Source organism: Paenibacillus sp. BC26 (assembly GCF_900116125.1).
Lineage (GTDB): Bacteria > Bacillota > Bacilli > Paenibacillales > Paenibacillaceae > Paenibacillus_Z > Paenibacillus_Z lignilyticus.
This window is the reverse complement of record NZ_FPAD01000001.1, coordinates 922,743-980,413: the sequence shown is the minus strand read 5'-3', so window position 1 is coordinate 980,413 and position 57,671 is coordinate 922,743. Positions and strand designations below refer to the sequence as shown.

The following is a 57,671-nucleotide window of genomic DNA, read 5'->3' as shown; positions in this document are numbered from 1 at the left end:
GAATATAATCGAATCCCCCCAGCTGCATCGCCGTCTTCGCGTATGTAAAATCGGCGTGCGCCGTTAAAAAAATGCATTCGATATCGATCTTCCGATCCCGTGTCCACTGGTATAAACTCAGCCCGGTTTCAGCCGGCATTTCAATATCGCACAGCATGATATCGATGGGGCGGCTGCTTAGAATTTCGCGCGCTTCGAAAGCATTATAAGCTTTCAGCACGTCCTTTACGCCGATTTTCGCCCAGTCGATTCCGAAGAACAAGCCATCTACCACTTGCGTCTGATCGTCTACGATGAGTACGTTCACGTGGAAACTCTCCCTTTCTCTTCATCCGAATGATACGGAATAAATATATCGATGCAAGCACCGCCTGAAGTGCTGAATAAAAACGTGCACTTATTCTGATAAATCACATTGCATCTTCGGATCACGTTCAATATGCCGACATGGTCCTTCGAAGAAGACGGATTCGGATCATTCAACAGGACAAGCATCTCATCAGAGAACCCGGCTCCGTTATCCATGACCGTAATGTTAACGAATTTATCTTCATTCGTTTCAAGCAGAGCAGCTTTGATCGAAATGATTAACGGGCCATGGATGGAAACGGCATGTTTAACGGCATTCTCTACAAACGTCAATATCGAAATCGGCGGAATCCGAAAATCCTTTAACCGGCCGTCTACGTTCGTTTTGCAAATCAATTTACGAGAAGCGCTCATCTGCTGTAATTGCATATAGTTCTCTACGCTTACGATTTCATCCGCGAGCGGGACCAAGGAAGAGTTCTCTTGGAACATATATCTTAAATGCCGCGACAGTAAGAGGATCATTTCCTGTATTTGATCGTATTTCTTCTGTTCCGCGATCCCGAACAAGTTTTTAAGCACATTCAAGTAGAAATGCGGTTTAATCTGAATTTGCAAAAATTGCAGCTCCGCCTGCTGCTTCTTCATCTCTTTCTCATAGCTTTCGATTTTCAAATCTTTGATTTCCGTCATCATTTCATTGAAGGTACTGCTCATTTGCCTAAATTCGTTGACGCCGGAGCTTGTACTCATGGTCGCATTCACATGCCCGTTTTTGATTTGTTTCATCGTGGCCATCATTCTCTTCAGCGGTTTAAAGTAAGAACGCTCCAATAACAGGAACGAAATAAACATCAGCAATAAGATGAACACGGAGCCGACCAAGAAAGCGATTTGGACCGTGTCCAGATTGAACAGGAAACCTCGATACGGCATGATATAAATATAATTTAATTTGGCAGAAGCCGAGTAGTTCTGCACAATAAAATACTTTTGGGGACTGCCGGAAATATAATGGGTTTCATTATGCTTTCGAATTGCTATTCCCTTGTCCTGAATCGTAGCGATGGAAGTCAGCGGCACACCCTCTTGTGTGGCGAAGGCGAAGAAACTGTCTCCTTGCTTTTGACTGAAATGCTGCGGCATGATCATGTCATTGAAATCGATCATACAAACCGTAAATGTATCCCGGGATCCTAATATACGGAACAAATAATAGCTGCCGTTGATTTCTTGCGGGAACCACCCCCGCGACCGATAGTTTTCTTTCGTTTGAAGGACGGCTTTCAAAAAACTTTCGGTACCCTCTCGTACGTCATGGGAATAGTTATGACGATACGTTTTATAAAAGAGGTTATTCGGCTTGGAATAAACGAACATGCCCCCGATAATTTCATTCGTCTGAAAATAGCCCTGGTATTTCTTCATCATGTCTTGCGCATAAAATTGCAAATCTATCGGATCCTGTTTAAACATTAATTTCATAAAACTGGTGTCGCTCGATACTAAATTCGACATATAGGTATCCGCATTGCTTAGATTTTTTTCGAACGCGTTCTGATACAGCATAATGGAATTCCGATTCGTTTGTTCAATTTTGTTATTTAATACGTTGACTACATAAATATTGTAAATGGTTAGCAGCAGTACAAGCGGGATAACAAAAATCATCATGATAAACACAACTTGCTTCTTTGAAGACAAACTCCATTTCACAGCCAACATCATCTCACCGTCTTATCTCCATTATGTCCCACAACTACAGCAAGTCTGATTATAGCATCTTATCAAAAACGACCTCTCAAAACGACGTGCGATTCCGCCTCGAACTAACTAGGCCATTCTCCCTACCGATATAATCCCCTGCTCCCTTGTCACCCGTCATTATACAAAATTATCCTTTAATAATAGAAATATAGCCCTATCCTAAATTTACTAATAATCTTATTCTGAAATAGATACATAAACCATATTGGGAGGTTCATTTACAATGAAAAAGAGACTTCTGGTCCCAGCGCTTAGCGTAGTACTTGCGTCGACAACGGTCTTAAGTTCAGCTGGTGCGGCAACAAAATCCGACACCATCGTGATCAGACATACGCAATTGGGCGAGGCGAAACAACAACGTTTCAATATCCTTAAAGATGTCTTGAGCAGGGTTTCAAAAGAAGTTCCCGGCGTGAAATACAAACTGGACGGCGTAGATTCGGACGTCAACCGCAAAGAGAAATTACGTTCCGAGATGGTCGTTAACAAAGCGCCTGCAATCTTCGATCTGTTCGGAGGAGCGGATACGCAGCTTTACGTTGAAGCAAACAGACTGCTGGATCTTACGCCGATTCTGAAAGAGCTCGGCTTGTCTAATAAGTTTATTTCCTTGGACGAATTTAAAGTGAACGGCAAAATATACGGTCTGCCAATCGGCGGCTACCAAGAAGGTTATTTCTACAATAAAGAGTACTTTAAAGCCAAAGGTCTGAAAACTCCTAAAACATTGGCAGAACTTGAGACATTAGCTGCAACGATCAAAAAAGACGGCAAAACGCCTTTCGCGCAAGCATCCAAAGCCGCATGGGTACCGTTAATGACAGCCAACACCCTGTGGGCCCGTTATGCAGGTCCGGACATTACGAATGGCTTCACTACCGGTAAAACGAAATGGAACAGCGCGCCAATGGTGGCAGCCTTTACGAAGTACCAAGATTGGGTGAAAAAAGGCTACTTTAAACAAGGCGAACTCGGTTTGGATTATGCCGAACAACGCAACCAACTCATTCGTGGCGAGGCTATTATGATGTATGACGGTTCGTGGGCTTCCAGCGTATTCGCGGATCCTAAACAAGCCGGAGATTTGACTAACAAAGTGGGCTACTTCCCATTGCCGTCGGTAGCCGGTGGCAAAGGCAGCCAAACAGCCGTTAACGGTGGTTTCTCCAACGGTTACGGTTTCTCCGCCAAAGTTAAAAACGACAAAAAACAATTAGCGTTTGTTAAATCGTTCATCAAGAACATGTACAATGATGAAATGCAAATTCGCGGGCTTGAAGCAGACGGCGTCCTGCCTTCGATGAAAGTAAACAGCACGAAATTGGCTAAAGCCAAAGCTTCCAACCTCGTAAAAGAAATTATCGAAGTAGGCAACAAAGCAAGCGGCGCGTTCCCGGCATTTGACTCCTTGGTTCAGCCTGATGTCAATACGGCGCTTAGCGAGGGCATTCAAAAACTAATCGGCCTCAAAATTACACCTAAGGCCATGCTGGACGGCGTGCAAAAAGCACAAAATGCAGCAAACAACGACGATTTCTAAATGATAGAAGCAAGGAAAGTACCACCCGCCTCAGAGTGGGTGGTGCTTTTTTTATAACAACGCTTCATGCAGCCAATGTCTGATTATCGCGGAGGAAACGATGAATAAAACCTTAAGAAACCCTTGGACGTATGTCCTGTTTTTACTGCCTCTCCTTCTACTCTATCTCTTATTCTTCATTTATCCGATGATTTCTGCTTTCACTACGGGCTTCATGAAATGGAACGGTCTTACCGAAGCCAAGTTTAATGGACTGACAAACTTTAAGCATGCGTTTGGAGACGTATTATTCTGGGACTCCGTTCTCAATAACGGGAAATTCATTCTGTTCTCGGTTTTCGTGCAGGTGCCTCTCATTATCTTCTTCTCGCTCTTAATCAGTAACGTAAAGAAACTCAAGGGTTTATATAAAACGGCCGTATTCGTCCCTTCCGTCATGTCCACTGCGGTCATCGGAATCTTGTGGAGTTTCATCTACGAACCGGACATCGGCTTGTTCAATCAAATTTTGACTAAAATCGGATTACAGCCTGTCATGTGGTTATCCGACACCAGTTGGGCTATGTTTTCGATCTTGATAACCAATGCGTGGCAGTGGACGGGATTCTACGTCGTGATGGTCCTTGCCGCCATATTATCCATTCCAAGAGAAATTGATGAAGCCGCAATTGTCGACGGGGCCAGCGCTTGGACCCGCGCAACCCGAATTACGGTGCCTCTTATTATGCCTATCATTTCCGTAGTGATCATGCTTTCCATCTCAGGTGCGATGAAAGCGGCAGATATCATCATTGTAATGACCGATGGCGGCCCGGGCGGGGTAACGGATGTCATGGCAACCTATCTCATTAAATACGGAATCACGAACGCGAAATACGGATATGGCAACTCCATCGGGGTGTTGATTTTCATTTTCTCTCTCATTCTTACAGCGCTGTACCAATTTTTAGTTGCCAGAAGAGTCGAAAGGGTCGAATACTAATGACGATAACACTAAGATCAGTGAAGAAAAGTATCCCGCATATTATTTTATTAGGTTATTTAGTCGTGACCCTTTACCCGTTTCTATTCGTTCTCTTCTCGTCCATAAAGTCGGATAATCAGGCGATTGCAAGCAATCCGTTCGGCTTCCCTTCCGCGTTTCATTTTGAAAATTACTATGAAGCCTGGGTGAATGCGAAAATCAGCGTTTACTTCCTTAATAGCTTGTATATCGCTACGCTGTGTTCCATCGCGACGATTATCTTCTCCTCTATGGGAGCATTTGCGATTACACGGATGCGTTATAAGAAAATGAGCAAAGGATTATACCAATTCATCCTGATCGGCTTGCTCATTCCGAGCGGCGCGTTACTTCTGCCTATTTTCATCTTATTGAATAAGTTGGTAATCTTTGGTCAACCTGTGCTAGGCACCCATATGGCACTCATCCTCCCTTACACCGCCGGGGCGATCCCATTTACGGTTATCATCTTGTCGGCGTTTATGAAATCGATCCCGAGTGAAATCGAAGAAGCCTCTGTCATGGATGGTTTGAGTGCAAAAGGGATATTCGCCAAAATCATTATGCCGATCACAGTTCCGGCGTTGGTAACCGTATTTATCATCAACTTCATCGGAAACTGGAACGAGTTTCTAATGGCGAACTTCTTCATCTCCACCGATGAATTGCGAACGCTGCCGGTTGGAATGGTCGGTTTCCGCGATATCTATAACACGAATTACGCTCAAATGTCGGCGGGAATCGTATACAGCATCGTGCCGGTCATGATCATTTACGCCGTCCTTCAGAAGCAAATTATTGAAGGTTTAACCGCCGGTGGCGTTAAAGGGTGATTGATCCCGATAGACAAGAATGCTCCTATAGAAGAAGCCCTGCAGCCTGTTAGGCTGCAGGGCTTCTTTTTTTATTTTACACTTCTGAAGTCAGTTGATAGGAAGCTACTTTTAGTTGCTGCGAGCATATTTCGTCATACGATTGGTCGATTATCATAAATTTGCAGGAATAATCAGGGAAGTAAAAATCCCTTGCGTCCGCAGCCTACGACCGTAATGTCCCGATATAATAATCGCAGCCTAGCTTTCAAATAAAACCGCATGCTGACCAGCGCCGTAGATCCCGTCCCCGCAAAGGACCATGGCGCCCTTCGGCACGTCGATCATCACATGCATGGCTTCGAGTTGTTCAGGCCGACGCTCCGCGCGAACGGTCAGTACTCCGAATGCCGTCGGAACGGAGCCTTCCGCCCACATCATCCCTTCGGGAAGCAGAGGCTTAATCCTTACCAGCCCATTGGCGGCTTTGAGGGGGCGGATTCCGAGAATGACATGAATAAACGCGTATACCGGCATGCTGCCCCATGCGTGGGACGCGGAACTGAAAGCAATTGCGCCTGACTCGTTCTCGTAGAACAACTCCCACCACTCCCAGACCGAAGTGGCGCCTGCATCGATCATTTTGCCATACCGCTCCCTCACAAGCTCCAGCAGCCGCTCCTCTCGATGCAGCTTGAGCAGCGCCCGGAAAACGACCATCATAAAGAACGGACTGGCCTTGATCGCTTGCGCATCTGCTTCCGGAGCGAAGACGGCACTGTAAATGGCAGCGCTGCGTTCGTCTTCCGCCTCGTGCAGCAGCACCAGGCCCAGCGCATTGCACGACTCGCTATAGAAGTCGCTAAGCGCGCCGGCTACGCGGCAATCGGCGTAAGCACCGATTGCCGGATTCCATAAGTCATGCCGAATGCGATCAGCCAAGCGGCTGCATGCCGTTTTATAGTGCGTTTCGGCCTCCGTGTCTCTCAACTGTTCGGCGTATATCGCCGCGGATTGCATCGCTTCAAGATAAAGCAGGTTGAGCGAGGTTACGATCCCCCCGCGCTCGACATCGGGCCATCTGCCCCGAGGAGCTTCCCCGGCATCGATGTAAGCCCAGTAGGGCACATCTTCCAGCAACCCCTGATCATTCTCAAACCCGGAAAACCAGCGAAGTGCCTGAATGATGTTCGGCCACCATTCTGTAAGCAGGCCGTCGTTGCCGTATGCGCTCACGTACTCCCCGAAGGAATTGATCCAATGCAGGCAGAACGAGGGGATCGGCGGATAGTTATGGTGTCCGTCCGGATATCGCTGGGCTGTCATGCCCTGCCAATCTTGGGATTGACCGATCTGCTCGAGAAGCTTGCGATGAAGCCTTCCGTCTCCGGAATATATCGTTTGGTAGAGCGCCTGCCAGCGTCCGTCTCCCATCCACTGCTGCTGCTCGCGGCTTGGCGAGTCGACGAAAGCGTCCTGCATGCAGATGCGAATGGTGTGTTCGGCGATCTCCCATACCTGCTGCAGCCTTTGGTCGCTGCACCGGAAGACGGCCGGCTGCTCTACCGGGTAGCGACGCGTCCGGATTCCGACGCGATGCAGGCAGATTGGCCGAGAATCGGCATGCCGGATTCTGAGTTGCACGAACCGGCAAGCCTTCCAGCCGAACCGCACTTCCAACTGCTGGCGGCCCTCCGCGAGAATGAATCTATCCATGGAACGGTTATTGTTCAGGTTCAGGTATGCCTTGCCCTCCCACAGCTCCTCCGCATATACGACATCCACGATCGTTCCCGCAGTTCCGGTCACCTCGAGCTGCAGATAACCCGGTTCGATTCGGCCGAAGTCATACGTCAATACCTCATCTTCTTCGGAGCTGCCTCCCCGGGATGAAACGTTATAAGGAACGGAAGATCCCTCTTCTTCCGCAATCACAATGCCCTTCGTTTCCTCGATCATATCCACGTGCAGCCGTCCGGTCGGCGCCGGAAGCCGGCTTACCGAGCCACGGCTTGCCAGCCTGACCGCGTCCAGCTCCTTCTCTTCCAATAACGGAATCGGTCTTGCAAGGAAATTCCAGAACGGCGACAAGCCGATGCCCCGCATCTTCGCGCTCTGCCAGTCAGTCTCCGAGAATTCAGACAGCTGCCAGCCTTGAAGCTCGCGTCCGGCGTCATAGACCTCCACCGGTCCCTGGCAGCCGTTCACCCGGGGAGCTTCGGCATCGTAAGCGTCCGATTTCCGGCAGGACCATGAGGAATCGGTTCCGATGACAATCGGCGCGTTCCCGGGAACGTCTGTCCTCAGCTCCGCGGCCAGTGCGGGAATACGGTCGATCGACTGACCGGTCCCATAGCCGTAATACAAGACTATAACGGCAAGCACGTTTCGTCCCGGCCGGAGCAGACCCGTAACGTCGAGCTCGTCCACGTACTGCCAGCGAGGATCGCTTCGGCAAGGTCCCCTGCCCGCATATACGCCGTTTACGTAAAGCATGTATTTGGAATCGGCAAAAATGTTCAGCGTCCCCGTCGCCGCCCCGTTCTCCGGCAGCTCGAAGCATCTGCGGAAATAACAATAGGATTGCATGGGATGCTCATAGTGAGTTTCGACCTCGTCCGGATGCCAGATAATTCCCGTTTGCGGCCCCCATGCCAGGTTATCGGGCCGCTTACGGGCAAAGCGCGATACTGTCATGCAAATTCCCTCGCTTTCTATAATGTTTTGCTGCGAATTCCGGCCAAGGCACCGCGCTCGTCCGCGATGTCCGAATGACCGCGATATCCGTCCGCGATTTCGTTTAAATGATCTCCTTAATAAAACAGGATGCCAAGCGGCTGGCGCTTCGCATCCTGTCTGAATGACAGCTTATCCCTGCTTCGCAAGGAAGGCGTCGATTTGGCTTTGCAATTCCGTTTGGATTTTGTCGATGCCGGCTGCTTTCAGCTGTTTCTGAAGCGTCTCCAGACCTTTGGCCGTATCCGGAATGAGTCCGTATTCCAGCGGCACGCCATAACGCATCATGACGTTGCCTACGTTTGTCACTTCGTTCAATACCTTCGATTTGTCGAAGACGAACGTTTCCAGCGGGTAGTGGTAGACTTGGTCTGCCCACTTCTTCTCGATGTCTTGGGCCGCTTGCGGATAGTTTGTATCCACGCGATTCAGTGGGGAGTTCCAAGCCCAATTGGAGAAGCTGTTGAAGTCGTTGTACTTGTCCGTTTTGGTGAATTGATTGTCGCCGACCGGCTCGTAGTTCGTACCGGCGATGCCGTACATGATCAGGTCATGAAGCGGTTTGTCGTATTGCAGCAAGTCTAGGACCATAAGTGCGCGTTCCGGATTTTGAGAAGTCGCATGCACAGCGATACCGTTTTGGGTCGAGATCGCAGCGGATTTCTTGCTGCCCGGCGTAAGGTCGGCCAACGTGACTTTCCATTCCGGATGAGCCTTGTTGACTTGGGCCTGAATGCCGCCGAGTGCCGTCACGTTATGGGACATCACGGCTACCTTGCCCGCTTTGAAATCGTCTCCCGTGTTGCTCTTGTTCGTCAGAACGTTGCGCGACCAGCCGCCGTTGTCGGCAAGCTCCTTGTAGTACGACAGCAAGTCTTTGAATTCCGGCGTGTCATAGAGGTTGAACACTTGGCCTTTTGGATCGTCGAATTTATACGCAAGCGGCGCATCGCCAAGAATGCTCCATCCGTTCTTCTGCTGCAGAAGCAGCTTATCCAGATTATGCAATTTGGTATCGCTGGATTCGATCCCGTACGGCGTAATGCCTTTCTCGTTCTTCGCGACCGCTTCCAGGTATGCTTTAAACGTCTCCGGACTGTCGATCGGCTGCAGGTTGTATTTCTCGCGCAGATCGTCGCGGTACAGAATCAGCTTGTCCGTGAACTCTTTGCTTTGGTTTTGCGGTACCATGTACACTTTGCCGTTGATGCGCGCTTGATCCCATTTCACCTTCGGCATCGCAGCCCATGTCAGCGGCATGTATGTGGACAGCAAGTCGTCCGTTAGCTCAAGGAAGCCGCCTTTATTCGCTTGGTCGGTGTAATTAGCCCAGTTGGAGGTATAAATTAGATCGAAATCCTCGCCTGCCGCGAATTTAAGCGGATACTTCTGACCCCAGTCCGACCAGTCCAGGAACTCGGCATCGATGGTCGCATTGACTTTTTCTTTCAGCTGCTTGTTGATCTCTCCGAACACTTGGTCGTAGTCGGCCGGTTTGGGCCCGAGCATGACCATCTTCAGCTCGACCGCTTTGGACGTGTCGATGGCATCGTCCGCAGCTTGCTTGTTCGCCGCGTTGCTGTTGCCGTTCCCGCTTCCGCTGCCGGAATTGTTCGCCGCCGAATTGGTATTCGAACCGTTGTTGCTCTGACCGCAGGCGCTGAGTATCATCGACGCCGCCAGTACGCTGGTCAATACGAGACCCAGCTTTTTCTTCTTCATCATGTTGATTTCCCCCTTACTTGGATGAAAAACAGTATAATAAATCGGGCTTCCCCGAATTTATCCTTTGACCGCACCGATCGTCAGGCCTTGCACGAAATATTTCTGGATGAACGGATAAGCGAACAGGATCGGACCGCAGGCGACGACCGTCATCGCCATTTTCAAGCTTTCGCCGGGAATAGTCGCGGAAATGTCCGTCCCCGAGCTGAGCATGGCCTTGCGCATGCCCTCCAGATTGCCGAGCATCTGATACAAGTAATATTGCAAAGGCATCAGCTTGTCGTCCGAGATAAAGAGCAGCGCGCTGTACCAATCGTTCCAATGGCCCAGCGCGAGGAACAGTCCCACGGTTGCCAGCGCCGGCTTGGAAAGCGGAAGAATCAGGCTGATAAAAATGCGGAAATCGCCGGCACCGTCGATCTTGGCCGATTCCGAAATCGCATCCGGAATGCCGGCGAGGAACGCCCGCATGACCATGATATAGAAGACATTGACAAGCGTAGGTATGATTAGCGCGGCAAGCGTGTTCTTCATATCCAGGTAGTTCACGATCAACAAGTACCACGGTACGAGTCCGCCGCTGAACAGCGTGGTGAAGAAGAAATAGAATGCGAAATGATTGCGCCACTTAAAATCCTTGCGGCAGAGCACGTAAGCCGTCATTGCGGTCAGGAATAAGCCGAGGGCCGTTCCAATGGCGGTGACGACGAGCGTCACCCCATATGCCCGTATGATATCGTCGGGATATTCGAAGAGCATCCGATAGGCTTCCCCGGAAAATACCTTCGGAATCAGCCCGAAGCCGTTCATGCGAATCGTGTTTTCATCGGTTAGCGACGACGACAGGATGATCACGAACGGAACGACGCAGATGAACGCCATAACCCCCAACATCACGTAGCCAATGAGCGACAGAAGAAGCCGGTCCTTCTGGCTGCCGCTTCGCACGCTCAGTCCATGCATAGGTTTGTCCCCTCCCTGTTTAGAATAATGCGCGATCCTTGTCGTATTTGCGCACCGCGTAATTAACGGACAAGATGGTCACGAAGCCAAGTACCGACTGATAAACGCCGGCTGCCGAAGACATGCCGAAATCGTTGGTGTCCATGAGAAGCCGGAAGACAAAGGTATCGATGACGTCCGTCGCCGAGAACAACATGCCGTTATTGCCGATCATGTTATAGAACATGCCGAAGTCTCCGCGGAAAATATTGCCCACCGCCAACAGCGCGAGGATGATGAAGGTCGGGATTAAATTCGGAACGGTTACCTTCATAATGCGTTGGAAAACGTTCGCGCCGTCCATCTCGGCCGCTTCGTACATCTCCGTATCGATGCTCGTAATGGCGGCCAAGTACATCACTGTGCCGTAGCCAAGCAGCTTCCACGTATGGAAGAATACGAGGATATAGGGCCAATAGGCCGGCGTATTGTAGATGTCGATGCGTTCCATTCCAACCGAAGCCAGTACGTTGTTGATTGCACCGACATCATAACTGAAGAAATTGTATGCGATCGAGCCGACTACGACCCACGAAATGAAATACGGAAGGAACAGCGCCGATTGAATGATTTTGCGGAACCATTTGCCTCCGACTTCGAACAGCAGAACGGCTGCCGCGATCTGCAGCAGGTTCCCAAGCACCAAGAAACCGATGTTGTATAACGCCGTATTCCGCGTGACGCGCCAAGCATCGCCGGATTGGAAGAAGAATTTAAAATTGTCGAGCCCCACCCAAGGGCTTCCGAACACGCCGCCGGTGTATTTGAACTGCTTGAATGCGATCACAATCCCGGCCATCGGAACGTACGAAAATAGCAAGACCAACAACACGGCCGGCGAGATCATGATCAGCATCGTTCGATACTTCGCGACGTCGCGCCAGAAGGAATGCCGTTTCTCTGTCATCATGCCTCTACTCCTTTCTTATCTACTGGACTCATTATAAGAAAGAGACAGGATTCGACATAAGTAAGCGGGGCAACTATAACTAAACGAATTCAACGATGGACTTCATTTTATTTATTTTTCCGATATTCACCCGGCCACCCTGATGCCTCCTTTAGCTTTGATTGCCGGGATAACTCGTATCTTCCCGCAGATCCGATCCTTCCGTCTGAATGGGAAGCAGCAGCCGGACGGTCGTCCCTCCGCCGTACACGCTGGCAATTTGCACGCCGTATTCGGGACCGTAACGAAGCTTGATCCGTTCCTCCACGTTCTTCAGCCCATAGGTGTTCGACTGTGCTGCGCCGCAAAGCAGCCGGTCCACCTTATCCGGACGCATGCCGATGCCGGAGTCGATAATTTTCAGTTCCAAATCGTTCCCGACCCGCTTGGCCGTCAGACGTATCGTGATCGTCTCTCCAAACCAAGCATGTTTGAATATGTTCTCGACGAACGGCTGCATGAGCAGTTTAATGATTTTCACATCTTTGACCTCAGGCTCCATGTCCACGTATACCTGAAAGGCGTCGGCATATTTGACTCGCTGAATATCGAGGTAAGCCGACACTTGCTCCAGTTCATTTTCGAGCGGAATGATCACTTGACCGTTATTGAGCGTTAACCGGTAAAATCTCGACAGCAGCTTCACGGTTTCGGTGACTTCCTTCTTCTTGCCGAGATTATTCAGGCTGCTGATCGTCGACAGCGTATTATACAAAAAATGGGGATTGATTTGGGCTTGCAGCGCTTCAAGCTCCGCCTGCTTCCGATGAATGCCTTGCAAATACACATCTTGAATCAACGTCTGGATGCTGGCCGCCATGCTGTTGAACGAATGGGCGATCAGCCCGAATTCGTCATTGCCGTTCGCTTCGAGCCTGCGATCCAGCTTGCCGTCCTGAAAAGCGCGGATGAGCGAGACGATTCGCTTCATCCTTCGACCCGACAAGGCCGCCACGGCGAATCCGATGCCCGCCATGACGGCGAAGCTTAATGCGCAGATCAAACCGAGCGTCCGCTGAAGCTTCTTCGCATCCTTGCTCAAGTACTCGCGAGGCACTTGCACCTCGATGGAGAACGGCGTCTCCGCCGCCTCCTCACGCAAGTTCAAATAGGCCTTTCCGGCCGCTTTGGGTAACGCGGAATCGCGTTCGTACATCGCCTTGCCGGTGGCGCGGTCAATGACGCGGATGCCCATGCCCTGCTCTTTCGGATATTTGGTCAGATTGCCGATCAGGCTGTCAATGTTGACGGTAATTCGGATATAACCGATCGCAGTACGATAATCGCCGAATGAGACCAGCTTGCGAAATAGCGAAAGGTTGCCCAGCTCTTTGTCCGAATCGGCTTGAATCCAGATGGTCTTATCCGTAGCGGAAGCCTGCAGCTGCTGAAACCATTGGCGATTCTTCAGGACATCATACGATTGCACCAAGAATTCGCTTTTCGTGATCGGACTTGCGGCATTCGATCTGCCCGCTTCCCCGATTAGCGGGTTCACGGCGTACAGCGTCAGACGGATGGGACTTCCGAACAGCTCAAGCGGCGCTTGCAGCTCCGGAAAAATGTCGTCGATCATCGTGTAATACATGCTTAGCCGGTCTCCCTGGCGCTGCAAGGCTCGCTGAAACGCCAAATTGCCGAATAATTGATCGGAAATGCGCCGAATTTCGGTCATTCGGTAATCGACGTTATTCCTGGTCTGCTCGAGTGCCGCCCGGATGCCGGACTCAGCCACCTCCGTACGCGACTTGACGAGCATCCCGTACGAAACGTAGCCGATCGCGAAGTCCGTGACGAGCACGAGCAAGAGGTATGAAATCATCATTTTGTACGTGAACGGCAAATAATTGCGAATGGATAAGAAACGCGCCATAAGGACACCCAGTCTCGTAAGGGGTTGCCCGGGTTCCGTTGAACCGACGGAAACACCGGGGAAAAGAGAGAAAATACCATGCGTTTATCATTGGGAATCTTGCAAGAAAATATTTCGCACGTTCAGTGTAGATCAACAAGGCTTGCGTTGAACACGTATCATTGCAACGAAATCTAAACCGAATCAACGACATCAGCTTGAAATCCCTAGACAGCAAAAATACCGCTTAGATCGCTCTAAGCGGTATTGCAGCTTCACTTATTTTGCGGTCTTCTTAGACTCTCCCGCGCCTTTGGCTCCTCCGAAACGATTTCCGCCCGGCATGTCTTTCCCCATATTGCCCAGCTTCGACATATCGACAGCTGATGCGTCGATCAGCTTACCGGAGTCCGCTTTTTGGCCTTCAGTCGTAGTCGGAATTTCGCCGTTCAGCTGACCTTGAATACTTTCAGCTCGCAACGTTCCAAGTTCAGTCAACTCGGTAATAGCCTGCTTATACGCCTCGTAAGTCGTAAAGGAGCTTGGGTCATTCTTCACATGATCCGCAATGAGTTTATCGAGGTTGGCAACCGTTTGTTCGAATTTCCCGTTCGCAAAATAGTCATCCATCATTTGTTGTAAATAAGCATGATACTTTTCTTTATATTCCGGAACCTCCAACAGCTTGCCAAGCAGTGGACGATCTTTAAGACTGACACCCGATACAGGCGTGTCAATGGCAAGATTGACGACATCCGCTGCGGCGCCTCCCTGGAAGCTGCCGAACGCTAAATTGTAATCCCAAGGCAAGATGCTGATCTGTCCGTCATTCTCGTACAAATAATAGTTGTGACCCATGGTGGATGTGTAGCTATCCGAGTTGACGACAACCGTGTGAGCTGCAAAATATTTCAATACCGCATCAACATCCACATAAGTGTCCAAATCTGTGCCTTCATTTAAATGCTTAAGGGCCGTAATGACTCGCTTATGATCCTCTTCGGTTGTTTTTGTTTCAGCATTGTCAAAAATGGCGGAATAGCTGCTTATGGCATCATCGGTATACGCCAGAGAAACGCCTTTCTGTGCGCCATTCATGCCTCCCGGGAAACCCCGCCCGCCTTTTTCACCAGTAGGGAGCTGCATGTCTGCAGGAGGTTCCATGCCTTCAGGAAGCTGCATGTCTGCCGGCGGCTGCATATTCTCAGGCGCTTCGCCGTTAGCCGACGCTCCCCCTCCGCCAAATCCACCCATATTGCCCATGTTCCCATCGTTGTTAGGTTTGTAAAGCTCGCCTTCGCCTTCTTTCGTTCTGTCGAGATAAGCGCTGTCCAGCACCTCAACAGCCAGATAGAAGCCCCATGCCTTCCCATTTACCCGGATATCCGCAAATGCGTTCAACGGTGCATCAACGCCGATCGTGCTCATAATGTCGTAGCTTAGGTATTCCTTCATATAGCTGTTATCGGCATCCATGTTATTCACGACGATTTCATCAAGTCCAAGCCAGGTTTGATCGTCTACATACTCATCAAACTTTATTTTAAAGCTGAATCGGTCTGTTTTATCGTTGTTTACGATTTTCATTAAACTGGAATTGCCCTTCGGGCGAATGCCTACATTTTTGACCGTTGTGCCGTTAATGGTAACATCAGCGGAGATATATTCCTCTTCCGATGCTTTATCCAGCATGTCTTGCCATTTGGCTTCATCCACGTTTATGGAAAAGGACATAATTTGGGTTTTGTCCATCTCCTTCACATAGCCAAGCGTATTCGATTGCGTACCTGTTGTTTCCGATACCGATGCAGCGGCAGCATTAGTCGTTTCATTCACTGTCTTAGCTGTATTTAGATTCTCACCTTCACTGCAAGCTGATACGGTCAACGCCATGCACAATACAACAGCGGCCAGATTCCTTTTCGATTTCAATCGTTGTTTCATCGTAGTTCATCCCTTTCAAGAATAATTTAGTTATCCGTGCTTCCGCCGGGAACTATCGTTAACGAAAGATCCAAATTGCCGTTTCGGCACCGAATCGCATCAAGAAACGCCTTCTGGTTAATGGAATCGTCAAGCGTTACGTTATAGACCAGCTCGTATAAGCTGCCAAGCTCGGTCGTTCGAACCTTCCTGAGTTCATATCCAACGCCAAATTGCTCGAACACTTCGGCGAAAGCCTCTTCGTATCCCAAATTCTCCGGGATGGTCACTTTAAGCAACTTCTGCGTCTTCTTGTTCACCGCAAAATTAAACCGGTTCAGCAGCACCATCAGCAGGCACAGGATCACCGTAAACAATACAGCGTAACCAAGCGCCCCGACTCCGCATGCAAGTCCCGCAGCCATCGTAAACAGCACATACGCGATGTCCCGCGGATCGCCCGGCGCGCTTCTGAAGCGGATAATGGAGAAAGCCCCCGCAAGACTGAATGCTCTTGCAATGTTGTTGCCGATCAAGAGAATAATCATCGCGACGATAACGGGCAAAATAATCATCGTTAAGGTGAAATTTTGAGAATAACCCGTCGGGTTCGTTTTCATATATGTGATACTGATGAGGCCTCCGAGCACAATAGCTATGACAACGGTCACGATGGCGCTCGAGAAGCTCAAGGTCGTGCTCGTTAGCGTTTCATTAAACAAAGAATCAAGCATGCAAGACACTCTCTCTTTCTGGAATAGTGGTGGATTTCATCCTTTTTTTGTACTCATTCCCGTATTTGGAGAAGCTCATCCGGTACAGACCGTGCTTGGAAAGCAATTGGGACAGCCAGAGCGGAATCGTCTTCTCTGCTTTGACTTCCATCAGCCACTTGCCATCTTCGACGAGCGGCTCCCCAAAATCGCCTTGCTCCATATTGAGCGCATATCGCCGGCTTCTGATATTCGTATCGAACGTAATTCGTAAATCACGGCTTTCTCTGGAGAACAGCGCTTTGCGCTCATAAGCCAAATACACTTTCGGCTGTAAGTCATACCGCCTAAGCAAGTACCCAATCTCCTCAAGCACCTGTTTATTCATGTAAGCGCTATACTCAGGCACAATGCCGGTGCGGACAAACTCATACGCCTCGTGAAGCTTCAGTGCCGTTCTTCTTTTGTTCACCAATCCGAATACCTTCTTCTTAATTTCCAAGTACACCTTTGTTTCTTCATTCGGTATGCCGTAAGCACGCAAGCGAAGCTTCTCCTTGTACTTCGGCTTCGCCAGGCTGTTGCGAATCAGCGAATCATGCTCCGTGTCAAAATATAGATTTGTAATGGAATAAAATTCGTGCTTCTTGTTGTAATCGTCAAGCTCCATAAAGGCAAGCAAATCGTGATAAAATAGTCGGTATGCAGCATCATCGAGCAAATATTTGTTCTCATAACGGTTAAATACTTCAATGGCCATCTATCGTTCCTCCTTTACAATTCGTTAATATCGTTTCGCATGACCCTATGTTAGCCGACGAACCTTGAACGAATCTTAAATGGATGCATTCAGGTTCATTCAAGGTTCGTTTGCTACAATTGCGGTAATAAACAACAAGACAACGAATGCAATGGGAGGTAGCTTCATGCGGATATTAGTCGTTGAAGATGAGGAGCGTTTAGCCGAAGCCTTGTCTCAACTATTAAGAAAGCAAAATTACTCCGTCGATGTCGTTCATAACGGCAGCAATGGGCTGGATTATGCGCTAAGCGGCATTTACGATCTGCTCCTACTCGACATCATGATGCCTGAATTGGACGGGATTAGCGTGCTCAAGAAACTCAGAAGCAAAGGAGTCTCTACTCCGGTCATTTTGTTGACGGCTAAAAGTGATGTGGAGGATAAAGTAAGGGGGCTCGATTACGGTGCGGATGATTATGTCGCGAAGCCTTTTTCAACAGAAGAGCTGCTTGCCCGCATTCGTGCTGCTTTACGGCGCAAGGAAGAAGTGATTCCGGAAGATGGGTTGAAGTTCGGGGATATCGAATTGAATACGGCGCAGCTGAAGCTGACCGTGCAAGGGAAGGAATTGAAGCTGAACCTAAAGGAAAGCGAGCTGCTGGAGCTGCTGCTTTCACGGAAGCAAGCCATAACCTCGAAAGAACAAATTATCGAGAAGCTGTGGGGCTATGATTCCGAGGCAGAGTATAACAATGCGGAAGTGTACATTTCTTTTTTGCGAAAGAAGCTTGTCTTCTTGCAATCGGCAGTGCGGATCAATACCATTAGAGGGTTAGGTTATATTCTAGAGGTGAACGAATAATGTTCAATAAGCTCAAGAGCCGGTTCTTATTGTTGAACCTGGTTATTATTTCGGTCATGATGCTTGTTTCCTTCGCCACGATCTACACGGTTACTTATCAAGATGTGCGGCGTAATATCGATATGGAGCTGCGCAAAATATCGGATTTTTACCGAATGCCCAGAGGTAATTTCGCTGCGCCGCTTCCTGACCAGAACCAGCCCTCTGAGGCGATGCCGGAAGGGTCGCCTAACATGCCGAGGCCGGGAGCCGGAATTGAGCCGCCGGAACGATCCGTCGCTTTTATGATACGAACAGATCGCAATTGGACGATGAAATCCAGCGACTCTTGGTTTACTATCGACAGTGATCTGTACACGTACGCGCTCAAGGAAGCGAAAGACGAATACAAGAATATAGGGCAATTTAAGCTGAAAGGGAACGATTGGGCATTCATCAAACAGCCGGTTGAAGACGGGTATTTACTGGTATTTCTGGATGTAACCGATCGCCAAGGCATTCTAACCAATTTAATTTATACCTTTCTCGTTGTAGGGTTTGTCATGCTCATCGTTATTTACTTTATCAGCCGATTTTTTGCGAACCGCTCCATCGCCCCGGTCAAAGACGCCTTCGAGAAGCAAAAACAATTCATTGCAGACGCATCCCATGAGTTGAAGACGCCGCTCGCCGTCATTCAGACGAACACGGATGTGCTGCTGGCGAACCGTGAGGACACCATCAGCAATCAAGCCAAGTGGCTGCACTATATTAAGCTTGAGACGGAACGCATGGCGAAGCTGACTAACGATCTGCTGTATTTGACCGAAATGGAAAGCGCTCGCACCTCCATGCTTTATGCGCCCTTCAATTTGAGCGAAGCAGTCGAAACGATCCTGCTAACGATGGAAGCCGTTATTTTCGAGAAACAGCTGCAATTGGACTATGACATTGAGCCCAATCTAATGGTGCAGGGCAGCAGCGAACAGATTAAGCAGGTCGTTCTCATATTGCTTGATAATGCCCTCAAGTATACGAATCCGAATGGCTCAATCACCATTTCACTGAAGACGCAGCATCATCATGAAGTTGTTCTTACGGTGTCCAATACAGGGGAAGGTATTGCGCCAGAGCATCTCTCCCGGATTTTCGATCGGTTCTATCGTACCGATGCATCGAGATCGCGCAAGCGAGGCGGCTATGGACTTGGTCTGGCCATCGCAAAATCCATCGTCGAGCAGCACAAAGGAAAGTTGTACGCCAGGAGTACGGTAGGCGAAGCGACGTTATTTTATTTGCAACTCACTAGACTGGATAGTCGCTAAGTAAAAACAAAGGCGCCATGGGGGATCGAACTCGAATCGCCCCCTGACCGCAGCGCTTGACTACTGGTACGCCCGCCTAGAAAATGATTGCCAAAGCTGAACTCATGAAATATACTAATGTAAAATTATGTATCGGCGTGAAGCACATGCCGCTTTGATTCGGAATCTCTTGGGGTTCCGGATCAAGGCGGCATTTTTATTTTCCGGATCGAAGAAGGGAGTACCCATGAGTGCATTTGAGACGAAGATGAGCCAGTGGCTGCACGATCAACTAGCAGTGGAGAAAAATCCGAGAAGACGCCAAATCCTTCAAAAGGAAATTGGGCACGGCACGAAAGAGTTTCTGAGAACGATATGGTATCCAGCCGTAGGGAACTTTAATCATTGCATGCGGAATGGGAAGTTCGGGATTACGCAACCGATATCGTTATCTGGATCTGGCCTATATGCCCGGCGGAACCAAAGGCTGCATCGAAATCCATGGTTACCGGTCTCATGCCAGAGACATCGAATCATGGCGATTCAGGGATTTATGCAAGAAACAGGCGTACCTTGTATTGGGTGACTGGCTGTTCCTGCCTGTTGCGTACTTATCGATCGAGGAAGAACCGAAGGTTATTCAACAGATGGCTTTGTCATTTGTCGGTAAGTTTGTGTCGATAGCAACCCCTCATTCGCTCAGTTGGATTGAGGCAGAGACTTTGCGGTTTGCGCGCGGAATCATTCGGCCTTTTCGCTCAGATGAACTTTCGTTGCACCTGAATCGCTCCACCCGACAGACGAGACGTATATTAGACAAGCTTGTAGAAATGAATGTATTCATGGTTCAAAATGGACAACAGCGTTATCGGACCTACCAAGCGGTCGATTTTGACCGTTAGCACAAAACCAGCGTACATTTGATGTATTTACGGACATCGGTGACCTTTAGATTGAATAACTCACGGTTTTCGATGACAATTCCCTCGCTTACGGACACTAGTGACCCCCAAGGGAGCTCGTATTTCAAAAAACCGTCGCTAACGGTCACGAATGTCCCCCTCAGAAGCCTATACGACGCAGACTACCTTAGTTAGCGGTAGCTTCCGCCAGCGCTGCGCTCCTCCGCTTCGTTCCGACCGCGCGGGACAGCACCCAAGCGGTTCGCCCCCATTGGGGCTACTCCAATTGGGCTGTCCCCGCTCCATTGTTGCAGCCCCCGTCCCCGTCAGGGCTGCCCATACGAAAAACAGCCATCCCGAAGGATGGCTGTTCAATCTAGTATGGAGCCTAGGGGGATCGAACCCCTGACCTCATCGCTGCCAGCGATGCGCTCTCCCAGCTGAGCTAAGGCCCCGCGATAAATCAGTGACAAGCGTTATCTTACCACGAGCCTGAATGCGCTGTCAACGCATTTACAATGCTTAAATCAAAACGGAGCAAACCTAAGCTTGCTCCGCCCTGTCTCCTATCTTAATAATCCGAGCTCAGGGTACCCGAAACTCCTACTTATTACTCTCCGTAATGATATACTCTACGAGCTCATCAAGCGGGACCGTGGCCAGACCGATAGCCGTGTCCGTGCAGCCATAGTAAATATAAAGCAGACCATCCTTCACAACGTTTGCCGTTGGAAATACAACGTTTGGAATAAACAGGCCGAATTTCTCGTAATACTCTTCCGGCTCCATAATAAAGCCCGGCGCACGCGCGACCACTTTTTCCGGATGCTCCAGATCAAGCAGCATCGCGCCAACACGGTAAATATGATCCGGACCTACGCCATGATAAAGCGTCAACCAGCCTTTATCGGTCTTAATCGGCGGCGTGGAGCCTCCGATCTTCTTAAACTCCCATTCCTGCTCTGCTTTCGCAATTAAGATCGGAGCTTCCCAATTCACCATATCCTCGGAATATGAAATCCACATCGCCGGCTTCTCTGTGCCGTATTCTTCGCCGATGTACTCTTCCGGGCGACGTAGTAGCGCGTATTTCCCGCCGATTTTCTCAGGGAACAAAATATTATCGCGATCATTGATATCAAGCGGCGTAGTATCGCATAGGAACTCCCAGTTGATCAGGTCCTTGGAGGTTGCAATGGAGGATCGCGTCAGCCAATCCTCCGGCTTGCCCCAGCCATTCGGGTACTCCGGCTTGGCGTTGTTCGGAAGACCGACGCCCGTCGGATAGTAGCTCATCGAGCAAGGACGCAGCGCATAGTTCATATAGAACGTGTCATCAAACTTCACGACCCGTGGATCTTGAATGCTGCCATAAGGGAAGCCGAACTGCTCCGGGTGAATGACCGGCGTATCCTGCACATGGCGGAAGTTGATGCCGTCGTCACTTTCGAGTAATCCTAAGAAGCATTGGAACGGATCCAGACTGCCCGCCGTCCGTTCTATCATATAGAATTTATCGCCTTCGATAATAACGGCCGGATTAAATACCGTCGCTTTGCGCCAGTCATACAGACCGGGCGTGACGATGGGGTTTGCCGCGCAGCGCGTGATCTTCATCGTGGATCAACCTCTTTCATGATGAGCTGAATGCGAATTAGCTTCTTCCATCATCCATTCGCAAATGTCACCCCACTATATCATGCCGAACACAGGGTGTGAACCGGTTTCGGGCAAGTTCAAACCAAAACAAACCCTATTCAAACATTTTTCCCCCTATTGCACGCCCGATCACACCTGATTGCCCTTCCGGATGGCAGCAACGCTCCCTTGTGTTAAAGTCTAACTCGTTCTCCCTCCATAATGGGATGATCGCTGTCCAGAACGATCGGCTGCTGCTCGAATATCCCGCCTCGAATAGCGGCCGTCGTATCGTTCTCGTCCATCACTTCGATTGGAATGCGCGCCACATAATAAGCATTGCCGAGCGGACCTTGCTTCTCCTCGAAGGTGTAGATATACGCGCCGCCGCTGTCTTCATGAACGGCTGCTTTAGGAACGAGCATTTCGCTGTTCGGATTCCCTTTCGTAATCACCACCTGAACTCGTTCTCCGCCGCGAAGCGACTTCTCCTGAACGGTAAAGACAATCGAATTCGTTGGCATCCCCCCGCTTTTGTCCCCCTCGGATTGAACGGTTCCTTTGATTTCGGCAACACGCCCTGTCAGCACCGCGCTCTCCTTGCCGAGCTTCAATACATCCAGCTTCTCTCCCACTTGCAGCAACTCGCCAACATCAGACGGAACAGGTAATTCGAATCGATACCCCTTCGCCGCATTCGAGATCCGGATATCCGGTGCCCCATCCCCCTTCAAGCCCACCTCGGCGTGAATGTCTGTGACGATTCCATTGAACGGCGCCGTAATCCGGCTGTTCGCTGCGGCGGAAGCTTGAAGCTGCTCTATCGCGAGCTTCTGATCGGCGATATCAAGCTTGGCCGTTTCAATCGCAAGCTTGGCTGCGATCTTGGCCGAAGGATCATCGGAACTGCTGGCCTGGATAAAATTGTGCTGAAGGCCTTCGATCGACATCTCCAGCTTCTTGAGCACGGATTGTCCTGCGGCTATTTGCTGTTTCGCTTCCGTATCGTCGTATTCGACAAGCGTTTGCCCCCTGTGTACGGCCTGATCCTTCTTCACATGTACTCGGGTGACCGTCCAACCAGCCGGGTTCGCGATCTCTCTTTCGTCATAGGGAACTACCGTCGCTGTCCCTTCATAGCTATGTGACAGCTCTCCTTTGCTTGCCTCTATGGCATAGACCTTGGTTAACGACAGCGCTTGGAGCGTATTGCCGGCCAGCGTTAAACCGACTAATCCCACTAGAAACAAACCTGCAATCAGGCGAATGCTGCGTTTTCGAGAACGCAATTTCTCATCTTCCATAAGCTCACTCCTGAACTAACCTTTAATACCCGACAATTGAATGCCTTCAATAAAATAAGACTCCGCATAAAGAAAAAGCAGGATCATCGGCGTCATATACAAGGCGGAAGCGGCGAACCCGATCCCTCTCGCCTCTTGGTCAATTTGGGCGAGATACAAGGACAGCGGCTGTTTCACCGCATCCTGTAGGAAGATCAGCGGCTGCTCGATCATATTCCAATTATCGACGAATAGCAGAACGGTCAGCGCGGCCAATCCGGGCTGAACGAGCGGCAGAATGATACGCGTGAAAATCACCCAATGGCCAGCACCATCCATTTTGGCCGCTTCCACGTAAGCGCCCGGAATATGCGTCATGAATTGACGCATCATGAAAACCCCGAATGCGCCGAAGATGCCCGGCAGAATGATCGCTGGGTCGCTATTCATCAGCCCAAGCTTATTCACAACCAAATAATTCGGCACCAGTGTCACCTGGAAGGGCATAAGCATTGTCATGATATAGATCATGAACAGTTTCTCGCGTCCGGGGAATCGAAGCTTGGCGAAGGCATAAGCCGCAAGCGTCGCTACCGCCGTCTGACCCGCGATGATGGGCACGACAAGCGCTGCGGAATTCCAGAACATATGGAGAAACTTTGGTGCCAGAATGAGCACCCGCGCATACTGAGACCATGACAGCCAATCCGGAATCAGCTTTAAATTGACGAATTGTTGCTGTCCCCCAAGTGCTGTATCCGTCATTTGACCAATGAGATGATAATTCGAACTAATTTCCTGCTCCGTCATCAGCGAATTCGTAAACGTCAGCCCTATCGGAACCAGCATTACGATGGCTGCAGCTGCAAGCAGCATACTTAGCAAGGCTTGCGGGATTCTCGTTAATGTCTTCATGCCTACCTCCCGCTTCATTCCATATACGTTCGGAAACGACGCTCTGCTTGCAGCAGTCCCGTGACCAGCACAACAATACAGCCTACCATCAGTGTCGCAGCAGCCGTTAGCTTCTGGATATCCAGCTCGAAGAACATGTTGTTCATATAGTGCTGCAGCATGTAGATGCGATCATACGGATAATTCCCTGCGAGCAAATAGGTTTCACGGAATATTTTGAACGAATTAATAATCGAAATCAGCACAACGAAGACCATAGTGGGCGTCAAATAAACGAGCGTAATATGGAACAGCTGCCTGAGCCGCCCCGCACCTTCGATCCGCGCCGTCTCGTAGTAATCCTTGGGGATCGATTGAAGACCCGCCAGAAACAAAATCATATCGTAGCCGATGTTTTTCCACATGTACATCATCACAAGCACACTCATCGACCACTTGGACTGCATCCAATCGATTCGCTCGTAGTGGAGGGCATGCAGCCAAGCATTCAGCGTTCCATTCCAATCCAAGAAAATTTGACAGACCAACACAACCGAAGCAACCGGAACAACCAGCGGCAGGACAAAGGCGGTCTGGAGCCAGCTGCGAAGCCGGAACTGCCGGTTCAGCACCAATGCCAGCGCCAAAGAAACCACTATCAAGAGCGGGACACCGATTCCGGTAAAGAGAAGTGTATTGGACACGGCCTTTCGGAAGGAGCCGCTGGCCAGCAGCTCCTTGTAGTTTGCCAAGCCAACGAAATCGCCGCCAAGCGCTTGATCCATGAATGATTCGTAAACCCCGATCACGAAGGGAATGACATAGAATACCGCGAAACCGGCCAGGCTCGGAGCCAAGAATAACACCGCTCTCCAGCCATCACCGTATCGGATCCTCTTCCTTAGCTCCCTATTCATTCAAATACGTGGTCACTTTGTTCTGAATGAGCTTGGCGACATTCTCGGCGGATTTCTGTCCTTTGAAATAAGCTGTCGCGGATTCAATAATGACCTTGCCTACCTCGCCGCCCACCTTGGTGGAGTCGCGCTCGACCGGATGGACTGCTCCGTTCACGTAAGCCTCGAGCTTAGCCAGTTTCGTTTGATCCACCTTGAAGGTTAATCCATGAAGCGGACCTTCCTTATAAGCCTGCACGGTGCCTTCCTTCTTCAATTGCTCGATCTGCTTCGCGAACATCTTCTTATTGATCGGGAATCCCGCTGATGTAGGCGGCGTCGGCACCGCAGCGGACATCATAAATTTCATGAAATCCCACGCTTCCATCTTTACAGCTGAACCGGCGTTAATCGCAACATTGCGATAGGTTTGAAAATAGCCGCCGGCCTTCGTATCCTGTGCGTGCGGTTTCGCATACAAGCTCGAATTCTCCCCGACCTCGCGCAGCGAAACCAGATAATCCCACGGCGAGTTGATTTGGATGTCCTGGAAGTAGGAGGCATTGCGGCCATCGGAATTTATCAATCCGTCATCGAACATGCCCTTGACCTGTTTCATCAGCCCCGTGAAAGTCGAGGAATCGAATGAGGCCTCCTTATCAGCCGTATCGACAAACAAGGAATAATTGTCATTGACCATATTGGCGAGCATATATTCCGGACCTCCATAGACCAATGCCGTTGAATAGCCGCCCTTGGAGGTCATTTGCTTCGAGGTCTGAATAAAGTCGTTCCAAGACCACGTTTTGTCATCGAACGTAACGCCTGTTTGAGCGATCGCGTTGTCATCGCCGGCAAAACCTTTGAGGAAGAAAGCTAGCGGCATGCTGTAAAGTCCTTCGCCAATGCGTACATTATCGAGCACATTGCTGAAGAAATCCGCCTTCTTGAACGACTTATCCGCTTCCATGATCGGGACTAAATCAGCGAGCAAGTGATGGCTGGCATAATTATCGATGGGCAGTATGTCCATTTGGATCAAATCGGCCCCTTTACCCGCCAGCAGCTCCGTGTTCATTGTGGTCACATATTTCTCCATTGCAGCCTCCAGATGAGAGTCATCCACTTCGACATCCTGCAATTTAATCGTGATATTCGGATGCAAGGCTTCGTATTTCTTCTTGGCTTCCTTGAATCGATCGTCAGGGAAGAAGGTGGAGAATACGATTGTTTTCTTGCCGTTGTCGGTTCCAATGCCATTCTCCGGTTCTCCGGCACCAGCATTCCCCGGATCTTGAACCGTGCCGCCGGGCTGATCGTCTGTGAGTGGCTGGGATTGATTCGATGCAGATGCATTCCCTTCGCCGGTGCCAGCCGATTTCAAACCGTTGTTCGTGCCGCTGCACGCAGTCAAATTGAAGAGAAGCAGCAGACCGGCGAGCGCGTAGATTCCTTTTTTCATTGCAAAATTCCCCTTTCCGTATATAGCAAGACCAATATAACTGCTCGTTCGACGACTTCTATACTTTAAGCCATCGATGTCACCGGCACTTCCTCAACTTGTAAACAAGTTGTCACGAGGATGGAGGCCAACGCCAAAAAAAGCATCTTGTCTCTGGCACCTGCACCCCTCACGGATGCGTCCCTTCAACAAGATGCTTCATAATTTCGCTCTTCACTGGAATTGTATGATTAAAGGGCCGCTGTCTTGCGGTTCGACTGCAGGAGCTGCTTGTGATGACGATGTTTCATACGGCTTGCGCCCCGTTACGAGCAGTCGGCTCCCATCCGGACTCCAACCCATATCCGTCGGCACAAGACCGCGATAGATCGTCTGTTCCTGCAAGACGTTATTACCTTGCAGCTTCGCTGCTTTGATTGCGACCTGATCTGTCGTGAATGCGATCCATTTGCGATCGTTCGACAGGGCGAAGCTCCCGACACGGTCATGCAGCACATTGATTTCAGCATTCCGCAGATCATACACAAACAGCGTATCGTCCGTGCCGACGAATGCCACTTGATTGTCGTCCAGCCAAGCCGGCCGCGTATCGTAACTGATCCTGTGCTCATAGCTCCGTTCAAAGTGATCGCCTTGCCAAGAACCGATTAAGAGCCCGGTAGACCCGTTCTCAACCTTCATGATGCAGACATTCCGACCGTCGTCAGACATCTTGACCGATTGGATGCTGTAAGAACGATTCCACTCCGGAATCGAATAACGTTTCTGCGTGCCAAGCTTCGTGTCATAGACGCCGATATAATCGCCGCTTTCATCCGTACCAACATAGGAGACATAGTTGTCAGTCCCCGACCACATCAGCCGTCCTGTCCCAAGCCGTGAGAACTGCACGGTCTGAACCAGCTTCTTCCGATAATCAGCTAATGAGATGATCCAGAGGGACAAACCCTCCCTCGTCGATGAATACCCGGAAACATAGCCGCCATCAGGAGATATTTCATCAGCCTGTATCGATGCGTCCGTAAGCACGGGCAGCTTGTTCGATTCGGAGTAAGGCGGGGCAAAACGTTGATGCGCCAGCCCAATTGTAGTGATATGGTCAAGGGTATGAGGACCGCTCCAACCGTAAATCCCTTTCTGACCGGATAACGGGAGTCGGTAGATCGTCTTCACCTCGAACGGCTGGCTTTCTGGTAAGCCGGTATCCTCTTCCGCCGAATCCGGAATCGTAATCGTTTCCGATTTGAGACCGCCCATACAGCCTGTCAGAAGCGCAGCAAGCAAGAAGAACGCAAGGAAGATCGCATTAATCCGTATGTTCATTCCGGTGCGCCCTCCTCTCTTAGATAGGGTAACTCTACATAAACGGCCGTTTCTCCAATTTTGCTGATCATGTCAATGCTTCCGCCTATCTCGTGGACAATAGACTGAGCAATGCTGAGGCCTAGCCCAACGCTGCCGGCTTCCTTCTGTTTGCCGTCCCCATCCGCAAGGAAGAACGGCTCGAAGATGCGCGCCAGTTGTTCCGCGGCAATCGGCTCTCCTTGATTCACGATAGCGAGACGTATGATCCCTGTAGCGTCCATCACGGCGGTTATGCGAATCTCCGAATGCGCGAAACTGTATTTGATCGCATTATCGAGCAAGTTAATGATCAACCGGCGCAGCTTGTCCGGCTGAGCCAGCACATAAAGGCCTTCCCCGGCTTCTAAGGCAATTGTTTTCTTGTATCGCTGCGCCTTAAAAGTCATCGCTTCGCAGACATCGCGCAGTATGAAGCTGACATCTACGCGTACCCGATCCTGCCAGCCCTCTCTATCTTCCGAAACCTCCAGCAGCGAAAGCACCATGCTATGCAGCCGCTGACTCTCCTCGACAATATGATTCATCCCTTTGTGAAAGAAAGCTTGATCGCTCTCGCCATTTTCCCGAATCAATTCCGCATAGCCCAGGATGGAAGTAAGCGGCGTTTTCAGCTCATGGGTCACCTTATCGAAGAACTGCTTCCGCTCCGAATTCAGCGATTCCAGTCGATCGCGGTCTCGTCCGATTCGCTCGATTTGGCTGCTGATTCGTCCGATCATCGCGTTGAAATTGCCGGCAAGTAACCCGATTTCGTCTCTGCGCTTAATCGCCAGCCGAATAGCCAAATTCCCGTTTTTCACTTCTTCAGAAACTTTGGCCATCTTAACCAACGGAATCGTGATATGCCTCGACAGCAAGTATGAGAATAAGAACGCAGCGGCGAAGATGGCGAGCGCAAAGTAGAAGATCGCATCCAATATGCGGCCGCTCTGCTCGTATAGCAAGTTGAAGGATTTGGCATATCGCAGAATGCCCACCTTTACGCCGTCTATCATAACGGGATAGGCATATACGACGGATGCGGTGCCCTTATCATAAGAAATCGTATAGGCTGTCGCGCCGCGCAAAGCTTGTTTGAGATCATCCGTCGATGCGCCTGTAAAAGCGATCGGGTTGGTCGAATGCAGCAATACACCGTCAACTGTATATGCGCTCACTTCGCTTGAGGTTGCGTAGTGCAAATCACTTGCGATCTCCTCGGCAATTTGCCCGAAATAGAGATCATTGTTCGAAAAATGATTAATTAAGAAAGCCTGACGCACATAGCCGTTACTGTTTTTCTTTAGTCCAATCAAATCCTCGGTAATAATATTGCGATTACTGGTCTGGATGATTTGGGTGACGGTCTGATTAATGAGCACGAACGCGATGCAGAAAATAAGAAAGAAACCGACAATGAACTTAGCACGGATAGAACGGAACATCTACGTCGTCCCTTTCTCAAATTTATAGCCAATGCCGAACACGGTCGTTATGTATTCATTCGCGTCCAGCTTCTTCCGCAGCCGCTGAATATGGTTGTCGACCGTTCTCGTTTCTCCCGCATACTCATAACCCCAAACCAATTCCAGCAGCTCTTCGCGCGAGAATATCCGTCCTCGATTGCTGCACAGCTTAATCAGCAAGTCGAATTCCTTCGGCGTTAGGTCGATGAGCTCTTCACCCTTTCGGACGATTCGTTCATTCTTTACAATAACGACATCGTGAAACCGAAGCGGCCGCTCCTCTGCATCTTCCGATCGATTCGCATTCGCAAAACGGCGAAGAATGGTACGGATGCGTGCGATGACTTCTCGCAGATCAAACGGTTTCGTAATATAATCGTCGGCTCCGAATTCCAAACCCAGAATTTTGTCCGTAATATCGGATTTTGCCGTAATCATCACGATCGGAATATTGGATTCTGCTGTGACGCGTTTACATATATCAAGTCCGCTCTGATCCGGAAGCATCCAATCCAGCAGAAGCAGATCGGGGTTGAATTCCCTCAGCGCCTCAATGCCTTCCGCACCGTTTGGGGCGATTCTGGTCAGGAAGCCTTCTCTCGTTAATCCGTATGCGAGCAGATCGGCAATCGCCGTCTCGTCTTCGATGATGAGAATTTTCGTTTTATCCAAGCTTGGCAGCCTCCTTCCTCGATATTCACCTTATTATAGATGTAACCCTTATTCATCCGTTCTGTCAAACGATGAGCTCTGCTCCTTCTGCCTATTACCCCTATTGACCAATGAAAAAAAGCACCCTCTCGGGTGCACAAACGAAGCAAATCAACCATAAGAAGATTCCATCTCTTCCATTGCCCTGCGCATCATCAGGACGTGCTTCCATTCTTCGCTTTGCGATTCATGCAGCTCTGCTATGGCTCTCTTCAACTCCGCATGTTCGTAACGGGAGAAATAGCGCTTAAGCTGTTTCGAGGTCTCGAGCAGCATGGCCAGCACCGCCGTTTCCTTGGAAACCGGACCCTCGGCCAGCAGCTCGGCCCGAAGTCGCCGGATGATGCACTCCTTGTGTTCGGAGGTGGTGATATAACGCCGATATGGAAAGATATAGAGGAATTTCTTCTTCTTTATCGTAAGTGCCTCTTCATCGAACAACGATTCCGTAAGCGGTCCGAACATCGCGCGACGAGATTTGACGTACGAGTAGAAATAAATAATCCAGCCCTTTAATTTCTTAGGTTTACGCGCATTGCGGATCAGTTCCTCCAACTGGATGGAGCAGCTATCCGACTGACCTGTTGATTCGTTATCCATCACAAGCAGATACCCCTTAGGATCCACCGAAAGCCGATCCTTCATAATCAGCTCCATGATGGCAGCACCTACCACGTATATCTCCAGATAGCTTCGGCTTAGGCCATACATGCCGCGTGCAGGGACATCAGCGGCTGCGATAGCAAACTGCTCTGCAAGTCCATATTCACGGTTCACCCAATCCCCTCCCTCATATTACATCCTATTCACGCCACGAACTTGGGATAAAAAAACCTGCAAATCACGACGATCGCGGATGCAGGTTTCTAATGCTCGTCCAAGCTGCCTTAATTCAAAGGATGCTTGTTCAGCAGGCTATTCAATTCCTTCATAAACATGTCGATATCCTTGAATTGGCGATAGACCGACGCGAATCGCACATAAGCCACTTCGTCAACCGGATACAGCTGCGACATGACAAGCTCGCCGATTTCGCGGCTCTCCACCTCAGCTTGAGCTGTCGTGCGAAGCTCCTTCTCCGCTTCGGACACGATAATTTCCAGCTGATCTACGGATACGGGACGTTTCTCGCATGCACGGATAAGTCCGCGCAAAATTTTGTCGCGGCTGAACTCTTCCCGGCTGCCGTCTTTCTTAATGACGATCAAGGGCGTTTCTTCCACCATCTCAAAGGTCGTGAACCGCCGCGTGCATTTCTCGCATTCACGGCGACGGCGTATCGATTTATTTTCGTTAGCGGGTCTGGAATCGAGCACTTTCGTCCCAGCATAATCGCAATACGGACATTTCATCGTCTAAAGCTCCTCCGTCTACATCCATAGTGAATACGAAATAGCACACTATTTATCGTTTCCCAATCGTTACCTGTAATGAAAAATGGTCTAACGCACATAATACAGTTACCAACCGCAAGGAGGTGAACGACAAATGGCCAACAACGGTAGCAGTCAACTCGTTGTACCACAAGCAGGTGCTGCATTAGACCAAATGAAATATGAGGTCGCACAAGAGCTGGGTATCTCCCTTCCACAAGATGGATACTACGGTAACATCACAACGAAGGATGCCGGTTCCATCGGGGGTAGCATTACCCGTAAACTAGTGCAAATCGCCGAACAATCTCTTGCAGGTCGATAATCGAAGATAGTACATTTCAAAGCTTTGGCTGGTTGCCTGTGGGCGGCCGGCCAAAGTTATTTTATTAGCTTTGCAATAAATCCGGATAAAGCGCCTTGTACTTATTATAATAATAAATGACCCGCTGTATATAGTGTCTTGTTTCCCCGAAAGGCACCCGATCCACGGTTTCCAGCTTCCCATCCCATGTTCCGTCAGCAAGCCATCGGCTCACGTTGCCGGGTCCCGCATTGTATGCAGCGATCACAGTATACATATTGCCATCGAACTGCTGATTTAATGCATTCAAATACCAAGCCCCGATTTCAATGCTCACATCTGCCCGATTCGAGATCGCTTCGGTCGATATTTTCCCAAAGCCGCCCTTCTGAATAATCCAGTTTGCTGTGTCCGGCATCAGCTGCATAACGCCAATAGCGCCTTTACGCGATACAACCCCAGTCTTATAATTGGTTTCTACTCTTATAATGGCGGCCACCAAATGTGGTTCCAGCTTATAATTATTCGCACTGATGACGATATCCTCTCGGAAATGGACAGGATACATCCAGTGGCTCATCCACTCCGATCGGACAAACAGCAGTACGACAAATGCTAACGTGATAATCAAAATAACTCTTCTTCGTAATTTTCTCATCGTCATCGCTGTAATCCCTGCCCACGCCAAAACTGGTCCACTTGCTGCGCCGTTTCGGCAATCGTTCCACTGTTGTCAATGACGATGTCCGCAAGACGCCGTTTCTCTTCGATATCCATTTGCAGCGCCGTGCGCTCCTCCGCCTGTTCCCTGGTTAGCGAATTACGCTGCATCAGCCGCTCGATCTGAATCTCCCTTGGTACATATACGACCATCACAGCCTCATACAACGAAGCTTGTCCGGTTTCATATAATAAAGGAATATCGGCTACAATCAATTGATTCGGATCTTCCGCCGCATAGGCGTTGATTCGCTCCCACATTCGCTCGCGAATGGCAGGGTGCAGAATGCCTTCGAGCTTCGTCAACTTCTCGCGATTGCCGAATACGACCTTGCCCACTTCAGCACGATTCATCGTGCCGTCTTCATTCAAGACCGCTTGTCCGAATTCAGCAACGATCGCTGCCAGCGCCGGCTCGCCGGGGAGTACGACCTCCCGGGCGACCTGGTCGGCATCGATCAGCTTGGCGCCATGCGACACAAGCATGGCGCTGACGGTGCTTTTTCCACAAGCGATGCCGCCGGTTAATCCCAGTATCACTACGTTCACCTCAAATTCTGTCCTACACCTACATTAAACGCATAACGCCCATTACAATCAGCATAATACCGGGCAGCACCGACAACGCACGCATACCGCGCCAGGCTGCGAAACGGAAACCCAGCCGCATACCTGCAAGCAGGAAGATTCCGCTCGCCCCGGAAATGACCACCGCAGTGAGCAGTGGATTAAAGCCTACCATCGCTGCGCCAAGTCCCGCTCCGAAGCTATCGAGCGACAATGCGAATCCGAGCAGCACGGCCTCGGATGCGGAAATAATTCCGGATCGGTCGACGTCGGCCATCTGCGGCGTCCGTAAAATTTGAATGACAATGCCTAATCGCTTCAATTCGAGAATCACGATCGTGGATGCCGCCATCCGAATGTTGCCTGAAGCCATTATAGCGCCGGTACCATCAGTCCCGCCATTCTCGGCGGAACCGGATGAAGAGGCGTCCTCGGCATCCTCCGAGTCCCCTTCCGTTCTGCGCTTCCAATACTGGACCAGCGCCCAAACGCCGATCAGCATCAACAGAATCGCACCAATCCATTTGGCCACATCCGGCGACATGTATCCGGTAAGCAGCGCGCCAATCTGCATGGACAGCCAGACGACCAACCCGGAGCAAAAGGCAATAATGACAATCGACGGCACCGGAATTCGAATGCGCCGAAGTCCGTACGTAACGCCTACGCCGAATCCATCCAAGCTAACGGCAAAAGCAAGCAGCAGCAATGATGCAGCATGAATGAGCAACTTGATGTCCCTCCCATGATGACGAAAGCGCAGGTTCTGTGCATTCGCCCAGAAAACATGAATGGTACATCATATGCACGCTGCCCAGAGTCGTTCCTTATTTAGACGACGGCTTGGCTGCGTTACTGCCCCGCTTCTTCGGGAATGGCTGGCATTTAAGACAAATATGTGTGCCTCTGCCGCCAACGACGGTCTTATCTATGCTTGCACCGCACTTGCGGCAAGGCTCGTTCTTGCGGCCGTAGATGAGCAGCTCGTGCTGGAACATCCCCATTTCGCCTTGGCCGTTAACATAGGACTTAATCGACGATCCGCCTGCATCGACTGCTCGCGATAGCGTCGCTCGAATCGCTTCATGAAGCTTCGTCCATTCTGCCGGTCTAATGGAATCCGCTGTGCGCTCGGGGTGAATGCCAGCCGTAAAGAGCGCTTCGTCCACATAAATATTGCCGAGTCCGACGATATATTCCTGGTTCAGCAGAAGCGGCTTGATCTTCGTCGTACGATGAGCAACTTCTTTCTTGAAGGCTTGCAATGTGAATTCTTCGTTTAACGGTTCAATGCCTAATTTGTTAAGCGGGGGAAGGACTAAGTCCTCGCCCGGCGCAAACAAATGCATCGTGCCGAATTGCCGTACATCTTTATAGCGCAGCTCCGTACCATCTTCGAAATGAAAACGAACATGAGTATGAAGCTCCACCGGTTCATCTGCTTCGTAAACGCCATAACGGCCTTCCATGCGAAGATGCGATACCAGTACAAGGCCATCCAGCAGAATTCGCAGAAATTTACCTCGGCGTTCCACGGATTCGATGGTATGACCCGCAAGTGCAGCAGCAAATATCTCCGGCTCATGTGGTCGTTGTATAATACGCGGAAGCGACACGGTTACCCGCTCGATCCGTTTTCCCCTAATTAACTCGTTCAACGTTCGCCGAACGGTTTCAACCTCAGGTAGTTCCGGCATTGCAAATTCCCTCCCAAGCCATGGTTCAGACCTCATTATACCTCAGCAAGGCCAAATCTCCTAGCCGTCTGCCCCACTTGAAAGCCATCTATTCACGGAACCGCAATTCCGTACAAAAAGAAGCCTTCCACGCTGATACCAACAGCAAATTGAAGGCGTCTTCGAGTTCATTCGATCGCATCATTCGAGATCTTCTAATGGTGCTAGCCAATAGCATTGACATTAAACGCTCTCTATTCTTTCAATTGGGAAATAAAGTGCCAGTTCTCCTTGATTAGCTTTAGGATTGTAGAATTCTTGAACGGCTCCGGCGAGTTTGTAGGCATGAGCCGGCATATACTCCGAAAGCATGCGATGGAACGTTTCGTTATAAGTATCTTGTGTGCAGCTAACTACAGCATATTTATAAGCAGGTATGACCCACTTGGTCCATCCGCTTGGCGCAATTGCATGATCTGCAACTTCGCATCCCGCTAAATACTTGCCCTCATCTTGCCAGCGTTCAAAGTGTTCATCAACATCACTCATAGCGCCCCAAATTCCAACGATATTTCCATCGCTATCTACCTTCGCAAGGCTGCTTATTTCATGAAAATTACGGTCGGCTTCTTGCCACAAAGGCGCGATCCATGCCGTTCCTACATTTGCAGGGCCCTGTCCCACTTTGCCAATTACCGCAAATGATTGTTTCTCCATGATTTCGACCACGTTTTCCCCTCCGGTATTCGCAATAAAACTACCTATCAAACGAACATATGTTCTAGTTATATTTTACCAGCTTCCATCCCGGAAAACAAGATTGCAAATAAAGAAAAGCTCCAGAACGTCCCCGCCGCACTATGCGGCAGAACGTACTAAAGCTTTCTAATCATCATTTTCTATTGCTGCGAATCTCTATTTCGCTTCATACCAGTTATCGCCGAAGCTCACGTCTGCTTTAAGCGGTACATCCAGCTTCAGCGCGCCTTCCATAACCTCCGGTACGAGTGTCTTCATCAGTTCCAGCTCTTCGGCCGGCACTTCGAAGACGAGCTCATCGTGTACCTGCAGCAGCATGCGGCTGCGGAGTCCGCGATCGCGAATCTCCTTGTCCATGTTCACCATCGCCAGCTTGATGATATCCGCCGCAGTACCTTGAATCGGCGTGTTCATCGCTGTCCGTTCGGCGAACGAACGAAGGTTGAAATTCGACGCTTTAATTTCCGGCAAATAACGGCGGCGCTCCAGCAGCGTCGTCACAAAGCCATCGGCGCGGGCTTGGGCCACGATATTGTCCATGTATGCCCGAACTCCCTGGAATACTTCAAAATATTGCTCGATAAACTTCGCTGCATCTTTCCGCGCAATGTTAAGGTTGTTCGACAGACCGAAGTCGCTGATGCCGTACACGATCCCGAAGTTAACCGCTTTGGCTTGGCGACGCATATTCGCATCGACTTGGTCCGCAGTAACGCCGAAGACGTCCATCGCTGTTTTGGTATGAATATCGGTATCCTCGATAAAGGCAGTCTTCATCTTCTCATCGCCGGAAATATGCGCCAGAACGCGTAATTCGATCTGCGAATAGTCGGCTGCGAGAATCGTCCAACCCGGCTCTGACGGCACGAACGCTTTGCGGATACGGCGCCCTTCCTCCAACCGGATCGGAATGTTCTGCAGGTTCGGGAATTGGCTCGATAGACGTCCGGTGGCAGCAATCGTTTGACGGTAGAAGGTATGCACCTTGCCCGTATCGCGGCGAATCTCCTTCAGCAGACCTTCTACGTACGTGGATTGCAGCTTGGCCAACTGGCGGTAAAGCAAAATGAGCTTCACGATCTCATGGTAAGGCTCGAGCTTCTCCAGCACTTCCGCATCGGTCGAATAACCTGTTTTCGTTTTCTTCCAAGCGGGAAGGCCCAGCTTCTCGAAGAGCACCTCTCCCAGCTGCTTCGGCGAGTTGATGTTGAACTCCATTCCGGCATGCATGTAGATGTCGCTCATGTATTGCGAGATGTTCTTCTCGAGCTCAGCGCCGAGATCCTCAAGCACCGAGGCGTTCACCTTAATGCCTTGCTTCTCCATGCCGGCGAGAACAACAGCCAGCGGCTGCTCCAGCTCATAGCAAAGCTTGCTCATATGGCCGGTTTCCAGCTCTTCGGTCAGCATCGGAACAAGTCTGCGGACGGCATCTGCCTTGGCAGCCAGATGGCCAGCGAGTACTTCCGAAGCCGGCACTTGGAACTTCGCGCCTTTGCCATAAACGGATTCGTCCGTTTGAATGGATGCAAGCCCATGACGCTGAATGAGCGCAGCTAACGTTTGGCTCGATTCGGTTGGATCCAGCAGATAGGCGGCAAGCAGCGCATCGAAGGTTGTCCCGCGCAGCTCAATGCCGAGCCAGGAAAGGACAAGCTCTGCCTTATGCAGATCGTAGCCCTTCTTTGGTGCTTGCTCATCCTGGAGCCATTTGCGCACAGGAGCCGATATTTTCGCATCCATCAGCTCGTCGTAAGTAACGACGACGACGCGTTCGCCGCTAGTCACAGCTAGTCCGATGAATCGTGCTTGATGCGGATTGTCGCCAATCGCTTCAATATAGAAGCTTTCAGAAGTCGCAAGCAGTTCCGTGAGAGCACCTGCTGTCAGCTCGCTCGCGGTCACAACCTCATAGGTTGCTATTGCGAGCGCATTAGCGTCGGCTCCGCCTGCTTCAGGAAGCTGCAGCCGCTCGATCAGCGACTTGAACTCCAGCTTGCGGAACATGTCGCCAAGCGTTACTTCGTCATATCCGTTATATACAAGCTCATCCGCTTTGTTCTCAAGCGGCACCTCGCGGTAGATCGTAGCGAGCTTCTTGCTCATAATCGCACTTTCCTGATGCTCTTCCACCTTTTCCTTCATCTTGCCTTTAATTTCGCTCGTATTGGCAAGCACGCCTTCAACGCTGCCGAATTCGTGCAGCAGCTTCAGTGCGGTTTTCTCCCCGACACCCGGAATGCCCGGGATGTTATCGGATGTATCGCCCATCAGACCTTTAAGGTCGATAATTTGCAGCGGCGTTAAACCATATCGTTCTTGGATGCCGGCTGGATCGTAGCGTTCCACGTCCGTAACTCCTTTGCGCGTTAGCGCAATGGTGACATGGTCCGAAGCCAGCTGCAGCATATCCTTGTCGCCCGATACGACGACGGTTTCAACCCCGCCCTCATCTGCTAATCGGCTGAGCGTCCCGATAATATCATCTGCCTCATAGCCCGGCAGCTCGTATTGCGCAATCCCGAATGAGCGCAGCAGCTCCTTGAGCACAGGGAATTGCTCGGACAGCTCGGACGGCGTTTTCTCCCGGCCGCCTTTGTATTCCGCATATCCCTCATGACGAAACGTGGTCTTGCCCGCATCGAAAGCAACAAGCATATGCGTCGGCTTCTCTTCCTCCAGCAGCTTCAGCAGCATGGTTGTAAAACCGTACACCGCATTCGTATGCAGCCCCGACGAATTCGTAAGCGGCGGCATCGCGAAGAATGCTCTATAAATGATACTGTTCCCATCAATCAATACCCATTTATCCATCCGACAAGCACACCTCACCTTATTATTCCTAGTGCTTATCATAGCATAAAGCGAACACACTTTCCCAGGCAGATTGCTGCGCTGAAAGTGAGTTTCGAAGCAGCTTGCTGACGGGCAGAGCATGTTGCGCTGAAGAACCCTGCCCCGCAACTCACATGCCACTTGCTGCACTCCTTCGCCGCATATGCTCATCCTACGAGCTGTCCGTATACTGTATTCAATCTTTCGCACACGAAATACCACTACATTCCGCACGCAACCTTCCACATTTCAATCCACATGCCACCACAACTCCCAATTCACATGCCGCGAAAAATCTAACGAATCGTAGAAGCCTTATTTTGCCGATTTTCTCGTCTACAAGAATCTAACGAATCGTAGAAGCCTTATGTGAAGGAAAACGGCTCCAAAATGCCTAAAACCCATCAAATAAGTCCGCTACGATTCGTTAGAATTTTTTGGGGTCTATTTTGGGGCAAATAAGACCTGTACGATTCGTTAGCGAACTCTGCCCCGAAACTTACGTGCCACCTTGCCGCATCGCCTCGCGACATATGCCGCAACTCACTTGTCCCCTGCCACCTTGCCTCACTCAAGCCGCAACTCACTTGTCTCCTCCCGCATTGCCTCGCCGCACACGACGCAACTCACCTGTCGGAGCGCATATCCCGGCGGCATACACGCAGTCGGCACCCTGAGGATTTACAGCGGAACGTGAAATGCGCGCGGCGAGGGAGTCCAGCACTTCTTCGCCGAGAGCGCATATCCCGGCGGCATACACGCAGTCGGCACCCTGAGGATATACAGCGACACGTGAAATGCGCGCGGCGAGGGAGTCCAGCACTTCCTCGCCCCTAGCCTTGCAGCTACTACGCGATAATCCCCCAATCACTTCAAATTGCTGCGCTACGCAATGGAAGGCTGCGGTCTGCCAAGCAAGTACCCTTGTGCGTAGTGAACGCCGATGGACTTGATATAGTGAAGCTCGCTCTCTTCCTCGATCCCTTCCGCTACCAGCGAGATGCCCATTTTGGCAGCCAGCTCCGTAAACGTTTGGACCAGATGGGCCTTCATGCTATCCTGATGGATGCCATGAATGAGGGAGCGGTCGATTTTGATGTAATCCGGCTCCAGCTCTACGATGGACTGCAGCGACGAATAACCAGCTCCCGCATCGTCGATGGCGATCTGATAACCTTGCGTGCGATAATGCTGCAGAATCTTCTTCGCCGCGCCGAAATCCTCAATGGAGCTGCGCTCCGTAATTTCGAACACGACATGATGCGGAGACAGCCCGTATTGCTCCAGCAGCAGCATAGTCCGCCCTGTAGTGAAGGAAGGGTCGTTCATGATCTTGGCCGTGATATTGATAAACAGCTTCTGCCCTGCCGATAAGCCCGCGCTGCCTTCGATCGCCCGCTCCCGAGCCAGCCGGTCCAGCGAATAAGTCATCCCCTCTTCCGAGGCAAAATCAAACAGCTGCAGCGGTCCGTCAAACCAGCGTCTGTCGGGCAAGCGAGAAAGCGCCTCATATCCGTATGCAGCCTCGGTCCCGCATTGCAGCGAGATTATGGGCTGATAAACCGGATGAATGAGCCGCTCCATGAGAATGTGCTCCAGCGCTCTGCGCTTCAAGCTGCGTTCCGTTGCGCCGGAAGGCTGTCCGTGAATGATCGCGCGTTTAATGCCATCATACAACCGCTCCTCTTCCGACAAGATGCTGCCATCCAAGAAGGAAACACCTGCATGAAGCTTGAGTTCCGGAATCGCACCACCGAACGCAGCGGCCATAAACCGCTCTTCCCAGTCGAGCTTCAGTCTGCTGCCTAACGTCAAGAGCTCCTCTTCCGGTGACCTGAAACGTGAAGGAGGAAGGGCCAGGCATACAAACAGGTCATCGCGCATCCATAGCTTCGAAAGTCCGGTTGTACTGACAGCATCTTGCTCCGTCATCACCTGTTCGGCGAATCCACGCCACTTGGCATCCAGCTTCACCTTTACGTCTTCCTGCTCAATTGCTTTGCCTTGCCAAGCGAAATATATAATGCCCATCCGATTGGTTTCTCTAGTTACTGTCACGTCGTTCCCTCTCCCAGCTGCTCTCCGAATACATCGCTGGCCACATAGGCACTGCCGCGAATTCCTTTCGCCTGCTTCTTTACCCGCGCCGCCGCTTGCGAAATAACGGCTGTTGTTAATGGAATGGCCCCATTCCAGCTGAGCAGCGACAGCGATAAAGTGACGCCTTCTTGCTGCACCGCCACCCCGCTGCGATCAACAACGTTCAATACTTCCGTTGGCCCGTAGTAGGCTCTAACGCCGCTATCGAACCTTGCAAGCAGCAGACGACACAGCTTCTCCGATTCCAGGCGATCGGTCAGCATGATGAAATCATCCCCGCCGATATGGCCGATAAAATCGTCCCGTTTCCCGCCAACCTGCGCGACCTCCTGCAGGACGGACGCAAGAAAACGGATCAACGCATCCCCTTGGCTGAAGCCGAAGCAATCATTAAACCATTTGAAATAATCCAAATCCGCATAAATAATCGTGAATGGCCTGCCTGCATCGATCCGCCGCTGCATTTCGCGCTGAATGGACGCATTGCCGGGCAAACCCGTAAGCGGGTTCGCAGTCCGCGCTTCCTCCGTGCGCAGCTGCGTCATGCACTCCAGAATCGAGCGCACCGATGCCGCGCCGACAAATTTGTCACCTCGCGTAATAAGGACGAGATGATAGAGACGGGAAATATCCCTGGCCATCGCAAGCTGTACCACTTGCTCCACCGGCAGCTCCGCATCAACGACAAGCGCTTCCTTGTCCATGATTCGGGCAATCGCCCGATTCCAATAGAGCGGCAGACCAAATTGCCCTGCCAGCAGCTGATTCATATTTTCTTTCATGACAAGCCCAATCGGCCTGCTTTCTTGAACAACAACCGCGCCTTGAATATGCGGATTGGATTCGAACATGCGCGATAGGTCGGAAACAAGCGAGCCCGGGGCAAACATCGGAACCGTCTTGGCTAAAGAACCTATCGACACAGACGAAGGGACGCTGCTGAAGAACTCTTCCTGCCGATGCTCCTGCTGATCATCACGCTCGCCTGACCTGAGGCTGACCACCATCTCGCAGGCTTCCTTGATTGCTTCATACATACTCACTTCCATGGAGCGGCCATTTGCCGATGAAGGAAAGGAAACGGCATGTCCTACCGCAAACTCCGGTTTCCCATCCAGTTCTTTCAGGCTGACGATCCGAATAGCCTCGAACGCTTTACATAATTTCTCTTTCAAATGATCGATTCCAAGTCGAAGCCGCGACTCCAGTTCTGTAGCCCCCGACAGCCCGCAAGCTAAGAAATAAAACCGGTCATCCCCCATCGTGCTGTGCCACACGAGCCCATCCTGTACGCTCACCCATTCATTCAAGACCTCGTCAACCGCGGCAGGCGTGCCCTGAAGCAGCTGTAAGGCAATCACACCAATGCCATCCTGATGCCAACTTTCCTGTAAACGATGCAGCATTGTTTTGTCTAATAATCCGTAGCTGATTTCGTTCATATGAATCCCTCTTAGGCCTGAGTCTTTTTGACTATCCCATATGTTCCATTGTAGGAATAAAGTGTGATGGAAGTATTGTCCTATTGTTAACTCCACGTAAAAAAAACCGGTGCCGCGCATCATGCGCAGCACCGGCTTAAACCAATGAATTACATATTCAAATCGGGACGTTTGCCCGTCACGAGAAATACGACGCTTTCCCCGATATTCGTGGCATGGTCGGCGATCCGCTCAATATAACGGCCGACGAAGCTGATCAAGCTGGCTTGCGAAATGGTCTTCGGATTCTCGATCATCACGGCGAACAAGTCACGGATCACTTCCGCGAAAAGCGCATCCACATGATCATCGTCCTTGGCCATCTTGCAGGCGAGATTTACATTTTCCTGTACGTAGGATTGGATGGATTCGCGAATCATTTGGCCCGTAATCTCGGCCATGCGCGGAAGATCAACCAACGGTTTCATGAGCGTCTGCCCTTCAAGGCGTACGACGACCTTCGCGATATCGACCGTCAGGTCGCCCATCCGCTCCAGATCGGCCGCCATCTTGAAGGCGATCAGGATGCGGCGCAAGTCCTTCGCGACCGGCTGCTGCGTTGCAATCATCCGAGCACCGATCTCGTCGATGCTCTCTTCCAGTCGATTAAGCTTAATATCCTCCGCAATAATAATGCGCGCCGCTTCAACGTCTAACTCCTCCAGCGCCTTCATCGCGCCGGCTAATCCCGTTTCAACGCGGTTCCCCATCTCAATGAGCTTCTGTTTCAGCAGCTCCAACCCTTCGTCCAGCTCTTTTCGCTTGATCATCTGCGTCGCCTCCTGCGATGGATTACCCGAAACGGCCCGAGATGTAATCATCGGTAGCTTTCTCGGATGGATTCGTGAAGATTTTGTCCGTTTGATCATACTCCACGACTTTGCCCATATAGAAGAACGCGGTCTTGTCCGATACCCTTGCCGCTTGATGCATATTGTGAGTTACGATGACGATGCTGAAATCCTGCTTCAGCTCCGAAATCAGCTCTTCCACCTTTGCAGTCGATACCGGATCGAGTGCTGACGCGGGTTCATCCATCAAGATGACTTTCGGTTTAACGGCGATCGAGCGAGCGATGCACAGACGCTGCTGTTGGCCGCCTGAAAGTGCAAGCGCGGAGTTGTGCAGCCGGTCCTTCGTTTCATCCCAAAGCGCTGCCTTGCGTAAGCAGTCCTCCACGATTTCGTCCAGCTGTTTTTTGTTCCGAACGCCATGGTAACGCGGTCCGAAAGCAATATTTTCATAAATGGATTTATGAAAAGGGTTCGGGCGCTGCCAAACCATGCCGATCTTCTGGCGCAGTTGAACAACATCGACGCCGGCCTCGTTCACATTCTCGCCATCCATCCAGATCTCTCCGGATGTGCGAACACCGTCAATCGTATCATTCATCCGGTTCAAGCTGCGCAGAAATGTGGATTTACCGCAACCTGAAGGCCCGATCAATGCCGTTACTTCACGCGCGGCGAATGCAAGCGATACGCCTTTGATTGCTTCTTTCTCTCCATAGAATACATGAAGGTCTTTGGCTACCAATCCTTCTGTTTGCATGTTCATCACCCTTCCTTATTTGGTTGCTGTAAATCTACGATGCAAATATCTTCCAAACCATCTGGCCGAGAAGTTGAACAGGAGAACCATGATGAGCAAGACGGCAGAAGCACCTGCAGCGATTTCTGCGGCATCCGGAGCCAAACCTTCACTGTTGATTTTCCAAATATGCACCGCCAGCGTCTCTGCCGGACGGAACGGATTCAGCGGCGAGAATGGGCTGAGCGGATTCCAATTCGTGAAATCCAGGCGCGGCGAGCTCATGCCGGCAGTGAACAGCAGCGCAGCCGCTTCACCGAATACACGGCCCGAAGCAAGAATGGTACCTGTGACAATCGTCGGCATTGCGATCGGCAGCATAACCGATGTGATCGTCTTCCAGCGCGATAAGCCAAGCGCCAAGCTCGCTTCCTTCTGCTCACGCGGCACTCCGCTGAGCGATTGCTCTGTAATTCGAACCATAAGCGGCAGGTTGAATACGGTCAGCGCGAGCGCACCGGAGAACAGCGAGAACCCGAAGCCGAATAAGTTGACAATAACGAGGAGTCCAAACAAACCAACTACGATCGAAGGGAAAGACGAAAGCACTTCGACCACCAAACGAATGGAATCCGTAAGACGGCCCGGCTTTGCGTATTCGCTCATATAGATCCCGGCACCAAGTCCGAGCGGGATTGTGATGATCAAGGTCAATACAAGCAAGAACAAGGAGTTAAAGAGCTGCGGTCCGATACCGCCTCCGGCCTTAATGGTTTGAGGTGCGGAGGTCAGGAAATCAAAGCTGATATGGCCTATTCCGCGGAATAGGATAAAACCGAGCAATCCCGCCAAAATAAGAACGATGAGTGAGGCGACGGCGATAATGACACCTGTGGCAATTCGATCTGCGGTTTTGGCGTTCATCGTTGGTTTCTCCTTTCCAAGAAGCGGACTATGAATACAAAGACAAAGGTCATGCTAAGCAGGATGAGCGCGAGCGACCACAAAACATTGTTGTGCGTGGAGCCCATAACGGTATTACCCATATCGAGTGTGATGACACTCGTCAGCGTTGAAGCTGATTCAAACAAGGAATGCGGGATATGAGGGGAGTTACCGATGACCATTTGTACAGCCAATGCTTCACCAAAGGCCCGGGACATCCCCAGAACAACCCCCGTTAAGAGCGATGGCAGCGTGGTTGGCAGTACAATGCGGTAAATCGTCTGCCAGCGTGTAGCACCAAGCGCGTAGGAAGCTTCCTTCAACCCGCGAGGCAATGCAGCCAGCGCATCCGTAGCAATCGTCGTTACAGTTGGCAAAATCATAAGCGAGAGCACGATGGATCCCGCCGCAATTCCGATACCTTGGCCCGGGAATAAAGCCCGAAGCGCCGGTACGACAATACTTAATCCGACAAATCCGAATACAACAGATGGAATACCGGCGAGCAGCTCAATAACTGGCTGCAGCACCTTCTTACCGACACCGGGCATAATTTGCGTCATAAACACGGCTGCACAGATACCAAGCGGTGCTGCGAGCAATGCTGCAAGAAGCGAAGTACTGAATGATCCGAAGATGAATGGCAACGCGCCATAAAGCGGAATATCACCTTCCGGATCCCATTTCAAGCCGCTTAGCAGCCCGCCGAGGCTCACGCCATCCATAATAAACGTAGTCAAACCGCGGGAAGAAACGAAATAGACAATAGCTGCAATCGTGATCACGAGGACTAGAATACACAGCGTTGTATATACTTTACCTACCCATTCCTCCATGACGTGCGGTTTCACAATAGCTCTTGTTGACTTCCCCGTTTGAATCCGTTTCTTATCTGTACGAGCGGGCTGCTCCATGAATGTTCTCTCCTTCAACTAGCATTCTCATGACAGGCAATTAGAGGCGGAGTGTATCCACCTCTAATGACTGTGCTATTTGTTTAGGGTTTTACTTATTTCGTGATATTGCCGTCAACATCGCGTTTTACTTCCATTTTGCTCATTGGGATGTAACCAAGTTCCACAACATCGGCGTTTTGAATATCGTCGCTTGTCATGTAGTCCAGGAATGCTTTAGTTGCTGCGTCCGGCTCGCCTTTTGTGTACATGTGCTCGTAAGCCCATACCGGATAAGTGCCTGTTACGATGTTTGCTTCCGTAGCTTCTACGCCTTCATATTTCACTGTTTTTACAGTGTCGTCGATGTAGGAAAGGGCAAGGTAACCGATAGCGCCAGGTGTTTCGGCAACAAGCTTCTTAACCGTACCTGAGGAATCTTCTTGGATGGAGCCTTTAACGTCTTCGGATTTCGTGCCCAGTGCGTATTTCTCAAATGTTTTACGAGTGCCTGAGCTGCCCGGACGGTTTACGATCGTAATTTTCTCATCTGCGCCGCCAACTTCTTTCCAGTTCGTCACTTTACCGGTGAAGATGTCTACAAGCTGTTGTTTAGTCAGGTTGTCTACTGCAATGTCTTTATTGACTACGGTTGCCATGGCGATAACCGCTACTTGATGGTCGACCAATTCTTTTGCTTTATCCGCATCTGCATCCGTGAACTTCTCTTCCGCGAAAATATCGGAGTTACCGATTGTTGCTTGACCGCCGGATACTTGAGTCAAGCCTGTGCCGCTGCCGCCGCCTTGAACTTGAACCGTGATGCCCGAGTATTTCGCGTCTTCCATGAACTTCTTGGAAACTTGCTCAACAAGCGGTTGAAGTGCGGAAGAACCTGTTGCCAGAATCGATCCGCTCAAAGCTTCACCGGCGCCTGCGTTATTCGTACCGCTATTTTGTGAGTTGGTGTTCGTGCTCTCTTCATTCTTCGAGCCGCAAGCCGCCAAACCGATCGTCAACATAAGTGCTACAACAATTAGTAATGCCTTTTTCATTTCAGTTCGTTTCTCCTTCCGCTCCTGCGCGGTTATTTGTTTTACAAGACTTAGTATAGATGTCCCGTATTAATCTGATATTTTCGAAGTGTTAACGCAATGCAAAAACTACATAGAGGAATTGTATAAAAACACTGCTTAATATAGAATTATTAAATAGCAAATCGAAACTGGAGCGTTATTATTATGAATATATTAAGATTGCAGATTTTGGTATTGATCGAGCGGCTCCGCAAAGTGACTGCAGTTGCCGATGAGCTTGGCATGAAGCAGCCTACGGTGAGCTTTCATATGAAGAAACTCGAGGAAGAATGGGGAATGCCGCTCTTCGAGATGAAAACAGGAAAGGTGATGCTTACGGAATCCGGCAAACTGCTGTATCAGTATGCCGAGGGCATTGACCGCCTCTTTCGCGAGGCTCAGGAGCGTTTCGCTTCTTACCGGGAGCAAGGGAAACATCAATTCGTCATCGGCTGTACGGATGCAGCTTCCTCCGTCCTATTCGGCGGGAATTGGTATCGACACGCCGAGGAAGCTTCATCTTTACAAATCAACCTCATTACCGGTCAAACCAACCACCTGATTGAGCAGCTGCATACAGGGAAACTTGATCTTATTGTGTATGGGGATTCGCCGCGCTATCAGCGGGAGCTGCAAGGCTGCCAATCGGAACTGCTGCTTGAGGATCGGCTGTCGCTGTATACGACTAAATCCCATCCTCTGCTTGATGCACAGGGCGGTACCGCATCATCTTATTTGCTTCAAGGTCAAGCTTATGTAAAGCTTGCCGATCCCTCCGTTGAGGAAGCGGTAAGCAGCTGGTTTGCGAAGGAACAGCTCAAACTTAGCAGTCCGCTTTCGACGGATCGTATCGATTTGGCCTTGAATGCGGTCCGAGCCGGTTCCTTGCTGGCGCTGCTTCCCAGCTCCGCAACTCCTTCATTGTCCGGTGGCATTCTACGACTCCCTCTTCCCGGCCAGCAGCAAAGCTGGAAACTGGTTGCCGCCTGGCGCTCGGATTATTGGAATCCGGCACAGCAGCAGCGCATGGTCGCTTTGCTTAAAGAGCTCCTTAAGCTGCAAAAAACAGCCGATTCGAAGTAAAGTTACGCTTCGAATCGGCTGCTTTAGGGCAGCTGCTTTAGGGCATGCTATTTAGAGAAATAAGGGCTGTTTGTGGATTAGGAGTTCAAGTCCGGTCTCGAACCTGTTACCAGGTACACGACGGATTCCCCAATGTTCGTTGCATGATCCGCGAAACGTTCGATGTAACGTCCGACGAAGCTAAGCAGATTGGCTTGGGAGATCGTTTTCGGATTTTCCATCATGAGCGAGAACAGCTCACGGATGATTTGCGAATAGAGCGCATCGACCAGATCATCGTCTTTAGCCATTTTGTAAGCCATGTTGACATTCTCTTGAACGAACGATTGTATCGCTTCATAAGTCATCATCTGCACGATCTGCGTCATTCGCGGCAAATCAATCAAAGGTTTGATCAATACTTGCCCTTCCAGTCTCAGCACGACTTTTGCTACGTCTACTGCCAAATCGCCCATCCGCTCCAAGTCGGAGGCAATTCGGAAAGCGACCAGGATACGTCTTAAATCCTTCGCAACCGGCTGCTGGGTGGCAATCAGCATCGCACCTAATTCCGAAATTTTTTCTTCGATTTTGTTGATCGATTTGTCATCTTGAATGATCTGCTTGGCTGCAGGTACATCGATCGTTTCCAATGCGTTCATCGCCTTTGCGATAACCGCCTCTACGCGTTGACCCATATCTACGATCAGCTCGTTCAATTCCTCGAGTCCATGATCAAATTCTTTGCGCTTCGTCATCATCACTTAAATGCTCTCCCTCTGTCGTTTAGGAATTAGCCGAATCGGCCGCTAATATAGTCTTCCGTGCGTTGATCGCGTGGATTGGAGAACAGCTTCTCTGTCTCCGAGAACTCCACTACTTCACCATTGAGGAAGAATACCGTCTGATTAGAAACACGTGCCGCTTGATGCATGTTGTGCGTGACCATGACGATCGTATATTTATCTTTCAGCTCTTGTGCCAGTTCTTCGATCTTCAGTGTCGAGATCGGATCAAGTGCGGAAGTCGCTTCGTCCATAAGCAGAATATCAGGGTTAACGGCAATTGCGCGCGCAATACATAGACGCTGCTGTTGTCCGCCGGAGAGGCTAAGTGCCGAACGCTTCAGATAATCCTTTACTTCATCCCACAATACCGCGGAACGAAGACTTGATTCCACGATTTCGTCGAGCTTCTGTTTGCTGCGAATGCCGTGCAGACGCGGGCCGTAGGCTACATTATCATAGATGGATTTCGGGAATGGATTCGGCTGTTGGAATACCATGCCGACTTTCTTGCGCAGTGTTTCCACATCGACTTCTTTCGAATAGATGTCCGCACCGCCGATTGTGATCTTGCCTTCGATTCTTGTGCCTGGAATCATATCATTCATCCGGTTAAGCGTACGAAGCAGCGTCGATTTCCCGCAGCCCGAGGGTCCGATGAAAGCCGTGATCGCTTTCTCCGGAATATCCATCGTTACGTCCTTCAAGGCGTGGAATTGTCCATAATGTAAATTTAATTTATGAATATCGATCAAAGTCTGGGAAGCTGTTGATTGCATGGCTTATTCCTCCGTATTGGGTGGACTTCTTAACCGTCCGTTTCAGGCCTTCCATGAACAAGGATAGCGTGAATTTGTTTATCGAATATGTTCGTTTTGTAAACGCAGTATTAAAATTTACTCTTTCACTTGCAAATCTTGGATCAAATGCTTCATTTGCTCCGTTACGCGCTGCGATTGCAAATAGGCTTGGTTCGACAGCTTGCCGATCTCGCCGGAGCTGTTGCTGCTTCCTGCGGCTGCATGGAACAGCTGCTGGAATACGTCCGCCGCTTCTTTTATGTATACTTGACTCGTATCTGCTTCCGCCTTGCCCAAGCTAACCAGATGAACCGTTTCTTTGACCGCTTCCATAATGGAGCCAATCATCCGATTGATATCTTCCGCGGACTCCTTCGTCTGCGTAGCAAGCTTCCGAACCTCATCGGCAACAACCGCAAATCCTCTGCCATGCTCACCGGCGCGAGCAGCTTCGATCGCTGCGTTAACCGCCAGCAAATTACATTGATCAGCTAAGCCTCGAATCAGCTTCGACACCTTGTCAATCGATCCGGCACGATCCTGCAGATCGCTGATTTGATTTTCCTGAACGTCCGTGCGTTTCGTCAGATTATGAAAGGCCATCGATACTTTATCGAGCTCGTTTTTGCCTTTGAGCGTCAATTCCAGCATGTCCCTGGACATCGATTCGCCTAACAGAGAAGCTTCCTGTACATGGACGATAGAACGGTCGATTTCTTCGATCATCACTTCCGCACCGTGGATCATGTTCACTTGAGCTTTTACGCTCCGCTGCTGGAGCAATCGGGACATTTTCAGCAGATCCGCCATGGTCAGCATGCCGATAAAACGATCATTCTCCGTAACAAGTACACAGTCGTACAAGGTTTTCTCTTCACGGCCAAGCGCGCGATCAAGCAGCTCCTGCATGGAAATCCCTTGATTCACGATAAGCGGCTGCCGATCCATCAGCTTCGCAATCGAACGGCCGTAATACAGCTCTCTGCCGAATCGATGCGTCTGAATGACGGTGAGTTTATTTCGCATGACAAGTCCAATCGGTCGGTCCATGTCGTCGCAAACCACGACGCATTCATGATCCGGTGTTAACGCGAATTGCGAAATGACATCCTGGCAAGTATGAGATACGTTCACGATTGCTGCTTCCCTAATGAAAGCTGTCAATAATGCATGATCTGAAGTCGTTACCTGTCCTTCTGCGGTCGGCATATTCATAAGCAGTTCTTCAGTTGTCAGCCGTTCCAATACAGCAATTGTCATGCATATCTCTCCTTTCAATTCGGCAAGCTTGCTGGTTTAACGTGTTCTGCGCGCATTCAGCCACAGCGGCAAACGGAAGACGATATTAATGAGCAGAACGACGAAGACAAGAACGGCAGCCGCTTTCTCCGCAATAAGCTGCGCATCAGGGACGATGGCTTCTGATTGGACATACCACAGGTGAACCGCAAGTGTCGCACCAGGCGAGAACAAGCTGAAATCCCACATTTCACCGGAGGACGAAACACCGGCAGTCAGGATGATAACGGCACTCTCGCCGAAGGCGCGGCCCGCAGTCAGACAGATACCGGTAATAATCCCGTTCAGTGCAACCGGAATTAGGACGCTGCGGATCGTTTGCAGATGCGTGCTTCCCAGTGCGAACGAAGCATGCTTCATTTCCTTCGGTACCGCACGAATCGCTTCTTCCGTAACCCGAGTCAGCACCGGCAGGTTCAAGAAGGCCAAACTTACGGCACCGCCAATGATCGTAAGCCCAATATCGAATGCTTCCACGAACAACGCGATACCGAACAGACCGAAAATAATCGAAGGTACGGAGGCAAGTCCTTCCACGCAAATCCGAATAAAGGCGATAAACTTCGTGGCAGGCGCGAACTCGGCCAAGTAAATACCGGCTGCCATCCCGAGCGGGATCGAAATGATAAGTGAAATCGCAAGCACATAGAACGAGTTGAAGATTAACGGTCCGATACCGCCGCCCTCTTCAATCTCACTCGGCAGACCGTACAAGAAACCCCAGTCGAGCTCCGGCAGCCCTTTTTGCAAGATTAGAAACAACAATCCGCATATAAATAGAATGGTGCACATCCCGATAATCCAGACCACTGAAGTAAACAGCCTATTGCTCAGGTGATTGAATCCTTTGCGTGCCGCAAACGGATTGGGAACCGATGTCCCTTTGCCATTACTCATCGTTATGATTTCACTCCTCTGCCTTGGAATAGCCTTACGATAACGATCATGAGGAGCGAGATAATGAGCAGGATAAAGCCCATCATATATAGCGCGTAGTTCCATGCGGAATCAAACGGGACATTCGCGATTTGCATGACGATATTACTCGTCAATACAGCCGTCGGCTTGAACAGTGCATCCGCCAGCTGAGGGGTATTGCCGATAACCATAACGACGGCCATCGTTTCGCCGATCGCACGTGCCATGCCCAGAATGACGGCATACAGGATACCGCTTTTCGCGGCAGGGAGTACGACTCTGACAATCGTTTGGAACCTTGTTGAGCCTAGGGCATAGGAAGCATCCCGGAATTTCTTCGGGACGGCTACGATGGAATCGTCCGTGATCCGGCTGATGGTCGGCAAGGTCATAATGGTGAGCACGATAGCTGCGGCCAGAATGCCATCGCCCATATTCGTTCCTGTAACGGTACGAAGCATCGGAATGAGAACGGTCATACCTAGAAAACCATAAACGACGGAAGGAATACCGACGAGCAAATCAAGTACAGGACGCAGCATCGTCTTCAGCCATGCCGGCGTCATTTCGGATAAGAAAATTGCAATTATGACGGACAGCGGTACGGAAATCACCATTGTCAACAGTGTTAAGGCGAATGTACCGAAAATAAAGATAAATGCGCCGTATTGATCATTCTCGGGTACCCATTCCGTAGAGAAGAAGAAATCTTTCACGGAAACCGTCTCGAACGTCAGTACGCCCGTGCGGCCCATCAGAAATAAAATCGAGAATAGAATGACACATACGAAGACAGCACTTGCGATACAGATGATGCGGAACGTACGGTTATAGAACGAAAGCCGTGCTTTGCGGCTGAATTTGCGACCCGATGAATGTTCAAGGCTACGTCCCAATTCGCTGGATACGGGGATGTCAATCATGCTCATGACGCTGCTCTCCTTTCAAGTGTTCAAAGTTAGAGCCGGCCTCGCATTTGCTAATGCGATAAGCCGGCTCCGCTGCATCTTATTTCATGGCCGAGATCGGGATAAATTTAAGCTTCTTCAGTGATCCGGTTTGGAACTTCTTGCTTTGTACGTAGTCGATGAATGCTTTCGTTGCGCCGGTTGGCTGGCCTTTAGTCATGTAGTAGCCGTAGCCCCACACCTTGTAAGTACCGTTGATTACGTTAGCTTCTGTCGGTGCAACGTTGTTGATTTTTACTGCGGTCATTTTGCTGGTCACATAGACAAGGTCGATATAACCGATTGCGTTTGGCGTCGTTTCGATGGCTGTTTTCATATCGCCGCTCGATTTTACTTCTTTATAGTTAGAGCCTTTTGTCATGAAATCCGTACCATTGAGAGCCTTGATTTGGAAGTTAACGCGCGTACCGGAACCGAATGCGCGGTTTACTACGATAATGTCTTTATCCGCTCCGCCGACTTCTTTCCAGTTGGTGATTTTACCGGAGAAAATGCCTTGCAGCTGTGCAGTGGACAAGCTGCTTACGCCTACATTGCTGTTCGTGATTGCCGCGAAAGGAATAACGGCTACTTTATTGGCAACTTGACCTGTGAACGCTTTGAAACCAGGTACATCTTTCGTTGCATCCCAGTCTACTGCGCCGATGTCCGCAATGCCTTTACGTACCGATTGAGGACCCGTGATGGAGCCTGCAGCCGATGCGGAAATTCTGACTTTCGGATTGAGCTTCTTGAACTCGTTAGCGGCTTGCAGCGTCAGCGGCAGAAGTGCCGATGAACCGTTGATCACGATACGGCCGCTCAATTTGCTGGATGCGCTGGCAACGGATACGGAACCGAATGCGACTGTAAGTGCGATAAGGGCGAAGCTTAAGCTTTTAAACCATTTTGTTTTCATCTGTGGAAGTTCTCCTCTCAATTTAGAACACTAAGATTGAATTAGTTCGTTACTTTCTTCAGGCCACTGTCCGATTTCACATAAACGGCATCGTCGATTACGAATGCGATTGGCGTTCCGGCTGCAGCTACAACTTCGCTTACGTTGCCTTCTACTTTGCCAAGCGTTGTTACTGCTCCTGTAGCGATGTTTACTTCATAAGCGCTAGTTACATCCGCGGAATCCGCAAGTGCGTAAATTTTGTCGCCGACCACGATAGCTTGCAATACATCTTTATCGCCGATCAGTTTCGTTACTGTTTTGTCCAGTGCTACGGCTACGAGCGAGGATGGCTTGTTGTCTTCAACGCTTACGTAGAATGCTTTGTTGCCGTCTGCCGCTCCGCCCACGAACACCTTGTCATCTGTTGTAGTCGTCAGTTTTACAGGCTTGTTGTCTTTCACCGAGAAATCAAAGCTGTACAGCTGCGGCTCCGTACCTGTGTTGTCGATTGCCACATCATCATCATCAACCGGTTTGGTTGCATCAGCAGTTACGGCGCCCGGTTTAATCACGGTGTAGAAGAACTTCTTGCCGTCAGCGGAAACAGCCAGTCCGGATTTATAATCCACTTTGTCGTCCAATACTTTCGTAATCACGCCGTCAGCAACGTTCATCTTAGCGATGACGGAACCTTTATCGCCTTGCAGGAAGTAGATCGCGGAGCTGTCAGCCGACCAGACAAGCTCTGGTTTAATGGAGTTGTCTGTCGATACCACTTTAGCTGCCGGCACTTTGCTGGTCAGATCGATAACATTTACGATGCCATCGCCGTCTGTATAAACAGCCAGCTTGCCATTAGGAGCTACAGTCAGGTCGGAAGCCGCAGTGGAAACCAGCAATTGCGTATATGCACCTGTGTGAGCGTTAACGATATAGTCGATACGGCCTTCTTCAGTCAATTGGGATGCCAGCAAACGATCTGCATCGATCCAACGAATGTCATCCGCGTGGACTTTAGCAACTGCATCAATAGCGATCAAGCCGGAAGCATCAGTCGAAGAATCTACGCCAAACGCGCTTACAAAATCCTCAAGCGCTACATAATAGCTGCCGTTTACGCTTTGAACAGCTTGCTCTAAACTTACTGCCTCTCCGTCAACCAATGCAGCATTCGAACCTGCATGAAGCTCGATCGCGTGGTTGTTGAAATATGCCGTTACGCCCGATTTAACATTGACCATGAATTGCACGCCTGCCGCTGTTCCCAAATCTCTCAGCGCGTAAAGCACTGTATTGTTTGCTTGAATGGAACGGACATGGAATGCCGTGTCATTGATTGTGATATCTACCGTCGTTGCGTTTGTTACGGTTGCGGCGGAGACTACACTCACTGCCGAAGTACTCAGTGCTGCGGCAAGTGCGGAAATCATTAGCGTTTTTTTCATAGACATTTAGCTCGTATCACCCTTCTGGAATGGTTTATTGTCGTTTTCGTTATGTACAATTCTGATTATAAGTACCCATTGTAAAACGGCAGTTAATGGTGAGGCTGGTATTGTAAAGCAGCGGTTAATGTATTGTGAAGGATTTGTTAAGATATGCCATTTGGCCTAATTGATCGGTTTAGACAAACGTAAGATTGGGTAAACGGCTTTCAACTTTCGAACGCGCCAAAAAAAAACCGTCTCTCCCGCCTGTCGGCATTGGAGAAACGGCCTTGTTATACGTGATGGAAGCTTAGGTTGGCGTCGACTTGGTAAAGTTAATAATCTTGCTGGTCAGATAACCTCCGTTGCTGATCCCGATTAGTCCGATAAGCTCCTCCGGCAAGGCAGGGAAGCTATCGATCGCATCAAGGTCTTGCGTCATCAACGTCGAGAAGATTGTCGTGGTGTAGATCATTAACGCCATCATGGTAAAGAGGAACATCTGCACCTTGGCTATGTCGATATAGGCATGGTTCTGCATTTCTTCCCCTTCAAAAATATCGCTGAACTGCGCGTCCTTGTAAGACGGATTCGCATACAGCGTACCCTGCATGCTTGTTTCGATTTCCTGCGCACTCTTGTTATAGGCCTCTGCGGCGCTTTGCACGAGCTGATCCTTAAGGGAATCGTCAATCGCGCGATTCTTCTTCGCTCCGTTAATCATGGGACTAAAAATAGCCGACACGCTGCTGATGCCCATAAGAGCGAGGACAGTGGAGTCAAACTTGAGCTGAAGCGGATGCTCCGGATGGAGGGCGAGATTTCCTACAAGGAGGGTAAAATAAGTCGATGTAAAAAGCACCGTCCAAAGCGTGATCTGCAGCCTGGACAAACTCATGAGGTTTCGTTCATTTATCAGGATGCCAAGCGGATGGTTCAGCTTGCCCTTGCCAATGGCGATGATCATATAGAACTCGCATAGAATGACAGCAGATAGATTATAGCCTTGAGACAGATGCCATGCACTGAGGAACTCAAGCACAAGCGCTATCGTCAAATGGATGGTCACTTTAAATGAATTCCATTGCGGCGGCGAGCTCGGGAGCGGATTGAGTCCGCTAATTGTGACCCTCGTGCTCGGCTCTGCTTTGCTTGGCATATCTCCCCCTCCTCCTTTAGTCCCAATTTACCAGAAGGAGGGCGAGTATACTGTCAGTCGGTGAAGTCGAATTATAATCAATTCGGGGAACTCGAGTCGGCTAATCGGTTTGATCGATCAGCCATTTGTTGTTTTCTTGCTTCAAGACGTACATGATCGTCGTAATCATCGGTTTCTTCTCTAATTTACTGTCCAGATCTACATAAGCCACATATTCGCCGTATTGATTTTTGCCCACGTTGCGTAATTTGGCTTCGGATACTCGAAATCCGGGTGTAAACTCGCCAATTCTGGTTTTATAGCCGGATGTCAGGATTGCTTTATTGGCGGCATTATCCTCTTCATTCATATAATTGATATTCCTGTTAATGAGCTTCACACATTGTAAAATCTCACCTTCGTAATCGCTCTCATCGATGTAGGCGACTTGCTTGCTATCCGAAGACGCACTCGGCTCCGCTTGAGCACGGTGTCCGAGGATAGCTGCAATGAGGATGAAAGTCAGCAGCGCGGCCGTTATTCGATTGCCGTTCATAGGTTTAAAAGCCTCCCTTTGTTATTCAATATGAACAAGAAGAGGCGATCTTAATCCAATTCGATTACTACGCATTTGCAAAATGAAAAAAGCTGTCTCGAACGTCGCAAGTTGCGCGTTCGGAGACAGCTCTTGTTCATTAATGCGAGGATGTGCCGTATTCACTGCTCTCCGCCATAGCGTCGAGCTTCTGGCGGCCCATGAAGAAGGCGAATGCCAGCGCAAGCACGGATGGAATGATCGCCCACATGAAGGTGTAGGTAATCGAAGATGAAAGTGCGGCGACGATCTTATCCAGCACGTCGGCCGGGATTTGGTCTCTCGTTTCCGGTGTCAGAATGGCACGCGGATCGCTGAGATCAAGACCCGGCGGCATCGCCGCTGCATCGCCTCCCGCTCCGGCGAAGGAGTCTTTCAATTTATTCGTCATCACATGGCTTTGGACGATACCGAATACGGTAATGCCGATGGTCATCCCGAGCGAGCGAAGGAAGTTAAGCGTTGCGCTTGCCGCACCGCGTTCTCTTGGGGAGAAGGAGTAAATGGCGGCATTGCTAAGTACCGAGAACGATGCTCCTATACCAAGACCGACCAGAATCATAAACAACGTTACGATAAACCTCGTCGAATCGACACCAAGCGTCGTAAGAAGCACGTTACCGACAACCAAGATCCCTAGCGTAGGAATCATGATGGAACGGAAGGTCATCTTCGTCATCAAGAAACCGCCGCCCGTCGCCGTAACGACCGTACCGAGCATCATCGGCAGCAGGACCATGCCGGCATTCGTTGCTTTTCCGCCGAGTACGCCTTGAATGAAGATCGGAATGTAAACGGATGCCGTAATGAACGCCGCGCCGCTGAACATCGCAATTGCATTACTGCTCCAATACAGCCGTTTACGGAACATGTTGAACGAAATGATCGGCTCCGACACTTTACGTTCAATCATGATGAAGGCGATAAGCAATACGGCGAAGCCGGCAAACAAACCAAGAATCATCGAAGAATCCCATGCATACTTCTTGCCGCCCAGCTCAAGCGCGAACATCAGGCACACGATGCCCCCAACAAGCGTGAAAGCGCCGCCCCAGTCGATGCGCTGCTTGGCATGCTCAACCGATTCTTTATAGAAGATAGCAATCATAAGGAAAGCAATCAGTCCAAGCGGCAGGTTGATGTAGAAAATCCATTCCCATGCGATATAGTCTGTAATGTACGCACCGAGAAGCGGTCCGAAGATACTCGACATACCGAACACGGCGCCGAATAGACCGCCAAGCTTACCGCGGCTCTCAAGAGGCACGGCATCGAACATAATGGTAAAGGCAATTGGCACGAGCGCGCCTCCGCCAATCCCTTGAATCGCACGGTAAATACTAAGCTCGATAATGGAATGCGCGGTACCGCAAAGAATGGAACCGAGCATAAAGGTTAATATTCCGAAGATAAAGAACCGTTTGCGTCCGTACATATCGGACAGTTTGCCGAAGATCGGCATGCCCGCCATCTCAGCAACCATATAAGCGGATGTGACCCATACAAATTTGTCCATGCCGCCGAGGTCATGAACGATCGTACCCATCGCCGTGGCTACGATGGTGTTGTCCATGGATGCCATAAGAATGCCGAGCAGCAAACCTGCGACAACGATACCTACATTACTTCGTTTTGCCATCATTTTGGTAGTTCCCCTCCATTTGTGTACATCTTTGTTCTGTCCAGACGGTTCATCCGTCATGCATCGGAGTCTTCGTCATCCATA

General features: G+C 50.2%; 52 protein-coding genes, 1 tRNA gene and 1 pseudogene (2 of these 54 cut by a window edge). 8 read left to right on the top strand and 46 right to left on the bottom strand.

Translation table 11 applies throughout. The features are described 5' to 3' along the window. Both BM412_RS04125 and BM412_RS04120 read right to left on the bottom strand, forming a co-directional pair. Nucleotides 1-307: the start of a helix-turn-helix domain-containing protein gene (locus BM412_RS04125; RefSeq protein WP_091214296.1), read on the bottom strand. The gene continues 1,277 nt to the left of window position 1, outside the view; 307 of the gene's 1,584 nt are visible here — the first part of the coding sequence; its start codon is at nt 305-307; its stop codon lies off the left edge, out of view. Beyond that, nucleotides 304-2,013 (bottom strand): sensor histidine kinase, encoded by a 1,710-nt coding sequence (locus BM412_RS04120; protein WP_177245653.1) that lies wholly within the window; start codon nt 2,011-2,013, stop codon nt 304-306. The genes BM412_RS04125 and BM412_RS04120 overlap by 4 nt, the downstream gene beginning before the upstream one ends. 286 nt (nt 2,014-2,299) lie before the next feature. Between BM412_RS04120 and BM412_RS04115 the strand changes: the two genes are divergently transcribed. The 3 genes from BM412_RS04115 (at nt 2,300) to BM412_RS04105 (ending at nt 5,452) form a co-directional block, all read left to right on the top strand. Further along, nucleotides 2,300-3,616: a type 2 periplasmic-binding domain-containing protein gene (locus BM412_RS04115; protein ID WP_091214291.1), complete on the top strand. Its 1,317-nt coding sequence runs from the start codon at nt 2,300-2,302 to the stop codon at nt 3,614-3,616. Between the two features lie 100 nt (nt 3,617-3,716). Beyond that, nucleotides 3,717-4,598 carry a carbohydrate ABC transporter permease gene (locus BM412_RS04110; protein WP_091214288.1) on the top strand — a complete coding sequence of 294 codons (882 nt, stop codon included), beginning with the start codon at nt 3,717-3,719 and terminating at the stop codon, nt 4,596-4,598. Beyond that, nucleotides 4,598-5,452, top strand: coding sequence for a carbohydrate ABC transporter permease (locus BM412_RS04105; protein ID WP_091214285.1), 855 nt, complete (start codon nt 4,598-4,600; stop codon nt 5,450-5,452). The genes BM412_RS04110 and BM412_RS04105 overlap by 1 nt, the downstream gene beginning before the upstream one ends. Before the next feature lie 240 nt (nt 5,453-5,692). Here the strand turns inward: BM412_RS04105 and BM412_RS04100 are convergent, their stop codons facing one another. The 8 genes from BM412_RS04100 to BM412_RS04065 form a co-directional block, all read right to left on the bottom strand. After that, entirely contained in the window at nt 5,693-8,128 is a 2,436-nt protein-coding gene (locus tag BM412_RS04100) for a family 78 glycoside hydrolase catalytic domain (RefSeq protein WP_091214282.1), read from the bottom strand. A 171-nt stretch (nt 8,129-8,299) separates the two neighbouring features. Continuing rightward, on the bottom strand, nt 8,300-9,892 hold the full coding sequence (locus tag BM412_RS04095) for an ABC transporter substrate-binding protein (protein WP_091214279.1): 1,593 nt from the start codon (nt 9,890-9,892) through the stop codon (nt 8,300-8,302). Between the two features lie 57 nt (nt 9,893-9,949). Then, nucleotides 9,950-10,855 (bottom strand): carbohydrate ABC transporter permease, encoded by a 906-nt coding sequence (locus BM412_RS04090; protein WP_091214276.1) that lies wholly within the window; start codon nt 10,853-10,855, stop codon nt 9,950-9,952. 19 nt (nt 10,856-10,874) lie between these two features. Next, on the bottom strand, nt 10,875-11,801 hold the full coding sequence (locus BM412_RS04085; RefSeq protein WP_091214274.1) for an ABC transporter permease: 927 nt from the start codon (nt 11,799-11,801) through the stop codon (nt 10,875-10,877). A gap of 154 nt (nt 11,802-11,955) precedes the next feature. After that, nucleotides 11,956-13,716, bottom strand: a complete 1,761-nt coding sequence (locus BM412_RS04080) for a sensor histidine kinase (protein ID WP_091214271.1) — start codon at nt 13,714-13,716, stop codon at nt 11,956-11,958. A gap of 258 nt (nt 13,717-13,974) precedes the next feature. Continuing rightward, nucleotides 13,975-15,639, bottom strand: coding sequence for a CotH kinase family protein (locus BM412_RS04075; RefSeq protein WP_218163119.1), 1,665 nt, complete (start codon nt 15,637-15,639; stop codon nt 13,975-13,977). 26 nt (nt 15,640-15,665) lie between these two features. Then, nucleotides 15,666-16,352 (bottom strand): DUF4956 domain-containing protein, encoded by a 687-nt coding sequence (locus tag BM412_RS04070; RefSeq protein WP_091214268.1) that lies wholly within the window; start codon nt 16,350-16,352, stop codon nt 15,666-15,668. Continuing rightward, complete coding sequence (locus BM412_RS04065; protein ID WP_091214266.1) at nt 16,345-17,091, bottom strand: polyphosphate polymerase domain-containing protein; 747 nt, start codon at nt 17,089-17,091, stop codon at nt 16,345-16,347. The genes BM412_RS04070 and BM412_RS04065 overlap by 8 nt, the downstream gene beginning before the upstream one ends. A 166-nt stretch (nt 17,092-17,257) precedes the next feature. Here BM412_RS04065 and BM412_RS04060 point away from each other — a divergent pair, with 166 nt between their 5' ends. The 3 genes from BM412_RS04060 (at nt 17,258) to BM412_RS04050 (ending at nt 20,120) form a co-directional block, all read left to right on the top strand. Continuing rightward, nucleotides 17,258-17,935, top strand: a complete 678-nt coding sequence (locus BM412_RS04060) for a response regulator transcription factor (RefSeq protein WP_091214265.1) — start codon at nt 17,258-17,260, stop codon at nt 17,933-17,935. Beyond that, nucleotides 17,935-19,239: a sensor histidine kinase gene (locus BM412_RS04055; protein WP_091214262.1), complete on the top strand. Its 1,305-nt coding sequence runs from the start codon at nt 17,935-17,937 to the stop codon at nt 19,237-19,239. The genes BM412_RS04060 and BM412_RS04055 overlap by 1 nt, the downstream gene beginning before the upstream one ends. Nucleotides 19,240-19,634: 395 nt before the next feature. Beyond that, nucleotides 19,635-20,120, top strand: a complete 486-nt coding sequence (locus BM412_RS04050) for a hypothetical protein (protein ID WP_371264711.1) — start codon at nt 19,635-19,637, stop codon at nt 20,118-20,120. A gap of 382 nt (nt 20,121-20,502) precedes the next feature. Here the strand turns inward: BM412_RS04050 and BM412_RS04045 are convergent. The 11 genes from BM412_RS04045 to nrdR all read right to left on the bottom strand — a co-directional run bounded on the left by BM412_RS04045 (nt 20,503) and on the right by nrdR (nt 31,166). Beyond that, nucleotides 20,503-20,575: transfer RNA gene (locus BM412_RS04045), tRNA-Ala, on the bottom strand. A gap of 148 nt (nt 20,576-20,723) precedes the next feature. Continuing rightward, complete coding sequence (locus tag BM412_RS04040) at nt 20,724-21,737, bottom strand: glycoside hydrolase family 130 protein (RefSeq protein ID WP_091214260.1); 1,014 nt, start codon at nt 21,735-21,737, stop codon at nt 20,724-20,726. 215 nt (nt 21,738-21,952) lie between these two features. Beyond that, a complete protein-coding gene (locus BM412_RS04035; protein WP_091214257.1) occupies nt 21,953-23,062 on the bottom strand; it encodes an efflux RND transporter periplasmic adaptor subunit in 1,110 nt (369 codons plus the stop codon). A 15-nt stretch (nt 23,063-23,077) separates the two neighbouring features. Then, complete coding sequence (locus BM412_RS04030) at nt 23,078-23,956, bottom strand: carbohydrate ABC transporter permease (RefSeq protein ID WP_091214254.1); 879 nt, start codon at nt 23,954-23,956, stop codon at nt 23,078-23,080. 14 nt (nt 23,957-23,970) lie between these two features. Next, nucleotides 23,971-24,852 carry a carbohydrate ABC transporter permease gene (locus tag BM412_RS04025; RefSeq protein ID WP_091214252.1) on the bottom strand — a complete coding sequence of 294 codons (882 nt, stop codon included), beginning with the start codon at nt 24,850-24,852 and terminating at the stop codon, nt 23,971-23,973. Next, nucleotides 24,845-26,293: an ABC transporter substrate-binding protein gene (locus BM412_RS04020; RefSeq protein WP_091214249.1), complete on the bottom strand. Its 1,449-nt coding sequence runs from the start codon at nt 26,291-26,293 to the stop codon at nt 24,845-24,847. Before BM412_RS04020 ends, BM412_RS04025 begins: the two co-directional genes overlap by 8 nt. A 213-nt stretch (nt 26,294-26,506) precedes the next feature. Further along, nucleotides 26,507-27,616 carry a WD40 repeat domain-containing protein gene (locus BM412_RS04015; RefSeq protein WP_091214247.1) on the bottom strand — a complete coding sequence of 370 codons (1,110 nt, stop codon included), beginning with the start codon at nt 27,614-27,616 and terminating at the stop codon, nt 26,507-26,509. After that, complete coding sequence (locus BM412_RS04010) at nt 27,613-29,082, bottom strand: sensor histidine kinase (protein ID WP_091214244.1); 1,470 nt, start codon at nt 29,080-29,082, stop codon at nt 27,613-27,615. The genes BM412_RS04015 and BM412_RS04010 overlap by 4 nt, the downstream gene beginning before the upstream one ends. Then, nucleotides 29,083-29,775, bottom strand: coding sequence for a response regulator transcription factor (locus BM412_RS04005; RefSeq protein ID WP_091214242.1), 693 nt, complete (start codon nt 29,773-29,775; stop codon nt 29,083-29,085). 150 nt (nt 29,776-29,925) lie between these two features. Further along, nucleotides 29,926-30,591 (bottom strand): GOLPH3/VPS74 family protein, encoded by a 666-nt coding sequence (locus tag BM412_RS04000; protein WP_091214239.1) that lies wholly within the window; start codon nt 30,589-30,591, stop codon nt 29,926-29,928. Nucleotides 30,592-30,701: 110 nt separating this feature from the next. Continuing rightward, nucleotides 30,702-31,166 (bottom strand): transcriptional regulator NrdR, encoded by a 465-nt coding sequence (nrdR, locus tag BM412_RS03995; RefSeq protein WP_091214235.1) that lies wholly within the window; start codon nt 31,164-31,166, stop codon nt 30,702-30,704. Nucleotides 31,167-31,302: 136 nt separating this feature from the next. On the opposite strand from nrdR, the gene BM412_RS03990 reads away from it, so the two are divergent. Then, nucleotides 31,303-31,512 carry an alpha/beta-type small acid-soluble spore protein gene (locus BM412_RS03990; RefSeq protein ID WP_091214233.1) on the top strand — a complete coding sequence of 70 codons (210 nt, stop codon included), beginning with the start codon at nt 31,303-31,305 and terminating at the stop codon, nt 31,510-31,512. A 64-nt stretch (nt 31,513-31,576) separates the two neighbouring features. Here the strand turns inward: BM412_RS03990 and BM412_RS03985 are convergent, their stop codons facing one another. The 13 genes from BM412_RS03985 to BM412_RS03925 all read right to left on the bottom strand — a co-directional run bounded on the left by BM412_RS03985 (nt 31,577) and on the right by BM412_RS03925 (nt 46,052). Further along, nucleotides 31,577-32,122, bottom strand: a complete 546-nt coding sequence (locus BM412_RS03985; RefSeq protein ID WP_371264710.1) for a lytic transglycosylase domain-containing protein — start codon at nt 32,120-32,122, stop codon at nt 31,577-31,579. A gap of 29 nt (nt 32,123-32,151) precedes the next feature. After that, entirely contained in the window at nt 32,152-32,751 is a 600-nt protein-coding gene (coaE, locus tag BM412_RS03980; protein WP_091214230.1) for a dephospho-CoA kinase, read from the bottom strand. Between the two features lie 28 nt (nt 32,752-32,779). Next, the gene (locus BM412_RS03975) at nt 32,780-33,508 is read right to left on the bottom strand and encodes an MntP/YtaF family protein (protein WP_091214229.1); all 729 of its coding nucleotides are present in this window, start codon (nt 33,506-33,508) and stop codon (nt 32,780-32,782) included. 97 nt (nt 33,509-33,605) lie between these two features. Continuing rightward, complete coding sequence (gene mutM, locus BM412_RS03970) at nt 33,606-34,475, bottom strand: DNA-formamidopyrimidine glycosylase (protein WP_091214226.1); 870 nt, start codon at nt 34,473-34,475, stop codon at nt 33,606-33,608. Between the two features lie 222 nt (nt 34,476-34,697). Continuing rightward, nucleotides 34,698-35,183, bottom strand: a complete 486-nt coding sequence (locus tag BM412_RS03965) for a GyrI-like domain-containing protein (protein WP_256256107.1) — start codon at nt 35,181-35,183, stop codon at nt 34,698-34,700. A 186-nt stretch (nt 35,184-35,369) separates the two neighbouring features. Then, nucleotides 35,370-38,027: a DNA polymerase I gene (gene polA, locus BM412_RS03960; RefSeq protein ID WP_091214223.1), complete on the bottom strand. Its 2,658-nt coding sequence runs from the start codon at nt 38,025-38,027 to the stop codon at nt 35,370-35,372. A gap of 906 nt (nt 38,028-38,933) precedes the next feature. Further along, on the bottom strand, nt 38,934-40,106 hold the full coding sequence (locus BM412_RS03955; RefSeq protein WP_143111561.1) for an EAL domain-containing protein: 1,173 nt from the start codon (nt 40,104-40,106) through the stop codon (nt 38,934-38,936). Next, on the bottom strand, nt 40,103-41,590 hold the full coding sequence (locus BM412_RS03950; RefSeq protein WP_177245652.1) for a GGDEF domain-containing protein: 1,488 nt from the start codon (nt 41,588-41,590) through the stop codon (nt 40,103-40,105). The genes BM412_RS03955 and BM412_RS03950 overlap by 4 nt, the downstream gene beginning before the upstream one ends. Nucleotides 41,591-41,739: 149 nt before the next feature. Then, entirely contained in the window at nt 41,740-42,399 is a 660-nt protein-coding gene (phoU, locus tag BM412_RS03945; protein ID WP_091214216.1) for a phosphate signaling complex protein PhoU, read from the bottom strand. Between the two features lie 22 nt (nt 42,400-42,421). After that, nucleotides 42,422-43,180, bottom strand: a complete 759-nt coding sequence (gene pstB, locus BM412_RS03940; RefSeq protein WP_091214214.1) for a phosphate ABC transporter ATP-binding protein PstB — start codon at nt 43,178-43,180, stop codon at nt 42,422-42,424. Nucleotides 43,181-43,195: 15 nt separating this feature from the next. Next, a complete protein-coding gene (pstA, locus tag BM412_RS03935; protein ID WP_091214211.1) occupies nt 43,196-44,083 on the bottom strand; it encodes a phosphate ABC transporter permease PstA in 888 nt (295 codons plus the stop codon). After that, entirely contained in the window at nt 44,080-45,018 is a 939-nt protein-coding gene (gene pstC, locus BM412_RS03930) for a phosphate ABC transporter permease subunit PstC (protein ID WP_091214209.1), read from the bottom strand. The genes pstA (BM412_RS03935) and pstC (BM412_RS03930) overlap by 4 nt, the downstream gene beginning before the upstream one ends. 95 nt (nt 45,019-45,113) lie before the next feature. After that, on the bottom strand, nt 45,114-46,052 hold the full coding sequence (locus BM412_RS03925) for a phosphate ABC transporter substrate-binding protein (protein WP_091214207.1): 939 nt from the start codon (nt 46,050-46,052) through the stop codon (nt 45,114-45,116). Nucleotides 46,053-46,238: 186 nt separating this feature from the next. Here BM412_RS03925 and BM412_RS03920 point away from each other — a divergent pair, with 186 nt between their 5' ends. Further along, the gene (locus tag BM412_RS03920) at nt 46,239-47,156 is read left to right on the top strand and encodes a LysR family transcriptional regulator (RefSeq protein ID WP_091214205.1); all 918 of its coding nucleotides are present in this window, start codon (nt 46,239-46,241) and stop codon (nt 47,154-47,156) included. A 77-nt stretch (nt 47,157-47,233) separates the two neighbouring features. Here the strand turns inward: BM412_RS03920 and phoU (BM412_RS03915) are convergent, their stop codons facing one another. From phoU (BM412_RS03915) to BM412_RS03865, 12 genes and pseudogenes are all read right to left on the bottom strand, one after another. Further along, a complete protein-coding gene (phoU, locus tag BM412_RS03915) occupies nt 47,234-47,893 on the bottom strand; it encodes a phosphate signaling complex protein PhoU (protein WP_091220157.1) in 660 nt (219 codons plus the stop codon). A 35-nt stretch (nt 47,894-47,928) separates the two neighbouring features. Beyond that, the gene (gene pstB, locus BM412_RS03910; protein ID WP_091214203.1) at nt 47,929-48,699 is read right to left on the bottom strand and encodes a phosphate ABC transporter ATP-binding protein PstB; all 771 of its coding nucleotides are present in this window, start codon (nt 48,697-48,699) and stop codon (nt 47,929-47,931) included. 117 nt (nt 48,700-48,816) lie between these two features. Then, nucleotides 48,817-49,446 carry a methyl-accepting chemotaxis protein gene (locus tag BM412_RS32750; protein WP_371264800.1) on the bottom strand — a complete coding sequence of 210 codons (630 nt, stop codon included), beginning with the start codon at nt 49,444-49,446 and terminating at the stop codon, nt 48,817-48,819. Nucleotides 49,447-49,524: 78 nt separating this feature from the next. Beyond that, a pseudogene (locus BM412_RS32835) lies at nt 49,525-49,668 on the bottom strand (chemotaxis protein); the annotation flags it as partial. A gap of 348 nt (nt 49,669-50,016) precedes the next feature. Then, entirely contained in the window at nt 50,017-50,916 is a 900-nt protein-coding gene (pstA, locus tag BM412_RS03900) for a phosphate ABC transporter permease PstA (protein WP_091214199.1), read from the bottom strand. Between the two features lie 2 nt (nt 50,917-50,918). Next, complete coding sequence (pstC, locus tag BM412_RS03895) at nt 50,919-51,860, bottom strand: phosphate ABC transporter permease subunit PstC (RefSeq protein ID WP_091220154.1); 942 nt, start codon at nt 51,858-51,860, stop codon at nt 50,919-50,921. Nucleotides 51,861-51,945: 85 nt separating this feature from the next. Then, nucleotides 51,946-52,803, bottom strand: a complete 858-nt coding sequence (locus tag BM412_RS03890; RefSeq protein ID WP_091214197.1) for a phosphate ABC transporter substrate-binding protein — start codon at nt 52,801-52,803, stop codon at nt 51,946-51,948. 41 nt (nt 52,804-52,844) lie between these two features. Further along, nucleotides 52,845-54,230, bottom strand: coding sequence for a stalk domain-containing protein (locus BM412_RS03885; protein WP_177245651.1), 1,386 nt, complete (start codon nt 54,228-54,230; stop codon nt 52,845-52,847). A gap of 292 nt (nt 54,231-54,522) precedes the next feature. After that, nucleotides 54,523-55,371 (bottom strand): hypothetical protein, encoded by an 849-nt coding sequence (locus BM412_RS03880; RefSeq protein WP_091214191.1) that lies wholly within the window; start codon nt 55,369-55,371, stop codon nt 54,523-54,525. Between the two features lie 100 nt (nt 55,372-55,471). Then, nucleotides 55,472-55,906 (bottom strand): hypothetical protein, encoded by a 435-nt coding sequence (locus BM412_RS03875; RefSeq protein WP_091214189.1) that lies wholly within the window; start codon nt 55,904-55,906, stop codon nt 55,472-55,474. Nucleotides 55,907-56,045: 139 nt separating this feature from the next. Beyond that, nucleotides 56,046-57,587: an MDR family MFS transporter gene (locus BM412_RS03870; RefSeq protein WP_177245650.1), complete on the bottom strand. Its 1,542-nt coding sequence runs from the start codon at nt 57,585-57,587 to the stop codon at nt 56,046-56,048. Nucleotides 57,588-57,643: 56 nt separating this feature from the next. Further along, nucleotides 57,644-57,671: the 3' end of a PadR family transcriptional regulator gene (locus BM412_RS03865; protein ID WP_091214186.1), read on the bottom strand. Its footprint extends 599 nt past the window's final position; 28 of the gene's 627 nt are visible here — the last part of the coding sequence; its start codon lies off the right edge, out of view — the gene reads right to left on this strand; it ends in the stop codon at nt 57,644-57,646.

Excerpts from the sequence above, each read along its gene's own strand:
- BM412_RS04070 (WP_091214268.1), bottom strand. The coding sequence starts at position 16,352 with ATGCTTGATTCTTTGTTTAATGAAACGCTAACGAGCACGACCTTGAGC.
- BM412_RS04115 (WP_091214291.1), top strand. The coding sequence starts at position 2,300 with ATGAAAAAGAGACTTCTGGTCCCAGCGCTTAGCGTAGTACTTGCGTCG.
- BM412_RS04095 (WP_091214279.1), bottom strand. The coding sequence starts at position 9,892 with ATGATGAAGAAGAAAAAGCTGGGTCTCGTATTGACCAGCGTACTGGCG.
- BM412_RS04035 (WP_091214257.1), bottom strand. The coding sequence starts at position 23,062 with ATGGAAGATGAGAAATTGCGTTCTCGAAAACGCAGCATTCGCCTGATT.
- BM412_RS03890 (WP_091214197.1), bottom strand. The coding sequence starts at position 52,803 with ATGAAAACAAAATGGTTTAAAAGCTTAAGCTTCGCCCTTATCGCACTT.
- pstB (WP_091214214.1), bottom strand. The coding sequence starts at position 43,180 with ATGCAAACAGAAGGATTGGTAGCCAAAGACCTTCATGTATTCTATGGA.
- BM412_RS03950 (WP_177245652.1), bottom strand. The coding sequence starts at position 41,590 with ATGAACGAAATCAGCTACGGATTATTAGACAAAACAATGCTGCATCGT.
- BM412_RS03920 (WP_091214205.1), top strand. The coding sequence starts at position 46,239 with ATGAATATATTAAGATTGCAGATTTTGGTATTGATCGAGCGGCTCCGC.
- BM412_RS03875 (WP_091214189.1), bottom strand. The coding sequence starts at position 55,906 with ATGAACGGCAATCGAATAACGGCCGCGCTGCTGACTTTCATCCTCATT.
- BM412_RS04055 (WP_091214262.1), top strand. The coding sequence starts at position 17,935 with ATGTTCAATAAGCTCAAGAGCCGGTTCTTATTGTTGAACCTGGTTATT.
- BM412_RS04110 (WP_091214288.1), top strand. The coding sequence starts at position 3,717 with ATGAATAAAACCTTAAGAAACCCTTGGACGTATGTCCTGTTTTTACTG.
- pstC (WP_091214209.1), bottom strand. The coding sequence starts at position 45,018 with ATGGAGCAGCCCGCTCGTACAGATAAGAAACGGATTCAAACGGGGAAG.
- BM412_RS04025 (WP_091214252.1), bottom strand. The coding sequence starts at position 24,852 with ATGAATAGGGAGCTAAGGAAGAGGATCCGATACGGTGATGGCTGGAGA.
- polA (WP_091214223.1), bottom strand. The coding sequence starts at position 38,027 with ATGGATAAATGGGTATTGATTGATGGGAACAGTATCATTTATAGAGCA.
- BM412_RS04010 (WP_091214244.1), bottom strand. The coding sequence starts at position 29,082 with ATGTTCCGTTCTATCCGTGCTAAGTTCATTGTCGGTTTCTTTCTTATT.
- BM412_RS04075 (WP_218163119.1), bottom strand. The coding sequence starts at position 15,639 with ATGAAACAACGATTGAAATCGAAAAGGAATCTGGCCGCTGTTGTATTG.
- BM412_RS04105 (WP_091214285.1), top strand. The coding sequence starts at position 4,598 with ATGACGATAACACTAAGATCAGTGAAGAAAAGTATCCCGCATATTATT.
- pstA (WP_091214199.1), bottom strand. The coding sequence starts at position 50,916 with ATGAGTAATGGCAAAGGGACATCGGTTCCCAATCCGTTTGCGGCACGC.
- BM412_RS04085 (WP_091214274.1), bottom strand. The coding sequence starts at position 11,801 with ATGACAGAGAAACGGCATTCCTTCTGGCGCGACGTCGCGAAGTATCGA.
- BM412_RS04050 (WP_371264711.1), top strand. The coding sequence starts at position 19,635 with ATGGGAAGTTCGGGATTACGCAACCGATATCGTTATCTGGATCTGGCC.
- BM412_RS04080 (WP_091214271.1), bottom strand. The coding sequence starts at position 13,716 with ATGGCGCGTTTCTTATCCATTCGCAATTATTTGCCGTTCACGTACAAA.
- pstA (WP_091214211.1), bottom strand. The coding sequence starts at position 44,083 with ATGAACGCCAAAACCGCAGATCGAATTGCCACAGGTGTCATTATCGCC.
- BM412_RS04020 (WP_091214249.1), bottom strand. The coding sequence starts at position 26,293 with ATGAAAAAAGGAATCTACGCGCTCGCCGGTCTGCTGCTTCTCTTCAAT.
- BM412_RS04090 (WP_091214276.1), bottom strand. The coding sequence starts at position 10,855 with ATGCATGGACTGAGCGTGCGAAGCGGCAGCCAGAAGGACCGGCTTCTT.
- BM412_RS32750 (WP_371264800.1), bottom strand. The coding sequence starts at position 49,446 with ATGATCGAAGAAATCGACCGTTCTATCGTCCATGTACAGGAAGCTTCT.
- BM412_RS03880 (WP_091214191.1), bottom strand. The coding sequence starts at position 55,371 with ATGCCAAGCAAAGCAGAGCCGAGCACGAGGGTCACAATTAGCGGACTC.
- pstC (WP_091220154.1), bottom strand. The coding sequence starts at position 51,860 with ATGATTGACATCCCCGTATCCAGCGAATTGGGACGTAGCCTTGAACAT.
- BM412_RS04030 (WP_091214254.1), bottom strand. The coding sequence starts at position 23,956 with ATGAAGACATTAACGAGAATCCCGCAAGCCTTGCTAAGTATGCTGCTT.
- nrdR (WP_091214235.1), bottom strand. The coding sequence starts at position 31,166 with ATGAAATGTCCGTATTGCGATTATGCTGGGACGAAAGTGCTCGATTCC.
- mutM (WP_091214226.1), bottom strand. The coding sequence starts at position 34,475 with ATGCCGGAACTACCTGAGGTTGAAACCGTTCGGCGAACGTTGAACGAG.
- BM412_RS04040 (WP_091214260.1), bottom strand. The coding sequence starts at position 21,737 with ATGAAGATCACGCGCTGCGCGGCAAACCCCATCGTCACGCCCGGTCTG.
- BM412_RS04100 (WP_091214282.1), bottom strand. The coding sequence starts at position 8,128 with ATGACAGTATCGCGCTTTGCCCGTAAGCGGCCCGATAACCTGGCATGG.
- BM412_RS04060 (WP_091214265.1), top strand. The coding sequence starts at position 17,258 with ATGCGGATATTAGTCGTTGAAGATGAGGAGCGTTTAGCCGAAGCCTTG.
- pstB (WP_091214203.1), bottom strand. The coding sequence starts at position 48,699 with ATGCAATCAACAGCTTCCCAGACTTTGATCGATATTCATAAATTAAAT.
- phoU (WP_091220157.1), bottom strand. The coding sequence starts at position 47,893 with ATGACGAAGCGCAAAGAATTTGATCATGGACTCGAGGAATTGAACGAG.
- BM412_RS03925 (WP_091214207.1), bottom strand. The coding sequence starts at position 46,052 with ATGAAAAAGGCATTACTAATTGTTGTAGCACTTATGTTGACGATCGGT.
- BM412_RS03990 (WP_091214233.1), top strand. The coding sequence starts at position 31,303 with ATGGCCAACAACGGTAGCAGTCAACTCGTTGTACCACAAGCAGGTGCT.
- phoU (WP_091214216.1), bottom strand. The coding sequence starts at position 42,399 with ATGATCAAGCGAAAAGAGCTGGACGAAGGGTTGGAGCTGCTGAAACAG.
- BM412_RS03870 (WP_177245650.1), bottom strand. The coding sequence starts at position 57,587 with ATGATGGCAAAACGAAGTAATGTAGGTATCGTTGTCGCAGGTTTGCTG.
- BM412_RS04015 (WP_091214247.1), bottom strand. The coding sequence starts at position 27,616 with ATGAACATACGGATTAATGCGATCTTCCTTGCGTTCTTCTTGCTTGCT.
- BM412_RS03885 (WP_177245651.1), bottom strand. The coding sequence starts at position 54,230 with ATGAAAAAAACGCTAATGATTTCCGCACTTGCCGCAGCACTGAGTACT.
- BM412_RS04065 (WP_091214266.1), bottom strand. The coding sequence starts at position 17,091 with ATGGCCATTGAAGTATTTAACCGTTATGAGAACAAATATTTGCTCGAT.